At 53.4% G+C, this 57,671-nt stretch carries 47 protein-coding genes and 1 pseudogene (2 of these 48 cut by a window edge); 37 read left to right on the top strand and 11 right to left on the bottom strand.

The window, feature by feature from the left end:
- A protein-coding gene (gene erpA / locus V5S80_RS07870; RefSeq protein ID WP_395170212.1) for an iron-sulfur cluster insertion protein ErpA crosses the window boundary here: on the top strand, positions 1-237 show its 3' portion. It extends 108 nt beyond the left edge of the window; only the last 237 of its 345 coding nucleotides appear in the window; its start codon lies beyond the left edge, outside the window; it ends in the stop codon at positions 235-237.
- Between the two features lie 80 nt (positions 238-317).
- Here erpA and asnB read toward each other — a convergent pair whose 3' ends face one another.
- The gene (gene asnB / locus V5S80_RS07865) at positions 318-2,255 is read right to left on the bottom strand and encodes an asparagine synthase (glutamine-hydrolyzing) (RefSeq protein ID WP_395170211.1); all 1,938 of its coding nucleotides are present in this window, start codon (positions 2,253-2,255) and stop codon (positions 318-320) included.
- A gap of 605 nt (positions 2,256-2,860) precedes the next feature.
- Here asnB and V5S80_RS07860 point away from each other — a divergent pair.
- Together V5S80_RS07860 and V5S80_RS07855 are read left to right on the top strand one after the other, a co-directional pair.
- Entirely contained in the window at positions 2,861-3,976 is a 1,116-nt protein-coding gene (locus tag V5S80_RS07860; protein ID WP_395170210.1) for a cytochrome c oxidase subunit II, read from the top strand.
- Positions 3,977-3,993: 17 nt separating this feature from the next.
- Entirely contained in the window at positions 3,994-4,425 is a 432-nt protein-coding gene (locus V5S80_RS07855; protein WP_395170209.1) for a cytochrome c oxidase subunit 4, read from the top strand.
- Between the two features lie 229 nt (positions 4,426-4,654).
- Here the strand turns inward: V5S80_RS07855 and trpD are convergent, their stop codons facing one another.
- Entirely contained in the window at positions 4,655-5,740 is a 1,086-nt protein-coding gene (gene trpD / locus V5S80_RS07850) for an anthranilate phosphoribosyltransferase (protein WP_395170208.1), read from the bottom strand.
- Between the two features lie 274 nt (positions 5,741-6,014).
- Between trpD and V5S80_RS07845 the strand changes: the two genes are divergently transcribed.
- From V5S80_RS07845 to V5S80_RS07800, 10 genes are all read left to right on the top strand, one after another.
- The gene (locus V5S80_RS07845; RefSeq protein WP_395170207.1) at positions 6,015-6,626 is read left to right on the top strand and encodes a heme-copper oxidase subunit III; all 612 of its coding nucleotides are present in this window, start codon (positions 6,015-6,017) and stop codon (positions 6,624-6,626) included.
- A gap of 62 nt (positions 6,627-6,688) precedes the next feature.
- Entirely contained in the window at positions 6,689-7,600 is a 912-nt protein-coding gene (locus V5S80_RS07840; RefSeq protein WP_395170206.1) for a c-type cytochrome, read from the top strand.
- Positions 7,597-8,832 carry a ubiquinol-cytochrome c reductase iron-sulfur subunit gene (locus V5S80_RS07835; RefSeq protein WP_395170205.1) on the top strand — a complete coding sequence of 412 codons (1,236 nt, stop codon included), beginning with the start codon at positions 7,597-7,599 and terminating at the stop codon, positions 8,830-8,832. The genes V5S80_RS07840 and V5S80_RS07835 overlap by 4 nt, the downstream gene beginning before the upstream one ends.
- On the top strand, positions 8,829-10,469 hold the full coding sequence (locus tag V5S80_RS07830) for a cytochrome bc complex cytochrome b subunit (RefSeq protein ID WP_395170204.1): 1,641 nt from the start codon (positions 8,829-8,831) through the stop codon (positions 10,467-10,469). Before V5S80_RS07835 ends, V5S80_RS07830 begins: the two co-directional genes overlap by 4 nt.
- Positions 10,470-11,347: 878 nt before the next feature.
- Positions 11,348-11,518, top strand: a complete 171-nt coding sequence (locus V5S80_RS07825; protein WP_395170203.1) for a hypothetical protein — start codon at positions 11,348-11,350, stop codon at positions 11,516-11,518.
- 488 nt (positions 11,519-12,006) lie between these two features.
- Complete coding sequence (locus V5S80_RS07820) at positions 12,007-12,693, top strand: C40 family peptidase (protein ID WP_395170202.1); 687 nt, start codon at positions 12,007-12,009, stop codon at positions 12,691-12,693.
- Between the two features lie 193 nt (positions 12,694-12,886).
- Entirely contained in the window at positions 12,887-13,945 is a 1,059-nt protein-coding gene (locus tag V5S80_RS07815; protein ID WP_395170201.1) for a C40 family peptidase, read from the top strand.
- 47 nt (positions 13,946-13,992) lie between these two features.
- Complete coding sequence (locus V5S80_RS07810; protein WP_395170200.1) at positions 13,993-15,141, top strand: glycosyltransferase family 4 protein; 1,149 nt, start codon at positions 13,993-13,995, stop codon at positions 15,139-15,141.
- A 96-nt stretch (positions 15,142-15,237) separates the two neighbouring features.
- A complete protein-coding gene (locus tag V5S80_RS07805; protein ID WP_395170234.1) occupies positions 15,238-16,218 on the top strand; it encodes an ROK family glucokinase in 981 nt (326 codons plus the stop codon).
- The gene (locus tag V5S80_RS07800; RefSeq protein WP_395170199.1) at positions 16,211-16,942 is read left to right on the top strand and encodes a lysophospholipid acyltransferase family protein; all 732 of its coding nucleotides are present in this window, start codon (positions 16,211-16,213) and stop codon (positions 16,940-16,942) included. The genes V5S80_RS07805 and V5S80_RS07800 overlap by 8 nt, the downstream gene beginning before the upstream one ends.
- A gap of 10 nt (positions 16,943-16,952) precedes the next feature.
- Here the strand turns inward: V5S80_RS07800 and V5S80_RS07795 are convergent, their stop codons facing one another.
- The 3 genes from V5S80_RS07795 to V5S80_RS07785 are packed head-to-tail and all read right to left on the bottom strand — an operon-like array spanning position 16,953 to position 21,031.
- The gene (locus V5S80_RS07795; protein ID WP_395170198.1) at positions 16,953-18,170 is read right to left on the bottom strand and encodes an acyltransferase family protein; all 1,218 of its coding nucleotides are present in this window, start codon (positions 18,168-18,170) and stop codon (positions 16,953-16,955) included.
- Positions 18,152-19,672, bottom strand: coding sequence for a glycosyltransferase 87 family protein (locus V5S80_RS07790; protein ID WP_395170197.1), 1,521 nt, complete (start codon positions 19,670-19,672; stop codon positions 18,152-18,154). The genes V5S80_RS07795 and V5S80_RS07790 overlap by 19 nt, the downstream gene beginning before the upstream one ends.
- A 6-nt stretch (positions 19,673-19,678) precedes the next feature.
- On the bottom strand, positions 19,679-21,031 hold the full coding sequence (locus V5S80_RS07785; protein ID WP_395170196.1) for a glycosyltransferase 87 family protein: 1,353 nt from the start codon (positions 21,029-21,031) through the stop codon (positions 19,679-19,681).
- A 158-nt stretch (positions 21,032-21,189) separates the two neighbouring features.
- On the opposite strand from V5S80_RS07785, the gene V5S80_RS07780 reads away from it, so the two are divergent.
- Both V5S80_RS07780 and V5S80_RS07775 read left to right on the top strand, forming a co-directional pair.
- The gene (locus V5S80_RS07780) at positions 21,190-21,693 is read left to right on the top strand and encodes a polyadenylate-specific 3'-exoribonuclease AS (protein WP_395170195.1); all 504 of its coding nucleotides are present in this window, start codon (positions 21,190-21,192) and stop codon (positions 21,691-21,693) included.
- A gap of 121 nt (positions 21,694-21,814) precedes the next feature.
- Positions 21,815-23,242 carry a class II 3-deoxy-7-phosphoheptulonate synthase gene (locus tag V5S80_RS07775; protein ID WP_395170194.1) on the top strand — a complete coding sequence of 476 codons (1,428 nt, stop codon included), beginning with the start codon at positions 21,815-21,817 and terminating at the stop codon, positions 23,240-23,242.
- Positions 23,243-23,278: 36 nt separating this feature from the next.
- On the opposite strand, the gene V5S80_RS07770 is transcribed toward V5S80_RS07775, so the two are convergent.
- Both V5S80_RS07770 and pknB read right to left on the bottom strand, forming a co-directional pair.
- On the bottom strand, positions 23,279-25,903 hold the full coding sequence (locus V5S80_RS07770) for a glycosyltransferase 87 family protein (protein WP_395170193.1): 2,625 nt from the start codon (positions 25,901-25,903) through the stop codon (positions 23,279-23,281).
- A 24-nt stretch (positions 25,904-25,927) separates the two neighbouring features.
- Entirely contained in the window at positions 25,928-27,988 is a 2,061-nt protein-coding gene (gene pknB, locus V5S80_RS07765) for a Stk1 family PASTA domain-containing Ser/Thr kinase (protein ID WP_395170192.1), read from the bottom strand.
- Positions 27,989-28,075: 87 nt separating this feature from the next.
- Here pknB and V5S80_RS07760 point away from each other — a divergent pair, with 87 nt between their 5' ends.
- Entirely contained in the window at positions 28,076-28,477 is a 402-nt protein-coding gene (locus V5S80_RS07760; protein ID WP_395170191.1) for an Rv2175c family DNA-binding protein, read from the top strand.
- 44 nt (positions 28,478-28,521) lie between these two features.
- Here the strand turns inward: V5S80_RS07760 and V5S80_RS07755 are convergent, their stop codons facing one another.
- From V5S80_RS07755 to V5S80_RS07745, 3 genes are read right to left on the bottom strand one after another with little or no spacing between them, the layout of a single operon-like run.
- Positions 28,522-30,051, bottom strand: coding sequence for an alpha-(1->6)-mannopyranosyltransferase A (locus tag V5S80_RS07755; RefSeq protein WP_395170190.1), 1,530 nt, complete (start codon positions 30,049-30,051; stop codon positions 28,522-28,524).
- Complete coding sequence (gene crtI, locus V5S80_RS07750) at positions 30,048-31,727, bottom strand: phytoene desaturase family protein (RefSeq protein ID WP_395170189.1); 1,680 nt, start codon at positions 31,725-31,727, stop codon at positions 30,048-30,050. The genes V5S80_RS07755 and crtI overlap by 4 nt, the downstream gene beginning before the upstream one ends.
- Entirely contained in the window at positions 31,724-32,731 is a 1,008-nt protein-coding gene (locus tag V5S80_RS07745) for a polyprenyl synthetase family protein (protein WP_395170188.1), read from the bottom strand. The genes crtI and V5S80_RS07745 overlap by 4 nt, the downstream gene beginning before the upstream one ends.
- A 279-nt stretch (positions 32,732-33,010) precedes the next feature.
- Between V5S80_RS07745 and V5S80_RS07740 the strand changes: the two genes are divergently transcribed.
- A complete protein-coding gene (locus V5S80_RS07740) occupies positions 33,011-34,030 on the top strand; it encodes a methylenetetrahydrofolate reductase (RefSeq protein ID WP_395170187.1) in 1,020 nt (339 codons plus the stop codon).
- 76 nt (positions 34,031-34,106) lie between these two features.
- On the opposite strand, the gene V5S80_RS07735 is transcribed toward V5S80_RS07740, so the two are convergent.
- Positions 34,107-34,721, bottom strand: a complete 615-nt coding sequence (locus V5S80_RS07735) for a GNAT family N-acetyltransferase (protein WP_395170186.1) — start codon at positions 34,719-34,721, stop codon at positions 34,107-34,109.
- A gap of 192 nt (positions 34,722-34,913) precedes the next feature.
- On the opposite strand from V5S80_RS07735, the gene V5S80_RS07730 reads away from it, so the two are divergent.
- The 20 genes and pseudogenes from V5S80_RS07730 to V5S80_RS07635 all read left to right on the top strand — a co-directional run.
- On the top strand, positions 34,914-35,303 hold the full coding sequence (locus V5S80_RS07730) for an SAV_6107 family HEPN domain-containing protein (protein ID WP_395170185.1): 390 nt from the start codon (positions 34,914-34,916) through the stop codon (positions 35,301-35,303).
- 23 nt (positions 35,304-35,326) lie between these two features.
- Complete coding sequence (locus tag V5S80_RS07725; RefSeq protein ID WP_395170184.1) at positions 35,327-35,872, top strand: DUF3040 domain-containing protein; 546 nt, start codon at positions 35,327-35,329, stop codon at positions 35,870-35,872.
- A gap of 855 nt (positions 35,873-36,727) precedes the next feature.
- Positions 36,728-37,159, top strand: coding sequence for a division/cell wall cluster transcriptional repressor MraZ (mraZ, locus tag V5S80_RS07720; protein WP_395170233.1), 432 nt, complete (start codon positions 36,728-36,730; stop codon positions 37,157-37,159).
- A gap of 235 nt (positions 37,160-37,394) precedes the next feature.
- A pseudogene (gene rsmH / locus V5S80_RS07715) lies at positions 37,395-38,396 on the top strand (16S rRNA (cytosine(1402)-N(4))-methyltransferase RsmH); the annotation flags it as partial.
- Positions 38,397-38,567: 171 nt separating this feature from the next.
- Positions 38,568-39,437: a hypothetical protein gene (locus V5S80_RS07710; RefSeq protein ID WP_395170183.1), complete on the top strand. Its 870-nt coding sequence runs from the start codon at positions 38,568-38,570 to the stop codon at positions 39,435-39,437.
- Positions 39,438-39,650: 213 nt separating this feature from the next.
- Positions 39,651-41,570 carry a peptidoglycan D,D-transpeptidase FtsI family protein gene (locus V5S80_RS07705; protein WP_395170182.1) on the top strand — a complete coding sequence of 640 codons (1,920 nt, stop codon included), beginning with the start codon at positions 39,651-39,653 and terminating at the stop codon, positions 41,568-41,570.
- A 76-nt stretch (positions 41,571-41,646) separates the two neighbouring features.
- Positions 41,647-43,254 carry a UDP-N-acetylmuramoyl-L-alanyl-D-glutamate--2,6-diaminopimelate ligase gene (locus tag V5S80_RS07700; RefSeq protein ID WP_395170181.1) on the top strand — a complete coding sequence of 536 codons (1,608 nt, stop codon included), beginning with the start codon at positions 41,647-41,649 and terminating at the stop codon, positions 43,252-43,254.
- Positions 43,255-43,300: 46 nt separating this feature from the next.
- Complete coding sequence (murF, locus tag V5S80_RS07695; RefSeq protein WP_395170180.1) at positions 43,301-44,818, top strand: UDP-N-acetylmuramoyl-tripeptide--D-alanyl-D-alanine ligase; 1,518 nt, start codon at positions 43,301-43,303, stop codon at positions 44,816-44,818.
- On the top strand, positions 44,818-45,915 hold the full coding sequence (gene mraY, locus V5S80_RS07690; RefSeq protein ID WP_395170179.1) for a phospho-N-acetylmuramoyl-pentapeptide-transferase: 1,098 nt from the start codon (positions 44,818-44,820) through the stop codon (positions 45,913-45,915). Before murF ends, mraY begins: the two co-directional genes overlap by 1 nt.
- Before the next feature lie 71 nt (positions 45,916-45,986).
- Complete coding sequence (gene murD, locus V5S80_RS07685; RefSeq protein WP_395170232.1) at positions 45,987-47,477, top strand: UDP-N-acetylmuramoyl-L-alanine--D-glutamate ligase; 1,491 nt, start codon at positions 45,987-45,989, stop codon at positions 47,475-47,477.
- The gene (locus V5S80_RS07680; RefSeq protein ID WP_395170178.1) at positions 47,467-49,101 is read left to right on the top strand and encodes an FtsW/RodA/SpoVE family cell cycle protein; all 1,635 of its coding nucleotides are present in this window, start codon (positions 47,467-47,469) and stop codon (positions 49,099-49,101) included. The genes murD and V5S80_RS07680 overlap by 11 nt, the downstream gene beginning before the upstream one ends.
- 92 nt (positions 49,102-49,193) lie before the next feature.
- A complete protein-coding gene (gene murG, locus V5S80_RS07675) occupies positions 49,194-50,336 on the top strand; it encodes an undecaprenyldiphospho-muramoylpentapeptide beta-N-acetylglucosaminyltransferase (RefSeq protein WP_395170177.1) in 1,143 nt (380 codons plus the stop codon).
- Between the two features lie 192 nt (positions 50,337-50,528).
- The gene (gene murC, locus V5S80_RS07670) at positions 50,529-52,019 is read left to right on the top strand and encodes a UDP-N-acetylmuramate--L-alanine ligase (protein ID WP_395170231.1); all 1,491 of its coding nucleotides are present in this window, start codon (positions 50,529-50,531) and stop codon (positions 52,017-52,019) included.
- Positions 52,020-52,065: 46 nt separating this feature from the next.
- Positions 52,066-52,908, top strand: coding sequence for a cell division protein FtsQ/DivIB (locus V5S80_RS07665; RefSeq protein WP_395170176.1), 843 nt, complete (start codon positions 52,066-52,068; stop codon positions 52,906-52,908).
- Positions 52,909-53,143: 235 nt separating this feature from the next.
- Positions 53,144-54,538, top strand: coding sequence for a cell division protein FtsZ (gene ftsZ / locus V5S80_RS07660; RefSeq protein ID WP_395170175.1), 1,395 nt, complete (start codon positions 53,144-53,146; stop codon positions 54,536-54,538).
- Between the two features lie 96 nt (positions 54,539-54,634).
- On the top strand, positions 54,635-55,345 hold the full coding sequence (gene pgeF, locus V5S80_RS07655; RefSeq protein WP_395170230.1) for a peptidoglycan editing factor PgeF: 711 nt from the start codon (positions 54,635-54,637) through the stop codon (positions 55,343-55,345).
- A gap of 48 nt (positions 55,346-55,393) precedes the next feature.
- Positions 55,394-56,143 (top strand): YggS family pyridoxal phosphate-dependent enzyme, encoded by a 750-nt coding sequence (locus tag V5S80_RS07650; RefSeq protein WP_395170174.1) that lies wholly within the window; start codon positions 55,394-55,396, stop codon positions 56,141-56,143.
- Between the two features lie 27 nt (positions 56,144-56,170).
- Complete coding sequence (locus V5S80_RS07645; protein ID WP_395170173.1) at positions 56,171-56,677, top strand: cell division protein SepF; 507 nt, start codon at positions 56,171-56,173, stop codon at positions 56,675-56,677.
- A 77-nt stretch (positions 56,678-56,754) separates the two neighbouring features.
- Complete coding sequence (locus V5S80_RS07640) at positions 56,755-57,057, top strand: YggT family protein (protein WP_395170172.1); 303 nt, start codon at positions 56,755-56,757, stop codon at positions 57,055-57,057.
- A gap of 323 nt (positions 57,058-57,380) precedes the next feature.
- A protein-coding gene (locus tag V5S80_RS07635; protein WP_395170171.1) for a DivIVA domain-containing protein crosses the window boundary here: on the top strand, positions 57,381-57,671 show its start. Its footprint extends 729 nt past the window's final position; 291 of the gene's 1,020 nt are visible here — the first part of the coding sequence; it begins with the start codon at positions 57,381-57,383; its stop codon lies beyond the right edge, outside the window.

The raw sequence follows: 57,671 nt of genomic DNA, 5'->3' as shown, positions 1-57,671 counted from the left end.
GCTGTGCAGCCGGGGGGTTGTGCTGGATTGAGGTATCAGCTGTTCTTTGATGACCGGACCCTGGACGGTGATCTTGTTGATGATTTTGATGGCGTAAAACTGGTGGTTGATCGCATGAGCGCCCCGTATCTCGCAGGAGCGACGATCGATTTTGCCGATACGATTGAGCAGCAGGGGTTTACTATCGATAACCCGAACGCGCAGGGGTCCTGTGCATGTGGAGATTCTTTTAACTGATAAAGAATCCCCGTTTCTGTGGGTGCCGACCGTGGGCTTTGTCGCGGTTGGCACCTCTGTCTTTGGATCTGAGCGGTTACTTACACTTCGACGGGGTATGTTGGTTCTGGAATGTCGGGGGTGATGGTGTTATCGACGAAGATGCCGTACCAAATTAGGAATGCAAGCACCGTCCACAACCGGCGAGAATGATCCGGGCCTGATCCACTTGACATGGATAAGCGGTGTTCCTCAAGCATCGAGCGGGTGGCATCCAAATCAACAATGTCTCCGGCGTGGGACGACGTAATAATATCTTGTGCCCAACTGTAGAGTTCGTCGCCGGCGAGCCAATGACGGATGGGTACGGGGAATCCGAGCTTACGACGATGAAGCACGTGTGGGGGGACAATGCGCTCCATTGCTTGGCGCAGGGCCCACTTGGATGTTCCCTGGGTTAGTTTCATGCTCGTGGGGAGGGTCTGTGCGACGGCGAACACTTCTTTATCGAGGAAGGGGACGCGGAGTTCGAGTGAATTGGCCATGGTCATCTTGTCAGCCTTGACTAAGATGTCACCGCGTAGCCATGTGAACAAATCAAGGTGCTGCATTCGCGCAACCGGGTCCCATCCGCGCGATTGTGCATAGATCGGGGCCGTGATATCTGTATGGTTCCAGTCTTTCCGAGCCCAGGGGATGACTCGCTGTAGTTGAGCGAAGGAGAAGGATCGCGCGTTGCCGTAGTATCTTTCCTCGAGTGGGGTGGTGCCGCGTTCTAAGAAGGATTTTCCACGAACTCCTTCGGGGAGACGTTGTGCTGCTGAGCGTAGGCCTTTCTTTGCGAAGTTGGGGATCTTGTCGAATCCTGCCAGTGATAACGGCTCATGGTAGATGTTGTATCCGCCAAAGAGCTCGTCGGCGCCCTCGCCGGATAGCACAACCTTCACGTGTTTTCGTGCTTCTGCTGCAACGAAATAGAGTGGCACCAGGGCTGGGTCTGCTACCGGGTCGTCGAGATACCATATGATTCGTGGGACGGCCTCTGCGAACTCGTCGGGGGAGACAATTTTAACAATATGCTTGACTCCGATGGCCTCTGCGGACTCGGCGGCGACATCAATTTCGGAGTATCCTTCGCGTTCGAATCCTGTCGTAAACGTAAGTAAATCTGGGTTGTGTTGTTTAGCGAGTGCGGCGATGGCGGTTGAATCGATGCCTCCCGACAGGAACGAGCCAACGGTGACGTCGGCACGCATGTGCTGGGCAACCGAGTTTTCGAGGGCTTCCTGAATTTTTGAGATCTCTGAGTCGAGCTTTTCTTTGCTTACTGTTTTTACGGGGAATTGGGGAGTGAACCACCGATGAATGTTCGGCTTGTGGCCTGGTGTCACCGTCGCGCAGCAGCCTGATTCCAAACGCCGAATCCCTGTGTTCAAGGATTCAGGTTCAGGTACGTACTGCAAATCCATGTAATGCTCGACGGCTCGTTTATCTAGTGATACGTCGATATCCGCGTTCTGTGCAATGGACAAGAGGCACTTTTTCTCAGAACCAAAGAAGGTGCCCTTGGGTGTCGTCGCCCAATAGAGGGGTTTAATACCGAACTGATCGCGTGCAAGGAACATTGTTCGTTCGATGGAATCCCATACTGCGAACGCAAACATGCCGCGAAGATGCTGGACAACATCGTGGCCCCAGTGGTGATAGCCCACGACGATGGTTTCACTATCGCCGTCAGTTGCAAAGGTGTATCCGTGTGCCTTTAGTTCACTGCGAAGTTCTTGATAATTGTAGATTTCGCCATTGAATGTCAGAGCGTATCTGTTCTCTTGGCCATCTGGCCCCCATTGTAATGGCTGATGGGAATGTGCGAGGTCGATGATGGACAACCGGTTGAATCCATAGACGACATCACTGTCGTTCCAGGTGCCATCCTCATCCGGACCACGGTGGCGCATACAAGACAGTGACGAACTAGTGGCCTGAACAAAATCTTCCGCGTTACCGCTAGCAGCGATGAGTCCGAGCAAACCGCACATTCAATAAGGCCTTTCTTTATATATACCTTTGTGTATCTACCGGCCACCGTGATGTGCGTCCCCGAGGTGCATCTGTGAGGGGTAGCCGTTGCAGAATTCCTCTCGACTCTAGTCGTGTGAAGGGGGAGAGTGCGAGCCGCGATGGGGTGCCATGTTTGTGGTGGTGGGAACTTTCAGCGGCCGGGTAGGTGTCTTGGGGAAGTGGGTAACAGGTGTTTGCGCATCGCACTTAGTATCCGCACGTTATGGTGAGTCTGTTCTGTGGGTGCGGACGCCATGCTTACCCTATGTAGGGGAATTGTGACGCGAATAACATTATGGGTGTTGGGTAGAGAGATCAACCCACAAGCATGGGGTATTGTGGCAATTTTGTCAGGAAAATGCCAGCATAGATACTTGTCGACGTTGGATGAGGAGTGGGTGTTGTGCTGAGTCACCGTCGAGCCTAGAAAGATTTTTACCGAAAACGGGAACTTTTTGGTGCAGTAGGGAACTCTCACGACCCGCCCATGATGGTTTATTACTCCCAATGGATTACCCTAACTAGGAGAGGAATGAATCCCAGCGTTTTTTCAACCTGGTGTGGATCAGGAAGGCAAACACACGTGGAACAGCGAAAAATGCGCACTTGGTCGCGCAAGCTAGGACTAGCTGGCGTTTTGACAGCCGGTAGCTATCTGCTGTCTGGATGTAGCGTAGCGCCACCCGACAACGGTTTCTTCAAATTTCTTCGCTTTGGCGTGCCCGACGGTATTACCCCTGAGGCTAAGGAAATTGGTAACTTCTGGGTCTGGACCTGGGTAGCTGCGTGGATCGTTGGCATCATCATGTGGATCCTGATGTTCTACTCATCTTTTGCATTCAGCGCGAAGCGAAAAGAAAAGAAGGGTGAGGGGGAATTTCCACGTCAAACCCAGTACAATGTTCCCCTGGAACTTGTATTGACCACAGTTCCAATCATCATTGTGATGGTCCTTTTCTTCTTCACTGTAGAGACGGAAGATAAAGTCACTGCGATGGACAAAGACCCCAAGGTGAAGGTCGATGTCACAGCGTTCCAGTGGAACTGGAAGTTCGGTTATGACGAAGTTGACGGATCTCTGATGGGTGGGAAAGCCTATCATGGGCGTGATAACTCTGCTCAAGCCGCGGCTAACGGTACGCGAAAGATTGAGAGCAATACCCGTGGGGAGGATGGCGCAGCCAACCCAATCCACGGCCGCTCGAAGAGTGATCTGTCATATCTCCGCTTCGACAAGATTGAAACAGTGGGAACGACGGACGAAGTTCCGGTCTTGGTTTTGCCGTCGCAGACAGCTATCCAGTTTGATCTCGCGTCTGCAGATGTAATCCACTCGTTCTGGGTGCCCGAGTTCCTATTCAAACGTGATGCATTCCCGCATCCAGAGGCAAACAAGTCCAACCGCACATTCCAGATTGAAAAGATCGATAAGGAAGGCGCTTTCGTTGGTCGCTGTGCTGAAATGTGTGGTACCTACCATGCGATGATGAACTTTGAGGTTCGTGTGGTCAGCCCGGACAAGTTCCGTGACTACATGAAGTTCCGTAGTGAGCACCCGGGCGCATCCAACGCTGATGCACTGAAGAAGATTGGTGAGAAGCCGTACGCCACCTCAACCCATCCGTTCTTGCCTGGGCGTGAGGACACCCGTAGTGCGAATGACAACTACGTCGATCAGAACCAAGCTGAACAGTCTTAGTCTAGGAGTGCAACGTAATGAAATCCTCATCGCGACTGTTTTACGGGCTAACAGTCTTTATCCTGATCATGACTGTGATGTACGTCCTGGGAACGAAGTACATCAATGACGATGGATCCATCAGTGGTGTTGAATGGGCAGGTTCTGTCGGGCTTCTGCTTGGGGCATTGATGACATTAATGCTTGGTGTTTATCTCCACATCACAGAACGCCACGCAGATGTTCTCCCGATGGACTGGGAGGAAGCTGAGCAAGTTGATGGATCTGGAGAGCTCGGATTTTTCAGCCCAAGTTCGATCTGGCCGTTTGCTATGACTTGTGGTGTTGCTGTCCTGGGATACGGGGTTGTTTTCTGGGCCTATTGGATGATTGGAATTGGCGCGGTCATCACATTTTGGGCAACAGTTAAACTAAACTTGCAGTACGGAACGCCACCTGAAAAGCACTAAGGGAATCCTGAGTTCTCCATTCAGTGAACGTTGAGACCGACGATCGATATTGCGCGCGCTGGGTGCACAATTGTGCGGGCTGTTTCCGTCACTCGAATATAAAAAATATATGTAGAGCACCTGCGTACCCTTCCTGGCGCGGGTGCTCTTTCCTTATTGATTCTCTGTTGTAGCGGCATGCTCATGGACCTGGGTCGCATTCAACCACCCACTTCGTCACCGTGGCTTGTTATTGGAAAGCCGGTCTATCGGTGATGAGGTTATGGATGCGTTGGCGGGTTTCTGCGCTATACAGCGCTTCCTGAGCACGATGAAGCTCTTCCTGCATTGCGTCGTGGAATGTCCGTGTGCCAACCCCATTCACAGCTACAAGCGCTCCCGCCGCGCTAAAGAGGACAGCATTTTCTACCGCATTCATATTGCAAGGAAGCGCCTCTGAGGATGTATCAAGGGAAAATAGCTGACGCGCGACCCTTGCGTTCGTCAACGCGTCACCTCCTCTGAGCGCATCGACGGGGAAGTATGAGAAACCGAAGCACTGCGGGTCGAATTCGTGATGGTCCACAACGCCACCATGAGTGACAAAGACATCTGTGGGGCCTGATACTGAAAATTCGTCTAGCCCGTCGTGACCGTGTACCACAAGGACACTGTCTCCTCGGTGAGCGAACGCCTCCGCCATTACCGCTGTCATGCTCGGAAACGCGCATCCGATTAGGCCAGTTGATGGTCGGGCGGGGTTCGTCATCGGTCCGAGAAGATTGAATAATGTAGGGACTTGGATATCGGAGCGTACAGACGCCGCATGTCTCATCGCCGGGTGGTAGGTTCGCGCGAAGATGAATGCAAAGTTGTGGCGCGCGATCATGCGATTGATATCGGCGGGGGATAGCGTGACGGGGACCCCGAGTGCTTCTAGCATGTCTGCGCCGCCTGAACGTGACGATGCTGCGCGATTGCCATGCTTAATTACTGTGACACCCATAGCTGCGACGAGTAGCGCCGCCATTGTCGACACGTTGACCGTGTTTTTGCCATCCCCGCCGGTACCGACAATATCGACAGCAGTATGTGGACAGTTGTGTGCAGGATCGGTGAGTTCAATCGGATCGGCGAAAGACAACATTGTAGAAGCTGCAGCCTCTAGCTCAGCTGGAGTGATACCTTTTACTCGGATCCCATAGCTGAAACTGGCAATTTTTGCAGCAGAGGCCTCGCCTACCATAATTGACCGTATAGCAGCAGCTACTTGACTGGGTGTCAGGTCGCAGCCATTGGCAATATCATTGAGAATGTCTGTCCAATTGGTGGTCATAAGAACTCCATAACGAGCGATGGTGTGTTGCTATGACGTTACCGGACAGGTGCTTGAGGTCTGTTGAGTATTCGTCCGTGTTGAGTGTGCAGCTCGCGGGGAGTGTGACTTTGCGGGCGGGACGTCGTCTATAACACAGTGAAAGTTCCCATTACCCCCGATTAGGGTTCCCCCCTAATTTTACTATGGTTGTGACCTGCAATTTTGAGAGTTCCCATGACTTTTAGGAGCCTCAAAGTGACCTTGAAGGGGGCTGTCAGCCATAATTACTAGCGTGACGAGCGCAGTAGGAAACTCAGGTATGGCAGCACCGCAGCGTGTTGCGACACTGAACCGACCAAACATGGTCAGTGTCGGAACTGTTGTGTTCCTGTCTCAGGAATTGATGTTCTTCGCTGGCCTGTTCGCGATGTACTTTGTGTCGCGCGCAAATGCCGGCGGAGACTGGCCCCCGGCGGATGTGAAGTTAGACGTGCCACTGGCATTGTTCTTTACCATCATCCTGGTTGCATCGTCGTTCACGGCGCAGTGGGGCGTGTTTGCGGCGGAACGAGGTGATGTTTTTGCTCTCCGCCGTTGGTACGCCATTTCTGCCGTGATGGGGCTTGTTTTCTTGGGTGGCCAGGTGAACGAGTACACACACCTTGTCCTCGAAGGCGCAACGATTCAGCACAGCGTGTACGGTTCGTGCTTCTATATCACTACCGGATTTCACGCTGTGCACGTCTTTGCTGGAATCTTAGCTTTCGGGGTTGTGCTTTTGCGCACCTACAAAGCTAAGTTCACTCCGGCCCAGGCGACAGCGTCCATTGTGGTGTCGTACTACTGGCACTTCGTTGACGTTGTGTGGATCGGGCTGTTCATCACTATCTACTTCATTCAGTAGGCCGGGCCTGGCCTTATTGGCCACCACACCGCCCTCACTTTCCATGACGACATAAAGGGAAAATGATGGTTAACTCCAACAATTCCGGCACGTTGTCGGGTTCCGCGGTGGAGACCGGAACCGACACTGTGCACCACGCCAAGAAGGTCCGTGGCCGCCGAAAGCTACGTCGCACGTTTGCGAGCACTGTAGCCTTGGCCCTCGGCCTGACTGGTGCAGGTTTTCTTGCTGACGCATTAACCCCTGACGCTCAGACTGCGAACGCTGACAAAGATCAGGCAGCTCTTGTCTCACAGGGTAAAGATATCTACGACGTCGCCTGTATCACATGTCACGGCTCGAACCTTCAGGGCGTGAAAGATCGCGGTCCCGCGCTTACCGGCGTTGGCGCGGGTGCTGTGTACTTCCAGGTGCATTCTGGGCGCATGCCGATGACGCGAAATGAAGCCCAGGTCGAGCGCAAGAAAGCTCGTTACTCTGAAGAGGAAACACTCGCGCTTGCCGCCTATGTCCATTCCCGCGGGGGTGGACCCGACATCGTCCACGACCAGGACGGGAATATCGCTATGGAAACGCTCCGTGGCGATCACTACAACGGAAAAATCCAACCGGAAGATATTGCTCGCGGTTCGGACCTCTTCCGGCTAAATTGTGCTTCGTGCCACAACTTCACTGGTAAGGGCGGCGCACTCTCCGGCGGCAAGTATGCTCCTGACCTTGATCCCGCTAATGAGCAAGAGATCTACCAGGCAATGCTGACCGGTCCGCAGAATATGCCAAAATTTTCTGATCGCCAGCTCACTTCAGACCAAAAGAAGGACATCATCGCCTTCATTAAGTCTCAACAGGAGACACCCACACAAGGTGGTTATGGCCTGGGCGGGATTGGTCCGGTCACCGAAGGTTTGTTGATGTGGATCGGCGGCATCACCGTTATGATCTGTGCGGCACTATGGATTGGAACGCGGTCATGAGTGACAACATCACCAAGAAATACACTTCTGAAGAGCTAGCCGCCATGAGTAATGACGAGCTTGCTCGTCTCGGTACTGAACTTGACGGAGTCACAGTTGCGTATCGTAAAGAGCGTTTTCCTATCGATAATGATCCGGAGGAAAAGCGCGCAGTTCGTAGTGTTGGCTCCTGGTTCCTGCTCGGCACAGTGTTCGCTATCGCGTTCATCGCTGTTTACCTGTTCTGGCCATGGAAATACAAGGGACTTGGCGAGCATGGCCTATGGCTCTATTCCCTGTACACCCCACTCTTTGGTTTGTTCATGGGGCTTGCCATCCTGTGCCTCGGCATCGGTGCAGTGAAGTTCACTAAAAAATTCATTCCTGAAGAAATTTCTGTCCAGCGCCGTCATGATGGACCGTCCGAGGAAGTTGACCAGAAAACCATCGTTGCTCTGCTCAATGACTCCTGGGAGACATCAACCCTTGGTCGGCGTAAGATCCTCAAAGGGATCATGGGTACAGGTGCAGTTGCTGCCGGTATTGCTCTGGTTTTCCCTGTTGGTGGAATGATCAAAAACCCCTGGAAGCCTAAGGCAAAGGGAATGAACATCCAGGGTGACGGGACCTTGTGGACAACTGGATGGACTCTTACTGAAAAAGGTAAAAAAGTTTACCTTGGCCGTGACACCGGAGTGACCGCAGAAAAACATGAGAGTGGTTACACAGCCACTGGAGAATCATACGAGACTCGCGGAATTAGCCGCTTGGTACGGTTGCGCCCTGAGGATCTCAACGCCGGTGCTATGGAAACTGTCTTCCCGCTCGTCGAAGACGTCGTTAATGACAACGATAAATTCAACAAGAACGCTGACGTGTACGAGGCGCACATGGAGTCGATCCATGGCTCCCGCAACTCGGTCATGCTGATCCGCCTGCGCCATAGTGATGCTAAACGTGCTATTCAGCGTAAGGGTCAGGAGGATTTCCACTTCGGCGATTTCTACGCATACTCGAAGATTTGCACACACATTGGGTGCCCGACTTCCCTCTACGAGCAGCAGACTAACCGAATTCTTTGCCCGTGTCACCAGTCCCAATTCGACGCATTACACTATGGCAAACCGGTATTCGGCCCAGCTGCACGTCCACTTCCGCAACTGCCCATCGCTGTGGATGACGAAGGCTTCCTTTACGCAAAGGGTAACTTCGTTGAATCCGTCGGCCCGGCCTTCTGGGAGCGTCGTTCATGACCACCAAGACTTATCCATCGCACATGGCGCAAGCCGCTCGGAACATGGATGAACGCTACACCATGTCGTCGGGCCTTCGACGCCAGATCAATAAGGTATTCCCGACCCATTGGTCGTTTATGCTTGGCGAAATTGCGCTGTACTCATTCGTCATACTCCTCTTGTCTGGTACCTACCTAACTCTGTTTTTCGACCCATCGATGAGTAAGGTCATTTACGACGGGGCCTACGCACCGCTTAACGGCGTCGAAATGTCCCGTGCTTATGAAACCGCGCTGAACCTGTCCTTCGAAGTTCGGGGTGGTCTGTTCATCCGACAGATTCACCACTGGGCAGCTTTGATGTTTGCCGTTTCCATTACGGTGCACATGTTCCGTGTCTTCTTCACTGGCGCATTCCGCAAGCCGCGTGAAGCCAACTGGGTTATCGGTTGCGTGCTACTCTTGCTGTCCGTGGCTGAAGGCTTCATGGGGTACTCGCTACCTGATGACCTTCTTTCCGGCGTTGGCCTGCGAATCATGTCGGCTATTATCCTTGGCCTCCCCATCATCGGTACGTGGCTACATTGGATGATGTTCAACGGTGACTACCCAGGCGATATCATTATTGACCGCCTATATATCGCCCACGTGCTCATCATCCCAGGTATCCTCCTGGCTCTGATTGCCGCTCACCTCGCCTTGGTGTGGTATCAGAAGCACACACAGTTCCCTGGGCCTGGCCGTACAGAGAACAACGTTGTTGGTGTCCGTATTCTCCCAGTCTTCGCCTTGAAAGGCATGGGATTTGGATTGATCACCTTCGGTGTTTTGGCTTTGCTCGGTGGTATTTTCCAAATCAACGCTATTTGGAACCTCGGTCCATACAACCCTGCCCAGGTATCCGCAGGTTCACAGCCTGATATCTACATGCTGTGGACCGACGGCGCTGCACGTGTAATGCCTGCATGGGAGTTGTACATTGGTCCATACACCATCCCCGCCATCTTCTGGGTTGCGATCATGCTTGGCGTTTTGGTTGCACTGCTGGTTGCCTATCCGTTCATCGAACAGAAACTCACTGGCGATGACCTTCACCACAACCTCCTGCAGCGCCCCCGCGACGTTCCAGTGCGTACGTCACTCGGCATGATGGCCATCAGCTTCTACTTCTTGCTGACTATCTCCGGAATGAACGACCTGATTGCCTACCACTTCCAGATCTCCCTCAATGCCATGACGTGGGTCGGACGTATTGGACTTGTCCTTGTTCCGCCGATTGTCTACTACTGTACTTATCGCATTTGCCTTGGCCTGCAACGTTCCGATCGTGAAGTCCTCGAGCATGGTGTTGCCACTGGTACCATCGAGGCGTTGCCGTCGGGTGGTTTCATTGAAGTTCACCAGCCATTAGGCCCCGTTGATGAACATGGTCATGCGATTCCATTAGAGTACGAAGGTTCTCCGGTGCCAAAACAGATGAACCAACTTGGATACGCTGGTCAGCCTGGCCGCGGTTCATTCTTTAAGCCGGACCCGCAAGGCATCGCTGATCGTGCTGATGAGATTGAGCACGCCAATCACCGTGAGCAAAAAGATATGTTGAAGGATCTGCAGGAGCACAATCGTCAGCTCCGTCGTAGTCTCGACGAGAAGTAGGAATCTGATCACTGTGTGGTCCCGTCTCGACCGCACAGGAAACCTCTCAGGCTCAGAGCCACCTGACACCGCGTGTACGCTACCCCGCATTCATGAGTGAACGAATGCGGGGTAGCGCTACTATGAGTACACAACGTCCCTCTCAGAGCCCCGCAGGAACCAGGCCTAGGTGGCAGCAGCTTTCTTGCCTGAGTGCCCCATTCCTCAAAGCGCCGAGGGTCACTGACTGGTAGTGCCCACCCATTACATCCAGGGCCGGCCGGACACGCCTGACTTTTTGATCCACCGCTTGATGATACGCAAATGGCCGATGTGTGCCCCGCCCCTAGCGACATGACTAGAGCTAGCCCAGACGCCCATATTGTAAAACAAAAAGGGCTCCAACCGCCTGCATCATCAGGCGCCATCAACCTCATTTCAGGAGACGTGGCGAACGCACGATAGGCCTGGCTGGTGGCCGTGGTGAGAGTAACAGTGGTACAGCATCACGCCTAATGGCAGCACGGTCGGATCTCCCCTTCTTTGCCACAACCATAACCATGTCGACAAGCTACTGGTAGTAGTCCGGCGGAAAGACAATCTTCAGCTGTTGCCAGGCATGGCGCCCAGCTGGTGGCGCTGTCGAACGGAAAGTCTGGTGCACAAGGAGCTCCTACACCGAGTAGAGATGCCCCCATGACAGTGTTCCTCCGTGATCGGAACAGACCACGTGCTATGTGTGATCGTGGGCTCCGGACAATGGTGGCTCGTGAAGGGGCTCGTGACCCTGACGGAGGTGGTGATATCCACCAGTATCGGTGCAGCTCTGTGGAGCGGCGATTACATGGTGGGTGGAACCGTGCAATCAGCTCGGCTTCACGGGCTTTGGTCTTCACCCCGTGAGCGCACACAATCGTATCGATATTCCGGGTTTGTGGCAGAAGATGAGAGATGAGACGTCGACTATTACTGCCATTGATGTATTACCTCAAGCATCGACGAAGTTTAACCGCTATGCCTTATATATAAAAGCTCGCCAGATCGTGAGCGGAAATGTACACACGGGGTGAGCTGATCATCAGCGATCAGGTGGACATGGCGGTTGTCTGTAACGGTGGTGAATGATGCGGCTGGGGCATAGGGGCATAGGGGAGAGCGGGTCACGATGTGCGCGTACAACGAAGACTGTGCATTCCCATTATGTCTGTAACGCGTGTGACTGGAGAGGTACGTGAAGTCACGCCCCGAAAATTGTGACAAAAGACACAACTGTTCTACGATGGGCTGTGATGTGTACATGGTGACAACAGGAATTAGCTATTATGGCGGAGCATTTTTCCTGCATATCGTGAATATTGGGTTGATATTAGGTGGGGTAGCTATCAGGCTGTCTTCAAGGTAACATTTCTGTTACATAGCCGGGTTGGAGACGAAATTTTAGAGCTACGGCGGGTTGAGTTGGACACGAGCTGCATCCATTTCGTAACCTTTTCGAGACTTTGTAGAGCGGCAGGGGCCGCAAGACATCTGACCGTCGATACGCATCGGAGAAACACGAATGGCTAAGCATAGCCGCAAGAGCGCATCCACTGGCCGCAAAATTGCCGCCGCTTCTGCTGTGGGTCTTGGCGCTACTACTGCAATCGTTTGTGCGGGGAACGCAACTGCGACTGAGGTTCACGTCCCGAACACTCAGTACACGGTCCCTGTCCCTGATCAGTTACAGCAGGCTCAGGATGTTCTGAACCAGAAGATTCATGACTACATGGCTCAGGCTCACATTCCACCGGTTGAGGCTGTCGCTGCCATCAATTCGGGTGAACCTGCGCCTGCCCCGGTTGCCACCCCAGCTCCGGCTGTTGCGCCGACCCCAGCTCCTAGCGTTGCTGACATCATCCAGAGTATCGGACAGAAGATCGCCGAAGCTGCTCAGTCTAAGCTTGGGTCCCCGTATGCATGGGGTGGAACGGGTCCGGCTGCATTCGATTGTTCCGGGCTGGTGAAATGGGCATATGAGCAGGCTGGGATCGCAATTCCTCGAACCTCAGACTCTCAGCTCGCCGGGGGAACACCTGTTTCGCTCGATGCGTTGCAGCCGGGTGACATTGTTGGCTTCTATGGCGGAAATCATGTCGGTGTCTATGTTGGTGACGGAAAAGTTGTCCACGCTCCACAGGAGGGGCAGACGGTCTCTGTAATTCCGATGGCCTACATGGAAACCTATTCTGCTACTCGTTATTCCTAGCCCAATTTTTGGTCGAATAACGACACAGCGCCCAGAACGTACTGGGCGCTTTTGTGGCAATAAGGGGCTGTTGTTATGGGTTGGAGGGGCTGGAGGGGTGTATGGAATGTGAGCACAGACAATACAGTTAACTTTCTTAACATTTTTACTGGTCAAGGTGATTTTTTACTGCATTGGTGGTAAGAGTATCCACGTGCGTCTAAATATGGTCATGTCGCGGTATGCTCGAGCAGCAGTAGCTGCGACGTCTCTCCCGGCCCTACTTGCTTTCCCGGTAGTTAGCCCCACCGCTGCTCATGCTGACCCCGCACCGGCGGCGCCTCTGCCGGCGAACAGGGATGATCTTTTCGCTAAAATGTCGACAATCTCCCGCGACGCTGAGCACACCGCGGAAATGATCAAAGATCTTGAGGACAAGATCAAAGGTGCTGATCAAACGCTCAAACAGGCCCAACGAGATGTTGATAGCAAATCCGATGCTGCGCGGACGGCGTCAGAACGGGCTGATGCGATTCGAATGAAAGTAGATCAAATCGCGTTATCACGGTATAGGAAAATTGGCGTTAACCCTGCGACAGCCTATATCGGCGCCTCGAATCCACAGGATGCGATTGATCGGGCCTCGTACATGAACGCGTTGGTGACGGGGCGACAGCACACGCTGGATCAGTATCGACGTGAGCTAACCTCGGCTGACAAAGAGCGAGAAACCGCAACCAAAGCGAAAGATGCTGCTCAGAATGCGTCCGACACACTGAGTAAGCAAGAAAAAGAGTTGTTGGCTAAACAGGCGGAGCTTAAAACACAGACCGACCAGATTAAGACAGCTATCGATCATCTTTCTGGAGATGAACGTCGTCGTTGGCAAGATAAAAATAGTCCGATTCACCTGGGTAAAGACCAGATCAAATCTGCTAACGCAGTAGTTAATGCCGCTCTGTCAAAACTCGGTGCGCCGTATGCGTGGGGCGCTATAGGCCCCGACGAATTCGATTGCTCTGGCCTGATTTATTGGGCATATCGGCAGGCAGGGAAGTCTGTTCCTCGCACATCCGGTGCGCAGATGGCCGGGGGAACTCCAGTGTCAATGAGTGATCTCCAACCGGGCGACGTCATCGGCTACTATCCAGGCGCCACTCACGTCGGACTTTATATTGGCGATGGGCGTATTGTTCACGCAGCTGACTACGGTATTCCTGTCCAGGTGGTCGGTGTTAATTCGATGCCCGTCTACGGGGCACGCCGGTACTGAGACCACTTGGCCCCATAGAACCATCCTGTCTCATAGAATCTGGCTCTATGGGTCAGTCTCCTCGGGTCTTGCTTGTGACCAACGATTTCCCGCCCACCCTGGGCGGGATCCAAACTTACCTTTATGAGTTCATTCAGACTCTTGAGCCCGATCGCCTAGTCGTTTTTGCGTCTACACAAGACGAACAGGCAGCTCAGAAGTTTGACCATGAGGTGCCTTTCACCATGATCCGGTGGCCGCATCAGGTGATGCTGCCGACGCCCCGGACGGCTCGACGCATGCAGGACATTATTCGAGCATGGTCGATTGACACGGTCTGGTTTGGGTCAAGCACACCTCTTGGTGTTATGGCCTCGGCTGCTCGTCGTGCCGGCGCTCGGAAGATTGTTGCCTCCACCCACGGCCATGAAATTGGATGGTCAATGATTCCCGTGGCCCGCCAGGTTCTTCGTCTCATTGGTTCTCGCGTTGACACCCTGACATACGTATCTCAGTATGCCCGACGCCGAACGCAGCGTGCTTTTGGGCCGAACCCTCAATGGGTGTCGCTCCAACCAGGTATCGACCTGAGCCGCTTTTCGCCACACTCTGCTGCGAGGGACCGTATTCGTCGGGAGTATGGTCTAGATCGGGTACCAGTGGTGGCCTGTATTTCACGAATTGTGCCACGAAAAGGGCAAGACATGCTGGTGGAAGCACTGCCACGCATCCGTCAGCGTATTCCGCAGGTCAAACTCCTCATCGTAGGTCCCGGCACGGGGAGAGAATCCCTCATGGCGCGAGCGTCAGCATTGGGAGTCGGCGACGCGCTAGTGACGACAGGGCCTGTCCCCTTTGATGCACTCCCTGACTATTATCGCTGCGCGGATGTGTTCGCAATGCCGGTCCGGACAGTGGGCGGCGGGCTTGACGTTGAAGGCCTTGGCATCGTCTTTCTGGAAGCACAAGCGTGCGGGATTCCCGTCGTTGCAGGCAATGGAGGAGGAGCGCCTGAGACGGTTCTCGACAGTGAGACGGGGCTTGTCGTCAATGGTAGAAAACTAGATGAGATTGCTGATGCTGTCACGAGGTTGCTCGCTGATCCAACCTGGGCTGCCACCATGGGAGATAAGGGTCGTCGGCACATTGAAAGCGAGTGGTCATGGTCCGTGAGGGGGCCACAATTGGCTCATGCTTTATTCGACGGGCTAGATTAAATAAGTTAGCCGGTCGCCAGTGACGTCGTCGGGAGTATGTCATCAACCGCTGGCCGAACCACTGTGTTCTTCGACGCCACTCAACGAAAGGTATTGATGTCCGATCACGCAGCTCTCCAGCCTCTTACTGTCGGCTTTGATATTGGTGGCACGAACCTGCGTGGCGCGGTTGTTACCGACGAGGGAAGAATCATCGATTCGGAGCAGATTCCCACCCCAGCCTCGTCGCGTGCGTTGGAAGATGGTGTCGTGCAGATCGTGCGACAGCTACAGTGCCGGCATGAAATCAAGGCGATTGGTATAGCGGTCGCAGGATTCTTGACCCCGGACTGTAGGACTGTGCGCTACGCGCCACATCTCCCGTGGCGCGAGGCTGATGTCGTGGATCGTCTAGAGGAGCGTCTTCATCTCCCTGTTCGTTTGGAGCACGACGCTAATTCTGCTGCGTGGGGAGAATATCGGTACGGAAGTGCCCAGAATGAAGATAATTGGGTTCTTTTTGCCATCGGCACGGGTATTGGTGGCGCATTAATGATTAATGGGAGGATATATCGGGGGGCCTACGGGACAGCTCCAGAGTTTGGTCATATTTGCGTCGTGCCGGATGGTCGTCAATGTTCGTGTGGGAAGCGTGGGTGTCTGGAACGATACTGTTCAGGGACAGCCCTGGCCACGACAGCACGCGAGATGATAGGGGCCCACACCGATATTGAATCGACTTTGCTTCATGATTATCGCGCACGCCCGGATGAGATCACGGGTAGACATGTTTCACTGGCGGCACACGATGGTGATCCTTTAGCGAAACTCGTCGTGGAGGATTTCGCTGAATGGTTGGGGCGTGGGCTGGCTATGGTTCATGACTTCTTTGACCCATCGTTAATTGTCATCGGTGGGGGTGTTTCTACAGACTCTGATCTATTTATAACGCCTGCTCTGCAGGCATATAGCCATAATGTCGTGGGGGCAGGACACCGACCTCTTGCAGATATTAAAACAGCAACGTTGGGGGCTGAAGCCGGTATGATTGGTGTCGCTGATTTGGCGCGCGAGAGCTTCAAGGAAAGTCATGAATAATCACTGGTATTGGACATTTAAACATATACTTTTCGGTCCTTTTCTTCGAGTATGGAATAGGCCTTTTACAAAGAACATTGATCGGATTCCCTCCGAAGGGCCAGCAATTTTGGCAAGTAATCACCTGACCGTGATGGATTCGTTTTACTTGCCGCTGCTATGCCCGCGGCAGATCACGTTTCTTGCAAAGAGTGAGTATTTCACGACTCCCGGTTGTATTGGCAGGATGCAGGCCTGGTTTTTTTCCTCAGTGGGTCAGTACCCCATTGATCGGTCATCCGGTGAAGCTGCACAGGACGCGTTGAATGCAGGGCTTCACGTAGTTGGGCGCGGGGATTTAATGGGGATGTATCCGGAAGGTACTCGGTCTCCAGATGGCCGGTTGTATCGGGGCAAGACGGGTATTGCTCGGCTTGCTTTTGAGTCTGGGCAGAAGGTATACCCCGTCGCGATGATTAATACGCGGAAAGCTAACCCGATCGGGTCGATATTCCCCCGCCCCGTTCGTGTGGGATTATCCGTGGGGGAGCCGCTAGATCCGTCAGACTATATGCATATTAACGACGACTACGAGCGAATTAGAACGTTTACTGATGACATTATGGAATCGCTTCGGCAGCTCGGGGGACAAGAGTATGTTGATGATTTCTACGCCGCCGATGTGAAAGCTGCTCTGAATGAGGGAAAGGGGTACCCCCGGGGGAGTGAACCTAAGCACCGCTAGGGGCGAATAGTCACTGTGCGGGGCCGGATACTCCCCGTTTCTGAATCGGTGGGAACAGGCTGATTGAAGGCCGAATTGTCCAACCGACGATGGGGAGACGCTTGAACTGTTCTACTACCCATCCTGATGCCAGGCAGACTATGAAGAGGCCCAGGATGCACACCATGCGAACATTATCACTGGCATGGGACACATCTTCACGGATACCAAAGACATACAGTGCACGATCCCACGTGAGATTAAGCGCTGTCATGTGGAATAGATAGATGACCAACGTTCGTTGACCGAGGTGTTGTAAGCATCGCGTTAAAACAGGGACCTCAGCGATGAGCGCACAGACCAGAATCGACAGCGGGAGAGCTGCTAAGGCTCGGAGTGACGAGAAGAGGACATCAATCTGCCCGCGGTCATTGTGTGCGATTCCCATATTGACAAGATGATCGTAGCTGTCGCCGAAATGGGAGTAAGCCACTTTCGCACACCAAAACAGAGCGAAACTTCCCACCCACCATGCTGGAGATCGCCATTTTTTCGCCAAGGAAAACAGCGCTGGTTTCATAAAAACACCGACGAAATACACGGGCATATAGTTAAAAAGATGAGATTGTGTCGGGGTCACGGGATTACACATTTGCCACAGCCACGGTAGAACACTGACTACTAATGCCCAATGATCAGGCAGCCATTTGGTAATCCACACTGCCAAGGTGAAAAGGATCAGGCAGTGGAGAAACCAGAGCCCACATTCCCCGTGGATCACCGAACTCATGATGTCGTGAAAAACAATAGGGTAATTATTAGCCCACATTTTGGACAGGAGCTCGAGAGGGGCCCATACCAAGTAGGGGATCAACAGAAATCGGAGACGCGAATGCCACAGTTGACCGAGAGTCTGGTGGCGGATTTTGTATGAAAACAACCCAGAGACCATGAAAAACATGGGTAGACGCACAGGGCCAAGCCAGTCATTGATGGCATTCGCAGGGGTATAAACCCCGTCGGGAATATAAATAGTGGCGTGCAAGATGCACACGCCAACAATGGAAATTCCCTTGCCAATATCTGGCCAGAGAAGTCTGCTTGTTTGTGGCGACGTCGCCGTTGAGGCAGGTGGAGAAGTTTGGGGCCCACGGGCCGACGATGTCGATGGCGCCGCAGCTGACATACCACGCGGAATCGCGATACCGCGGCGGGAACGAGATCGACCTGTCACCGGTAAAGCAGCCATGAACGTATGTTTCTCCTCCGTCGTTGGGCCGGGGACCGAGCTACAGAAACCAATATTACAAATGCGAACCCAGCCCATAGAACGTAAACGTTCCGTAGACACGTGGATATGACCAGCAATATTGATTCTACGACGTTGCCCATACGCCCCCCGTAGGCAACATCATCAGGGAAAATCCATGAAACTGTGGCGACTGCCCACTGCGATAATGCAGGTGCCCACCACACAGCTCCAACGAGGAATATACCCGACGTAGCGACTGCGAACCACGTTGACCGGACGTGAAAGGCCTGCCGTCGTTCGTCCATCGATGATGAAGGCCCGGCTACAGCGATGTCACATAATGTGACGATCACAGGAAGTGCCCATACCCAATGATGGGTCCAACTCACCGGCGAGGCCAGAAGGCCGACCAGTGCGACCATGGAGGGAAGGACATAGCGGGAAGCATGACTGTGCTTGCCACCATCCTGGAGACCAGGCGGTTCTACAGACCGCCGCGATATATGTCTCGCCACCAGAAGGAGCATGAGAAGAAGAGCACTAATGACACCGGCCCAAAGAATGCTCGTCATACCTGACTGTGCCCATGTCGCCGGAAAGGATGCGGTGGCGCGCCCGAGTACTCCCTTAACAGACTGATTCGCAACAATGGTGGGTTCTCCGATCCGGTCAGTCGCCCACACCACATGGCTGATATATGACCAGGAATCATGCGGTGCTGCTACCGCGGCAAGACCGGTCGCAACCGCAAAGGAGAACAGGCACCGCACCGTTGACGCATAGTCACGGCGGAGGAGAGGAACGAGAATAAACACTGCCGGCGTCAGCTTCACTGCGGCTGCGATCCCCGTCAAGACACCGGTCATCCTGTGACATTGACACCTCGGAGGCCTCTCCGCGAGAACCCACCAATCACAAACAACCAGGAGAAGCAACAAGGAATTAACCTGACCAAAAGAAAGGGTTGCTCGGACCGGCTCTGATACGACGACCATAGCTGCAGCGAGATACCGCCACCGAACCTCCCAATGTCGAGTAAGAATGACTGTAGCTAGAAGAATCGCGCCGAGTGAGACGATCGAGTGAGCCACTAATCCGGCAGCCATAGGCAACACTAAGAAGCCCACCATTACACACGCTGCAAACGGAGGGTACGTAAACGGGAGATCATGCTCGCTCGTTGAAAAAGTGACATTGTAGAGCGAGTGATGGTGTACAAGTGCCTGCGCTCCCGCCCGGTAAACCTCGAAGTCAACCATGTTTCGCGGAAGCAAGGTAATTCCCTCCGCGCCACCGAGACGGATGTGATGGCCTGCGCCATCACGGTCAGCGGACTTCGTCGGGATGTGAGAGACATGAAGCGACCAGAATGTGAATACCAGTGAGACGGCGGACAATCCACCAACAAGACACATACCGCACAAACGAATTGTCAGAGTCGTTTTACTATTTGAGGCAGCATGCTCTGGACTCGACGGACCCATCTGCAGGGAAGTCATGATCGACTAGCTTTTCTCAGTGGTGAAAGCCCTGGGGAATAGGGCCATCGTCCCCAAAAAAAGAAAACCCCATACGACGAAATCACTTCCCAAGATTTTTTGTACTAACGACCAGCGAAGCTCATTATCACCCGTATTCGGGAAAAACCAATGGAACGGCGTCACCGTTGAGATCGATAACCCAAGAATCGCAACAATCCACACTACCGCGTTGTGCCAACGGGAGACCCGTGCTCGTGAATTCCATGCAGCATAAAATGTCACAATGACGAATGGCAAGAACCATACCCAATGATGGGACCACGACACCGGGGAAAGGAGAAGAGCAACGAGACTAGTTGCAGATAGTAAAGCCACCGTAAACGTCTGGTCGTCATAACGGGCGCCTACGACAGAAGGTTCATTATTGCCCTGTACTGGCGACGCAGTTCGTATAAGTCGCAGCATCACCGTAACGATCAGAACAAATGTCAGCGTACTGAGTACCATCCACCACCGTGACTGGAGAGTCGCGTCACTCGTGAAGCGCGCAATCATTCCTCGAAGTGACTGATTTCCCGCATACGCCAAACCGCCAATCCGATCAGGATTGCGGATTTCCACGGTCCAATAATCCTTCGAATCCTCAGGAAGAAGGGCCCAGCCTAATGCCGTCCACCCCACTCCGGATACCACACACATGATTGCCGATTTCCAATCCCGCTTCACAAGGAAGAAAAGACCAAAAACTGCGGGGGTCAGCTTGATCGCCGCTGCCAAACCAATAAATATTCCACGAGGCCACCGAGTGTGTTTAACCGCAGTATCAAGCAACACCAGTGCCATGAGGAAAACGTTAATCTGACCAAAACTCAACGTATGGGTATATGGTTCACCCAAGAGAACCAATGGCAAAATCATGTACGACAGCCATGCTGCCCGTGAAAATGAGACACCCGACGCCGAGGATGCTTTGTCACCCGTCGATGTCCGTGCTGGACCTGTGAAATGATTGATGAGGATTGCGCCGCACCACCAGGTTGTTGCCGTCGTCGCAAGAACGATCAACAGGGTGTCGACATCGAGAGAAAACCAGGTAAGAGTACCAAATAAGACTGCTGCGAGAGGAGGGTAAGTAAAGGGAAGATTAATGCCCTCAACAGGATAGTCACGATCATAAAGACCACAGCCGCGCACGAAGGCTTGGCCGCCAGACCGATACACATCAAGGTCGATGTGATACCGGAAGTCACCGGTATTAAACATATCGAAGAAGTGGTAATAGAGAACGACACTAAGAATCAACGTGACGACAAAGCGACCTAGCCAGGACCCAGCTAAAAAATCGACGACTCGTTCACAACCACGGCGGACATGCATGGCCCCAGAGTCTACCCGGCTATACCCAGCATGGCTGAACCCAGTCGATACTGGACTGTTGTTCGTGATCCATCCTGTGAGGCTGATGCTGTGTTGCTCGTAATATGTGTTGGGGAGCAGGCCCCAACATTTCTCGAATCGCGTACTAACCTTGACCCATGGATTACTTCTACGACACCGAATTTATTGAAGATGGGCAGACCATTGACCTCGTGTCGATTGGCATTGTTGCAAGTGATGGTCGCGAGTACTACGCCGTGTCTACCGACGCTGACCTGTCTCGTGCGAACCCATGGGTAAAAAAGCATGTTTTGTCTCATTTGCCGAACCCATCGTCGCCTTTGTGGAAAAATAGGTCTACGATTCGCGCTGACCTAGAGGAATTTTTCCGCGACGACCAGCATGCTCGTTTATGGGCATGGGTCGGCGCATATGACCATATCTGCTTGGTTCAGTTGTGGGGAATCATGCAAGACTTACCGAGGAATATCCCGCGATTTACCAGGGAATTAAAGCACATATGGACCTTTATTGGTCGACCGTCGTTACCACCGATTCCCGACAATGCGCATAACGCTCTCGCTGACGCTCGACATAATCTTGCGAAATTTAAAGTGTGTGCTCATCTTTTCAAGGAAAAAACAGGGATGAACTTAGAATAACATCTGACTGTGTGGCAATGTTGCCGTGGGGGAGCCATGAGCCAGAACAACGGATGGCCTCATCCGGTGAGTTTGGCGCAGTTCCAATATTGGTTGACAAGCTAGGCTAGACTTTGCCCCTGTGAGCTGGACAATTGATTTACCCGTAAATGACTTACCCGATCTACCTCCACTACCAGGTAGATTAGAAGAACGATTCCAAGACGTTATTTCTCGCCCTGCCTTTCAACAACCCAGTTGGGATGAACGGGACTCCTCCAACGTACGGAAGATCTTGGAGTCAGTGCCCCCTATTGTTGTGGCCGCTGAAATCCGACTGCTCCAGGAACATATGCGACACGTCGCCCTCGGTGAAGCCTTCCTCCTGCAAGGGGGAGACTGCGCCGAGACGTTCGAATCCAACACCGAACCTCATATCCGCGCAAACATAAAAACCCTGCTGCAAATGGCTGTCGTCCTGACTTATGGTGCATCGATGCCGGTCGTCAAGATGGCGAGGATTGCAGGTCAGTATGCGAAGCCACGGAGTTCTGATTACGACGCCCACGGCCTGTTGAATTACCGGGGTGATTTGGTGAATGGGGTGGAAGCCACCGAAGCAGCTCGCCGTCATGACCCCGCTCGCATGATTCGGGCCTACGCTAATGCGGCCGCAGCGATGAACCTTGTGCGCTCACTGACAACCTCCGGGACAGCAGACTTGCACAAATTGCATGAATGGAACCGTGAGTTTGTGCAGATGTCACCTGCTGGAGCGCGGTATGAAGCCCTCGCTTCTGAAATCGAGCACGGCTTGCGCTTTATGGAAGCGTGTAAAGTGTCGGACTCCAATCTGCATACTGCAGAGATTTATTGCTCACACGAAGCTCTTGTCGTGGACTACGAACGCGCCATGCTGCGGCTGGGTAAGGATTCCGCTGGAGAGACAGTGCTCTATGACCTTTCAGCGCATGAAGTGTGGATTGGTGAACGAACCCGCGGTATAGACGACTTCCATGTCAACCTTGCTGCCTTGATAGCGAATCCAGTTGGCCTCAAGATTGGGCCGACAACAACACCCGAGGAGGCAGTTGCCTACGTCAACAAGCTTGACCCCGAGGTGCCAGACGATGCGCCAGGATATGTCAAAGGATACAAGGGTCGGCCAGGGCGTCTCACGTTGGTCTCGCGCATGGGATACGACAAGATCCGATCGGTACTGCCACCGATTGTTGACGCCGTTGAAAAAACTGGCCGAAAAGTGATTTGGCAGTGCGACCCTATGCACGGCAACACGTTCACAAGCTCCAATGGGTATAAAACCCGTGATTTTGATCGTGTTATCGACGAAGTTCAAGGTTTCTTCGAAGTACACCGCGCGATAGGTTCTCACCCTGGTGGTATTCACATTGAATTGACTGGTGAAGATGTCACTGAGTGTGTAGGTGGAGCACAAGACCTCACTGATGTGGATTTGCCTGGGCGTTATGCTTCCGCGTGTGATCCTCGTTTGAATACGCAACAGTCACTAGAGTTGGCGTTCCTTGTGGCGGAGATGTTGCGTAACTAATAACGATCGATCTCGAGGGACATGCCATGTGCACCTCTAGATGGCGTAATTCCATTGCGTCAGCATGTATGCCGATAACCAGGCACCTACCCATATCGTGGCAATGGCGTAACCTGTCGTTATGATCGGCCATCGATGAACTGTGGTCAGAATCACGCTGACGGTGAGAAGGACGCCCGCCATGAGAAGAAGGCGTGGCCGCGAATGGAAGTATCCGGACGACAGAATCACGCTCAGGCCTAGTCCTGTACCACTGAGCCACATGACAAGAGGGGCTCGGCGCGCACCACCAAGTCCGATGAGAGTGCCTGTGCCCAGAATCGCGAGGGATCCCCATAGTGGGACGACCCCGGGTGTTGCGAAAAGCTGTCGCGGTAGATCATGTAGCGTCGTTGTGCCGAAGTCGAACTGGGTTCCCCAACCTGCTTTTTGAACAGCAAAGTATCCGCCAATGTCGCGTGTGAGCCAGCTTGCCCACGCCAGATACACTAGCCCGCCGAGTGGGGCGAGAATCACGGAGACCCATGCCCGTATGTCTTTCCGGTGTTGAATCAGAACACCAAACGCAAAGGCGATGGCAAGGTCATACCCGGTGACCCGGACCAAGCATGCGAGAAAGACACCTATGGCTGCGAGCGGGAAATTCTGTTTCACAAATCCGGTAATGAAGAGGAATGTGCATAGAGAGAAGAGCGCCTCGGAATATGCCATGATAAATGTCACCGACATTGGGAATCCCGCAAATACAGCGACGGCAAGAACGACGGCAAGTTGTGACGAGGTGAAATGTCGAACAATTTCGGTGAGAACGCACGCTGCTGTTACACCAAGGATGGTGTTCATGAGCAACGCAGACGTTGTCCAGCTGAGGCCGGTCATCGCATGCGTACATCGTAGGAGCCACGGTGTCCCTGGTAGAAAGGCGACGGTGTGGTACTCCGGCGGCTGTCCATCTATCATCTCACCACCGCGATAACCATATTCCGCAATCCGCGTGAACCACCTAGAATCCCATGAGGTAATGGCGCGTGACAACGAGGAGCGGGTGAGTGTTGCATTGTATGACAACGTGGCGGCGACGATGACTTGTACGACCGCGTACACCCCGCTAGCGAGGGCGTAGGTACTAAGCCGTGATTGACTGGCGTTGATCCAACCTCTACCGCTGGGATGGCGGTGACAGGCGTCTGAAAGGTCTCTCAGACGCAGAAGTCGTACCGTAGGCTCACTTATAAAGCCAGCGAGGAGCAAGAAAAACGTCACGAGGATGGTCACATTTCGAGCAACCAAGATGTTGACAGAGGGACTGGGGGAGTTACTTATCAGAGCATCATAAGAGAACGGATACATCCACTGCGATAAACCTGCGACACACAGCATAAGGATGCCTGCAATCCGGAGCAGGAACGCAGATCGTTTGCTTGCCGACGCAGGACTGCCATAAACGGAGTCAAGACAGACTGCAAGAGGTGCCGCCCACCACACCACATACTGGGTGGACAAAACCTTGTTCGATATCACCACGGCGCCAATGATGAGGAGAGCTAGCCATGCTGAACGGCTGGCTGACCATCCATTATCCGTGGTGTTCTCGTGAACACATATCTGATGGTGTGTTCCTATCGTGGAAACTTTCCTCCTGTTGAGGAGAACACGACGGAAACCGGAATTACCACACAAACCAGAAAAACACAGAACGATACAGCTCACAAACATGATGATGGTGAGGACCATCGATAATGTTTCCCACCGGGGCACAGTGGGTCCAAAGATCTCGAATGACTGCGACGTGGCATACGCAATTCTGAATGTTTGGTCGCCATAATGCGCGGCCCACATCACCCCAGTCGCGGGAATGGATTCAATCTGTAGACCGCGATCATTCTGGTAGTTGAACACCGAAGTGATTCGATGGAAACCATAATCCCAGATTGACAATACGAGAATGATGACGCACGTGATACCGAATGAGAATAAGCGCTTCCAGGTGAGGCGGCTTTTCCACCAGCCGACTAGCACAGTGCCGAGCACGGCAGGCCACAGCTTAATCATTGTTGCGCACCCTAAAAGGATGCCCGCAATTCGTGGGTGCCGGGCCATGGCGACAAGAGTCGCCGCAACTAAAATAGCGGGAATAATGTCCCACCGGGTCCACAGGAGTGGACCAAAGAGAAGGCCGAAAAGTACCCAGAACACTCCGCCCCACCAGCGGCGTGTACCGGTTAACCACGCGAAGAACCCTCCGTCAATGACCAGCAACATCCACATGGATAGTGTGGATTTATCGGTCCACGAAAAAACAGTGGTCAGCCACTTTAATACGGATACCAGCCACATGACAGGTACCGGGTATTCCTGCATAGCCCCAGAGTCCGGGCGCTCAAGACCTTCAAAATAATAATCGACAGGCGTTCCGATCATCCAATAACTATCGATGTGATGATCAACCCACCACATGAATCCCCTGCTCAGAATAAACAGGATGGTGAGGGACACAGCAGCAGCGACTGTGCATCTGCTCCATCGTTGCTGGCCTTGCCCCCTCGGCCCTCCTGCAGTAGTAGCAGGGCAGTCTGGTGCCGACGAAAGTAGGGCAGGGGAATCCGGGTCAGACATGAGAGAAGACACGGAAATAGAGGAATGGGCTTGCTGTGGAGGCACGCAGAAATCCTTCGTCATCCAACACTAGAGGGTGTTCACTGTTTTAACGGTGACAACAGCTCCGCGTCGAGCGGAGGAACCAGGCAGGGGGTTTTGAACGATGACACGGTCACCATCCTTGGCGTTGCCGGCATCAATTTTCAGACCAGCTTTACCAGCTTTTGCCCGGGCGCTCTTCACCGTTGACCCCATCAACTGCGGTACTGCAACGTCAGGTGCAACAAATAGGTTGATAGTGGAACCCTCATTAACCTCCGTGCCGGCACCGGGCTCTGTGCGAGTCACCTTTCCTCTGGATCGACGATCAGGTACAGAACTGTCTATGGCCACATCCCCAATGTGCAAACCTGCTTTTTCCAACTCACGTCGTGCGTCGTGTTCGGTTTTACCTATGACATCAGGGATACTGACTGGCTTCGGGCCTTTACTCACAGTGAGAGTTACCGATGAACGTACATCGACTGTGCTGCCTGGGGCGGGGGACACCGAGACTATTTGTCCTTCAGGAATATCCGACGAGTAGTCAGTTCTTGTCTCCCCAGTAGACAGGGTTCGTTGGGACAGCACGCGAGTGTAAGTGTCCACAGACCTAGTAGGAGGGATGTCCGGAACAGTGGGGCGGCCTGCAGAGACCGTCAGCGTCACTGTGGTCCCTTTTGATACTCGACTTCCCTCATGAGGTGAAGATTGTGAGACCTTATCTGATGGGACAGTATTCGAGTATTCCTTTTTGTCTGTGACCTCAAAACCCGCTTCAGTGATGTCCCGATGAGCGATTGATACATCCGCACCGGTAACCGAGGGAATTTCACCGTATCGGCCAGAACCTAACCACCAAGCGCCCACACTAATGGCAGCGACGAGGATGAAGGCGGCAACCGCCCACAGCGCACATCCCAGGCGGGAATGATTACTCACCTGGGGTCGATCAGTTGGTGGCGTGGCATGGTGGCTTGTCGGCGACGATGACGACACACCTGCCGATGTACGGCCCTCACCGTTGTCGGGAAACAACACTGCGGTCGGACCAGCAGCCGTGTAATTTTGACCATACGGCGCTCCAGCAGTCTGAATGGTTGCTGTGGCGGCCTGAGCATCATCATTATTGGATTCGACCCGCGTCGCAGTGGAGAGGGAAACAGTATCCTCGTCGGCCGCCGCACGCGACAACTCAGCCCTGCGAGCCGTTTCGAGGGAACGATGCGAAGCTGAATCGATCGGCACTGGCACACGGAATGACGACAGCGGCAGGGTGAGACGGTCCGCGACACGCATGAGCGCTGACCGAAATTCCGACCCATTGGCAAACCGCTCCTCAGGAGATAGTGCAGTAGCCTGAGAAATGAGGTTGTCAAATTCCGCGGGAATGCCATCGATAGCTTCCGACGGGGGAGGCACCCGCCGATCAAGTCGCATATATGCTGTCGCCAAAGACGTATCACCGCGAAAAGGAGTTGCTCCAGTAAGAAGTTCATACAGGACAATCCCCGCCGAATAGACATCGCTCCGACCATCGATGTGCCCACCGCGCACTTGTTCCGGGGACAGATAGGCAACAGTGCCCATCATTACCGATGTCGAGGTCAAGGACGACTCAGCCGTTGCGCGAACAAGACCAAAATCGGCCAGTTTCACTTGGTGAGTGTCGCTAATAAGAATATTTTCGGGCTTGACATCACGGTGAATCAGTCCCGCGGAATGGGCAAGACCCAGAGCAATCAATACAGGCTCCATGACCGCTGTCGCTGCATGTGGGGGCATGGGACCCCGTTCACGCAAGAGCTCACGTAACGTCCCGCCATCGACAAGCTCCATTGCCAGAAAGACATGTGTACCGTCATCGCCTTGATCGAACACATTGACCAACGATGGATGAGACAACCGAGCCGCAGCCCGTGCTTCACGTTCAAAACGGGCACGAAATTGATCGTTGTGTGCGAAACGATCATCGAGAACTTTGAGTGCTACTGGCCGATCTAACCGCTCATCAACGCCACGATAAATCGCCGCCATGCCGCCACGAGCAATGAGTGATTGCACGCGATAACGGCGGTCAAGCATATCTCCATGGGTCAATGTAGGCACGTGGTCTTATTCCTCTCTCAGCCTGCGAGTCGGCCCGCTGTTTTCCACTCACCAAATTACTCGGGATTGTCGGCTACGGTATAAACCGTGAAGAGTAACGCAGGAACTCCCGATGTCCTATCCGCCAGCGAACATGTTCTCCCCATCGCGGAGGCAGCTGACTATCTCCACCAACCCGTCAGTCGAGTCAAAGATCTTATCAATAAAGGTCAGCTTATTGCGGTTGACCGTGATAAACAGCGACAGATCCCGGCCCGCTTTTTCAACGGGCTCAACGACGCCGGTTTCCCTGAACCCGGCCGCCGTGTGACCGTCAACAAACACGTTCCGGGTGTCATCGCTCTGCTGGCTGATGGGGGCTACTCCAACGAAGAAATTCTCGCGTACCTTTTTAGCAATGACGACAGCCTGCCAGGACGGCCGATCGATGCACTTCATGGCCATTTAGCACGTGAGGTTATGCGGCGCGCTCAAGCAATGGGGTTCTAAATATTCACTCACACGATAGTGTGATGTCCATCGGCGGCATCGCACTATCGTGAGGTCGTGTCCACTGTGGCACTCCTGGATGTGTCGTTGCCATCCTCACTGCCTCGAAACGCACCGAAATACAGCATGAACGCAATCGTGATCACGATCCACATCCACGACCACCTGTAGAGCCAGTTATTACCGGAGCCAGTGAACGATCCTGCTACAACGAGTGATGCAATCACCGTGAAGTGCGTGATCCGTGGCGATGGGCGGAAGGTGCCGACTAAGACAGCACCGGCAGCGTAGTACCAGGGCAACGTAACAGCATTAAAGATGCAGGTAATGAGGTATGCCCACGCTGCCCCCTCAATGGCACGTCGCGGTGTTTGTCGGAAACGCCACCAGACGATGACCAGGAGAATACCCATGACGCCCATGGAGACACTTCGGTAGGTACTCAGTACGGAATTGAATGTTGCACCAGGGAAGAACGACGCTGCGAACGCTGCGGTGAACTGGGCCAAAAGGCTGGGCAGTGCCAGGAGATTAATGACTTTTGTGTTTCCGCTGAGCTGTGAGACCCACCCCCACGAGCTTCCTGACATGTAGGTGATTGCGGTGAGGACAGAACAGACGATCGTCAGCGATGTCGTCCCATAAAACAGGAATGACAGAATCGCTCGCCGCAGAGATTTTACTGTTTGACGAGGAGAGCATAGCGACGAGGCGGATGCAGTAATTCCCTGATTTCGCATCGCAATCCAGACCAGGAATGGGAGCGCGACGAGTGCGGTTGCTTTCAGAGAGAAACCAATGCCAATAAACAGCGCGCCCCATAGCGGTCGGCGACGTAGCGCAAACACTAATCCCACGCACGAAAATGCCACCATTACGGATTCATTGTGCATACCGCCAACGAGGTGGAGGAACACGAGAGGGTTCGCAACCCCGAGCCAAAGGGCCTCAGTGGGACTCCCACCGATGTGTCGGGATATAGAAACAATTGCCCATGCTATCGCGGCATACCCCGCCATCGAGATGAATTTATAGAGAAAAACACCGATGGTGATGTTGGAGCCGACTAGAGATGTGATGCCATCACCAATCCACAAATGAAGAGGACCATAGGGGGTTGTAGTATTACGCCAGTCCGGGCTCACCTCAAGCAGCATGGGGCCAGGGTTAACAGCAGCGCCATCCTTGTAAGGGTCGAAGCCATCACGAACCATCGCCCCTTGGACAAGATAAGAATATACGTCGCGCGAATACATCGGTGACGCGAAAAGTAGCGGCGTTATCCACGCCACCAATGTCATCACTGACTCACGGACACCTGGGCTCGTGTGATAGACGATCCGCCCCCAGACACACCAGGAATACAACAGCAGCCCCAACCCTATCCACGACAGGACGAACCCAATTCCTTTGATATGCCCGTACATGATCCAGTCCAGGTTGAGATACCTGACGATCCCGCCGCGCGTGCGTTGGGCGCCCGAGCTCCAGGAGGACACCATGAGCAAGAATGATGCGAATGTTCCCAGACACAACGGTCGCCTCAGAGGGGTGATAGGGGGGAGGACGCTCATCGACGGTCACCTCGCGTTACTCGGGCAGCTGCTAGTGCTCCAGAAAGAATAACAGTGGGCACTCCGACCCCGGGTGTCGTGCTAGAGCCGGCATAAATAAGATTAGAGAATTGCCGAAGCGGAAAATTTCGCGGCCGAAATGGGCCAGTTTGTCGAAAAAGATGGGCGGGAGAAAATGGTGTTCCTGCGCCCATGCCTAGATCAGCCCAGTCCGCCGGTGTATCGACACGTCCAATGGCGAAGTAATCCTTGATGCCTGAAAAACCGCGATTGTCCGCCACAGTCAAGAGATCTTCTTGGTAGTGAGGACTCAACAATTCCCAATCAATAGGAGCAGATTCGAGATTTGGGCAAGGAGCTAAAATGCTGACTGGCTCAATCTCGACCTGCGATGAACCTACCGAGACGCGGTCTGGTGCCGAACAGGCGGGGCGAGTGATCAATAACGATGGATCTGACATTAGACGGCCACGGCCACGAGGTGCCGTAATCTCAGTGAATGTCTGATCCCAGGCTTGTCCAAATGACATGGTGTGGTGCCCCCCGGGCCACTGCCGGGCAACCTCACGAGGAACCGCACCATGCATGACGAAGGCCGATGGTGACCATCGCAACCGTCGTCGATTCGGGCGGCCAGATAGAAGATTGAGTTCAGGGATATCACAGGTGGCGACGACAACATCAGCATGTAAAACGCCCTGATCAGTCACTACGGTATCGATCCGGTTGGCTGTGTGATGCAATGCACTCGCTCGCGTTCCTAGCATGATTGTGCCTCCAGCCCGCTGCAACGCAGCCGCGAGTATGTCACACAGCGCACCGACACCAGACCCATGTGGACCCAACGTGGGGTAAAACACACCCAATCCTGTGTCCATGTGGGAAATCGTTGAGTAGACAGCACGGGCCTTCCTGGGAGGCACCCCTGCATACAAGGCCTGGAATGAAAACACCCGCCGAAGTTCGTCGTCTCGGATGTAGCGCTGCACAGCACTGCCCAGAGATCCCAGACCTCGGAGACGCAACACACGTACCAGACTTCGCGCTGATTCCTGTGTGCGAATAAGATCCAGTGGTGAGTCAAAATCAGCGCTCATCAAATGTGAAAAACTTGCCTCGAACATCGATTGTGCCCACGCACGGTATCGTCGAACGTCGTTGACGAGCGCATCAGTGAGCTGACCATCTGCGACTCGCCCCAGAGGCTGTTCTGGACAACTATATTTGTCGCTCACGAATCGGCGAACTTCACCGTCTGATTGTTGAGACTTTCCGCCGCTCTCACCATTATCAGCAAACACGTTAAAATGTCGTCCTGAGGAAAATATCGCATGATAGGCAGGATCGAGCCGCCTATACACAAAATCAGGAGCGATATCATTCACTGACATCCCCACAGAGGCAAGGACCTCATCAATGAGCCATGGCATGGTTACCACAGTCGCCCCTGTATCGACGCGAACATTGCCCAAAAACGTCGAGATCGTTTCAGTTGCCGCCCGACCTCCCACATGTCCCTGCCGTTCGACTACCGTCACGGACCTCCCAGAAGCAGCCAGTAGGACCGCTACGACTAAACCAGACAGGCCAGCGCCAACCACAACAACCCGGTCGGTTTTTCCCCGTACCGACTGTCGAGGCGTAACTACGGGAATAGAAGGGTAACGAGTCCTCATCTGCGGCGCTCCGTCGAGGTTTTCGCCATCGTCGTCAACGCGCGCTTAGCATCCTCCGACAAGTCTGCATGCGCTAGCGAACCCACCGCAGACGAAACCAAATCATCGATACGTGCCTGAACCTGTTCATAGGCACCGGACTTCCGAATAATCCCACGGAGGCGATCAACCTCAACCTCAGTCAACGGCCGTCCCAAACCAGATTCCAATTCGGCACGATCTGACTCTGAGGTATTCTCTAAAGCCAACGCTAGCAGCGTCGTACGTTTACCTTCCCGCAAGTCATCCCCTGAGGGCTTCCCGGTGACTTCTGGATCACCGAATACCCCCAACTCATCATCCCTCAGCTGAAAAGCCACTCCCAGATCACGGCCAAACGTTCGCAATGCCGTCACTGTCTTCTCGGAAGCCCCCGCCAGAGCAGCGCCTATATGAAGCGGACGCTCAACGGTGTACGCCGCAGTCTTATATCGATTCACCCGATCCGCCGTGAGTAAGGAACCATCAGCTTGCGCCTCAGCTGTGACATCCATAATCTGTCCACACACAACCTCAGTCCGCATTTCCCGCCACGGTAACCACGCACGATCACGTTGATCTGCTGACAACCCAGCCTCAACAAACATGTCATCTGCCCAGCTCAATGCTAGATCTCCGATGAGGATTGCGACGGAATGCCCATAACTTTCACCATGTCCGTGCCATGCCTGAGCAGAATGCAAAAGCTTAAATTGTTCGTGAACTGTCGGCATCCCACGTCGAGTGGCTGAGGAGTCGATGATGTCATCATGAATAAGCGCACAGGACTGTAATAACTCGAGCGACGACACGGCATGCATGACCGCATGAGCATCTGGGTGTACTACTGATTCCTCAAAAGTTAATTGCTTGGCACCTACCCACCCTAACCAGGCAAAAGTTGGGCGGATTCGTTTGCCGCCAGTCATCGTAAAATTAGTGAGTACTGTCAGTGCTTCCTCGGCTACCGGAGAAATCTTATGCATAGCGGGATGTCGACTGGAGAAAAAATTATGAAGATGTGTCACCACACACTGGGGGATCTCATCAAGGGAACGTGGCAACGAAGAACAAACAGCTGATTGATCAGTCACAGTAGCGAACTCACTCACAACTCACATGCAGGGATTGGGCAGGTCACGTGCGGCACGATAAAACTACAAGTCGTGTGGGGGATTGGGAGAACCATCCTTGACAATGGTGTAGGGGCACCATCTGAGAGTTTTACCACTTGCTGCACCTTTCTTTTTCTAAGATACCTAGGTATGTTCTCGCCTCGTTCGGCGCACGCGCTGACACATCATTCGGATTGGCCGGTATATCAACAAGTCCCGGTTACCCAGGCTATTTCTTTGCCATCGCCAGGGCCTGTGCCATTTTCTGTGGAATTTATGCCTCCGAGAGACGATGGCGCAGAACACCGACTCAAGAATGCTGCGGCAACATTCCATGACCTTGGTGCGAGTTTTGTTTCTGTGACATATGGGGCAGGAGGATCGAGCCGGGGTCGTACTATCCGGATTGGACAAGAGCTGGCACATACTCCGCTAACGACCTTGGTTCACCTCACGCTGGTGCAGCACACTGCTGCTGAGTTGAGAGAGATTATTGCGAGTTATCAAGATTGTGGGTTGACCAACATCTTGGCATTGCGGGGGGACCCGCCGGGTGATCCCACTGGTGAATGGGTGAAGACTGACGGTGGTCTGGATCATGCCATCGAGTTGATCGAGCTCATCAAAAAATGTGACACTCAGCAACAATTTGAAATTGGAATCGCCTCATTTCCTGATAAGCATTATCGAGCGCGGGACGTCGATGCGGATACTGCTTACACTATTGCGAAACTTCGGGCAGGAGCGAGTTACTCCATCACCCAGATGTTTTTTGACGTTGACTACTATCTCCGGCTTCGTGATCGCCTTGCCGCGGCCGACTCTGTCCATGGTTGCAAACCTGTCATCCCGGGGTTGATGCCGATCACTTCCCTGAGGTCACTACGGCGACAGCGAGAGCTTGCTGGATGTCGGATTCCGTCGAAGCTCGAAGAACACCTTGAAAAAGCTGCCTCGGCAGGGAATTCTGCGGATCCCCACGTCAAGCATGAAATTCGGAAGATCGGTATAGCTCATACCACAGCGATGGCGGAGCGCCTTATCAGTGAGGGGGTCCCTGATCTGCACTTTATGACGCTAAACTTTGCTCGAGCGACACAGGAAGTACTCCACAACCTTGGGATGGCTCCTGCGTGGGGTCCTGATCGTGGTCATGATGCGATCCGATAACCTGATCGCGTGCAGGAAAGTATCTGCCTCGGCGTTACCATGGGCTATTAACGCTGATTCTGCGCTTGTATTACGGCTAAATCAATGAGGAGTTGTCTCCATTGAGAGGAAGGCAGCTACCGAGGATTGCGAATGGCCTGGGATCACCAGGGAAATGCATGTTTCGTACGATATCAGTGAAGCCGAGCCGTCGGTAGAGATGGAAAGCATGGTTATTTTCGCAGGCTACTTCCGGGGTGGAAAGAAGAAGCTTCTGACTTGTGAGGTTGCTAGCAAAAGTTGTGAGCAAATAGTGCCCCAATCCACTGCTTTGCCACGACGGCTCCACGTGGATTTCTGCCAGTTCGGTGTAATTTGCTAAAAGCTGACTTTGTACGTGTGTGGGGGCTCCAGCGGACCTGAGTGCTGCCTTCACTTGTGTATTCCACCATTGTCCGTCGCCACCTCGGTAACCGTAGGCAAAGCCTCGGATTGGTTGTTCGGGATCCCTTGGATCAGGTTTTTTGCCCGCGGAATAGTCGATGGCAGCGACAGCATGAAAACCTAGGTAACGTGAGTGGGTAGTCCATGCGGATTGTCGTGCACCGGAGATTGTTGAGCTGTAGCCCATTGCTCGTATGTAAATGGAGACCAATTCGGGTACACGTTGACGAAACTGTGGGGAGGTCAACGTTGTAAAGGCGATGGGCATTCTTTAATGAAACCATGTGATGGCAAAGTGTGTGGCGATACGGGGGAAGGTGTACTGGTCTGCCACGCCTTTCTAATCAAACTTATGATCGAATTTAATGGTTGGATCGGATCCATTGTCCGACGTGACCTGTAGTGTGCGAGGCGTCAGCTGGTCAAGGAAAGTTGTGGTTCATGAGTAGGGGAGTGAAAGATGATAAATGAGGCAACGGTGAGTTTTTTGAGGAAAGCGGATGCCTTGCTAGCGAATCGCCCGAACAACCTTGGCCAGCGCGAGATAGAGCAGCGTTTCCAAAACTCGTATTATGCTGCTCTTCGTCTTGCTGGAGCGGTGATTGAAGACGTTATGTCTCGGCGGAAGAGGAAACTCAGGGGCGATGCGTGGACATTGCTCGCTCGATGCGGAGGGCAATATGGGGCATGGGCTGATATTTTTCGTCCATATTCGCCCGTAAAGGAGCGCATTAGGATGGGGTTGTCCCCCTCGTTGAGTCTCGACGATCTGGAATGTTTTGAGCACCATGTATTGGAGTTTCGTACTTTTGTCAATGATCGCTACGCGTGGGTTCCTTGCGTGGCATAGAGGATGAGGTGCGATAATCTAGAATGCGCCCACGGGGTGGGGATTGTATTACCCCTGGTGGAGGTGGGGATGGGGAGTGTTGCGAGTATGCTGAGGGAGTATATGGAACTGTTATCGCCCCTGTAACGTTGTCAGGGGTGGAGAACAGTATTTTCGCAGAAAATGGAGGAGTTGTGGCCCTCTCGGAGCAAGAGCAGCGTACTCTCGATGAGATTGAGAATGCTCTGTATCAGGAAGATCCTGATTTTGGTAAAAATGTAGGGTCGATCCAGGGTGGCGGTGTTGCTGTTAAAGTCGTTGCTCTACTCATTCTTGGCCTTGCTTTACTCGTCGGTGGTATGGCCCTGTCTCAGATCAGCTTATGGTTTGTGGCGATGTCTGTCGCAGGATTCTTGGTAATGTTTGGCGCTGGTGTGATTTGTCTGCGGGGGAGGCATGTCATCTCTATAGCTCGAGCGAATGGGGTGTCTGGGAGGGGAACGAAGAGTGCATGGAGCGGTCATTACTCTTCCCAGGTCAAGCAATCGGGTGGCATGGAGGAGAACTTCCGTCGACGTTTTGAGCGTTGATCTGACGGACGTCGAATTAAGTCTGTATAGGCGTGTGCTATGCGGTAGAGGTTTTCCTGATGGTGGCCGGCTCCATGAGGGGCGTCGGCCGTGGCGGTGCTGGTTGAGGTAATCATTGTGGCTGTATGTAACTGGCACGTTTTTGCAGCCTGGTTGTCATCCACTCGGTTGAGTAACGGTGAGTTTTTGCAAGTCCTCGTTTCGGGTGAGTTGCTTGGGGCTTGACTATCAATTTTTGTGGAGACCTAGTGGCTGTGATGCGTCTTCATTGCCACAGTGTTCCTGGTTGGCTGGCTTAGACTTCGCCCAAAAGGTACTCATGCAGCAATTATTTTTGGGTGGCTGACGACTCATCTCCCACTTTGCCCCACTGATGTGATCGTCTAGACGGATTATCCATCCTTACGTGGAATCTGTATGCCTATTGGGGCATATTGTGTCGCGAGTGACATATTTTTCTGGCTGTATGGTAGCTGCATTAATCGGAGCTGGTAGCCATTTCGCTTCAATTGATAGGGGCGGAGTGGCACCCCAGGCTAGGCGTGATAATTCTTTACTTTCTGTAAAGGTTTTCTTATAGGTGCAGATCGTTGTGGGGGAAGCTGACACACTCTGCTAGGGGGTGCCGTCGTAGTTGCCACCTAAAAATAAAAGAAAGCTAAAGATTTGCTGAAAGCATGGTGCTGATGGTGCGTTGTGGGGCGAAGTGGGTTAAAGTGGGAGAGGCTGGCGGACACGGTATGTTCGTCACGCTAATGCTGTAGACAACCGTCGCTGTTAGCTTCCGAAGCTAGCTGCGGCACCACAATTGACTGGATGCCTGTCGTCGGTGTTGAGGGAAGGAGTCCGAAGGGAATGTTCTTCGGTACTTTTACCCCCAAAATGGACGACAAGGGACGCTTGACTCTTCCGGCGAAGTTTCGTGATGAGTTAGCAGACGGGTTGATGGTGACGAAGGGGCAAGACCACTCCTTAGCTATCTACCCCAGGGAGGTTTTTCTTGAACGTGCCCGGAAAGCTGCTTCTGCATCTCGGACCAATCCGGAAGCGCGTGCATTTGTGCGTAACCTCGCGGCTAGTGCGGATGAGCAATCCGTCGACGGTCATGGGCGAATCACTATCTCGCCTGACCATCGCCGTTATGCGGGGTTAAGTAAAGAATGTGTCGTAATTGGGTCGGTCGACTTCGTGGAGATTTGGGATGCGGAGTCGTGGAGCCAGTACCAAGCCGAGCATGAAGAGAGCTACGCAAACGGTGACGATACCGCTTTTATGGAGTTCCTTTAGGAGACTCGTCGTGCAGGTTCAGTGTTCTCGCAACCGGCAACCGTAAATTATGCAGCGAGCGTGAGGAATGTGTGCAGGCCTCTGCCCGTTTGGATCCTGATGTACTTCCCCGACACCAGGCGCTGAGCGGGTAGGGCCCTGTCGACATTCCGACTCATCGCCAACTCTGATTATTCTGCGCAGCGGTGATCAGAAATACCCACTATTCAGCCCACAACGATGAAATGAGGGGACAATGGCCGACCGTCAGTCTGGTCTACACGGCCACGTTCCCGTGATGCGGGATCGAATGGCTGAACTTATTTCCCCAGCCGTTGGGATGTCTCCCGGAGACTCGGGGCCACCGACCATTCTCCTGGATGGAACTCTTGGCGCAGGTGGACACACTGAGTATTTTCTCGAACGCTTCCCCTCATTAATGGTTATTGGAGTTGACCGGGACAGCCGCGAGTTGAGCCGCACCGTGGACCGGTTATCACGTTTTCGCGATCGGTTACTTCCGTTACACGCTCGATTCGATGATTTCGAGCATGTGCTTGGGACCGTGGAGCACCCCCTCGCTGATGCCTTTCGTCGGCACGGATTATCGGCGGCGTTTTTTGACTTAGGTGTGTCATCGATGCAGCTAGATCAGACTCATCGAGGATTCACCTACCGTGATGATGGCCCGTTAGACATGAGGATGGATATTTCCAAGGGGACGACGGCGGCAGATATCCTCAATACCTATAGTCATGGTGAGTTGGCACGAATCCTTAAAACCTATGGTGATGAGCGTTTTGCGGGGCCTCTCGCAACCGCAATCATTCGCGAACGGGAAAAAGAACCATGGTCCACCTCGCAACGGCTCGTTGACCTGATCTACACAACAATTCCGGCATCTGCTCGACGACATGGAGGTCATCCAGCGAAAAGGACTTTCCAGGCACTGCGTATCGAAGTTAACGCGGAACTTGATGCCTTGCGTGGCGTGATTCCGAAAGCCTGCGCATGTCTTCGCACAGGTGGGCGCGCAGTCTTTATGAGCTACCAAAGCCTTGAGGACAAGATTGTGAAAAAGGAGTTCGCCGCTCTGACGGTGTCGAAAACTCCCCCTGGACTACCTATTGATCTTCCTGACAGTGCTCCTGATTTCCGTCTCGTGACGCGAGGCTCAGAAAAGGCTGATGAGCGCGAACAGAAGGTGAATCCACGGGCACATTCCGTTCGTGTCCGCGCGATAGAACGAACCGTGGACTCGCGATCTAGTTCGCCGCCGGGCAGTAAATCGTCAACAGCTACTGGATCGGCGGATGGGTATCTAGATCACAAGGGGCGACGCGCCCATTTCCCGGGATCTCGAGAAACCTCAGATCAATCCTCTCGAAATACACACCATTCCACACCGTAAAGACGTCGAAGGAGAACGATGACTACCTTGACAAGGGCTGAATCACCAGCTCACCAGGCAGCACAGGGCTATGACGTCGACACGGCAGAGTGTGCGACACGATCAGTGACTCAAAATATCCCAGCCCAACACAAGACTGAACGACCATCTCGTTCCCGTCGAGTGGGCACCACTGGCTCACCGGCAAGGAGGAGTGGCGCAGCAAAACGGATGGGCTCGCGTCAAGTTATTTCAGTCCGTGGGCGCCGCGTCGTATCAGAAGAACACCGGGTCAAAAGGACAACCATTCAATTTATTATTGTTTGTATCCTCATGATTGGTATCGGTGTCGGAGTCACGATGTACCTCTCAGGCGTGACTACCCAGCAGTCGTTCTCCATACAAAAAGCGAAAGATAAAAAAACCACCCTTGATAACGAACTGGAAGCATTACACCGAGATGTGAAAAATGCGAGCTCCAATTCGGAAGTTGCCCGAAAAGCCACACATAGCGGCATGGTTGTTCCTGATCAGCCTGGAATCATGACGGTAAACCCGGACGGATCTACTGTAGAAAACAGGGCAGCGACCCCTTCGAAGACTCACGATGTGCTCGACATCAACAGTGGATCTGCACCGAAAGCTCAAGCGTCCTCAGATCCCAAGAAGACAAAAAGAATACCCGGTACAGCAGCACCTATCGACGTCTTGCGACATGATACTGGCCGGCCTGTTCAGCTAGCACCGTACCAGGACACCGACAGTCACCGGCCAGGCCCGAACGGGAATAGTCCGGCTGGCCGGCCGGAAGGAATTGGTCCTCGAACAGACCACCCCTCCGTCCCCGGGCATTCAGCAGAAAATCCCGTCCCGGTACCTGCTCCGAATGCGCCCATGGCCGCACCATAGGCAATTGTCACCGCCCCGATAATGAACACATGAACTGTGCAGATGTGCTGTAAGGGGCGAGACGTATCTGGGGCGGTGGAAAGCTTGTGTACTATTTCGTGAAGAACTCCGGAAATGACGTTCCGGAACACGGCCCGCCAGTTGGTGGCAGTAGGTTGTAGGCGATACGCGGTGAGCAGGTTGATAACGCATGACAAGGGGACTGGAGACTCCATGAGTAATAGTTCATCTCGTCGTCCCCGTGACCGCTATAAGAGCAAGCCTGCTGACGCCCCACTGCGAGAGACCTTATCCGGGACCTCACTGATCACCGGAGCGAAGGCGGCTATGCGCCGCCTCAACCTTCTCCGAGCCATCATTATCTTCCTCTTAATTGTCCTGGTCATGCGGCTGGTATGGGTTCAACTCATCATTGGGCCGAACCTTTCATCACAGGCGCAAGAGCAGCGTCGAGTTAAAATCGCAGAACCAGCTCGACGTGGAACTATTACGGATATCAATGGACGTGATCTTGCCTACACGATGGAATCGTCGTTGCTGTCCGTCCATCCGAACACCCTACGTGCGTTCATGGAAAAAAGACATGAAATTGACCCCGATGAATATCCAGAGCCTGATCAGCGGATTAAAGACATCGCTAAAAAACTTCCCACAATGGTCGGGGATAAGGGCAAAGACGACGTCAAACCCGAGGACATTAAAAAGAAACTGACCTCGGGAGATAAATATTCCGTTCTGGTACGTAATGTTGATCCCGACAAGGCACAAAAGATCGTTAAAAAATACCCTGAGATTACGGCTGAACGACAAGACGTACGCCAGTACCCCAACGGCGCCATTGGCGAGAACATTTTAGGGAAGATCAGTCAGGATGGATCAGGTCAATTCGGACTTGAACTTTCGCAAGATTCGGATCTTCAAGGAACAAATGGTAGCTATACCGTTGATATTGCTGCTCAAGGGATGGCCATCCCGGGTTCTCGGCGGGATGAGCACCCCGCTGTTGATGGCGATAGCTATCAGCTCACGCTTGATAACGATATGCAGACCTATGTTCAGCAGAGCCTTGAACAGGCAAAGACCCACTCTGGTGCGGAGGATGCCAGCGCCGTTGTACTCGATGCGAAGACTGGACAGGTGTTATCCCTTGCAACAACCGGGACAATTGATCCTAATGGGGATATTGAAAAGCAGCTAAAAGAAGGTCGACAGTTTGGGGACAGAACCGTAAGCAACCCATTCGAACCAGGTTCGGTGGGCAAGGTCATTACTGCTGCTGCATCCATCGAAGACAAGAAGACAACGCCTGACGAGGTTCTTCATGTTCCCGGATCGATTAACGACTCGGGTGTCACCGTGAAAGATGCATGGGAGCATGGGGTAACCCCGTACACCACCACGGGTGTTTTCAGTAAGTCGTCCAATGTCGGAACCCTAATGTTGGCACAGAGGGTAGGCCCGGATGCGTTCAACGACTATCTCAAGAAATTTGGCATTGGACAGGCAACAGGAATTGAGCTTCCTAACGAAACTAGTGGATTCATTCCTGCCCGATCCCAATGGGCGGGTGGTACATTCGCTAACCTCCCGATTGGACAGGGTTTTTCCACTTCACTTTTGCAAATGGCAAGTATCTACCAAACCATCGCAAACGATGGTGTGCGCGTTCAACCACGTATAGTCAAGACCATTAAATCCTCTGACGGTCATGAGGTGTCGACAAACACACCAGACGAAACCAGGGTCGTGAGTGCACAGACCGCCAAAACTGTACGCAACATGTTCCGTGGTGTTGTTCAGAAAGCTGGTGGTAACCAGCAAGGAACAGGGCCGGGAGCTGCAATTGATGGTTACCAAGTAGCGGGTAAAACAGGCACCGCCCAACAGGTAGATCCGAAAACTGGGGCCTATTCGAACTCGAAATACTGGATTACGTTCGCAGGAATAGCTCCCGCCGACGATCCGCGCTTTGTCGTCGCCATTATGCTGAACAACCCGGATCGGGGTGTCCATGGTGAAGGTGGGCAGTCGGCTGCTCCACTATTCCATGACATTGCCTCGTGGGCGCTCGATCGATATAACATCCCTCCGTCCAGAGAACCCGGTGACACCCTCTTACTACAAGCGGGTTAACTGCAGTTCCTCCCCGAGGAGACACACCACGTCTCACTCACTATTTCCCGTCTAGGACTTAAACAAGGAGATTGTCATGGCAACGCTGGAAGAGCTTGCGGAAATCGCCGGTGGCCGACTAATCCGAGCCCACAACCCAGGGCTCACCATTAGCGACATTGGGCTCAATGCGCAGGCACTGCCAGCGGGGGGATTGTTTGCCGGGGTTCCAGGACTCCATGTTCATGGTGCCCAATTTGCGGATGCTTCTCCCGCTGCGGCCGTACTAACCGATCACGACGGCATCGAGAAGATTACCCGCGATGACCTACCCCTGATCATCGTCGATGATGTTCGCTCCGTGTTGGGACCGGTGTCATCCGCAGTATATGGCCATCCGTCTCATGATCTGACTGTCATCGGCATTACTGGGACAGCGGGAAAAACCACGGTTAGTTACATGGTTGAGTCTGCCCTTCTCCGTCAAGGTATATCGACGGGTCTTATCGGAACGACCGGGACACGCATTAACGGGGAAAAGATTCCCTCGACGTTGACGACACCCGAAGCTCCGAACCTTCAAGCGTTATTCGCGCGGATGAAGAAACACGGGGTTTCCCATGTCGTGATGGAGGTCTCCAGTCATGCTATTTCTTTGGGACGTGTCGCAGGAACCCACTTTTCTGTCGCGGGTTTCACGAACCTTTCTCAGGACCATCTCGATTTTCATCCGACGATAGAGGACTATTTCCAGACAAAGACCCGTCTGTTCGTTCAGGATTCTCCGTTACATGCTGATGCGGCGGTCATCTGTATCGATGATCACTGGGGGCAACGCTTAGCTTCGATCCTTCCACAACCGGTGACAGTTGCGACAACAGGGTGCTCAGAGATTGACAATGCCCAGCAGCACGACACTGATATCGGGGCCAATGAGTCAGGGATTCAGCCGGATGCATGGGCTGGTCGATCGCTGGTGCTCGATAGTGGGATTCAAACAGCAGAAATCCACGGATTCGGTGTCGATAGCGTGGCTCTTCACATACCAATGCCAGGTCGTTTCAACATCGCCAATGCCTTGGTTGCGATCGGACTACTTGTGAAAGTCGGTATGGATCCTATGGATGCCATTGCGGGGCTGTCTACAGTCACTGTGCCGGGCCGCCTCGAGCGCGTTGACCGTGGTCAAGATTTTATGGCTGTGGTTGATTACGCCCACAAACCTGGCGCGATCGCAGCAGTATTAGACACGTTACGGGGCCACGTGCGTGGGCGGATTGCGATCGTAATTGGCGCAGGGGGAGACCGAGATGACTCGAAGCGTCCTGTTATGGGGCGTGAAGCAGCTATGCGGAGTGATCTTGTTATCGTCACCGACGACAATCCTCGGTCCGAGGATCCCGAGTCGATACGCCAACAGGTTGTAGCAGGCGTGCGCGGTGTTCTCGACCAGGGGAAGACCGGGGTTTGTGAAGGATCAACCGATAATCGTCAATCGCCAGTCGTTCGCGAGATTGGTGATCGTCGAGAAGCCATTCGAGCAGCGATCCAGTGGGCCCAGCCAGGCGATGCCGTTATTATCGCCGGAAAAGGGCATGAAACAGGCCAGCTGATTGGTGGTATCACCTATCCATTTGATGATCGTGTCGAAACGCGCCGCTGGATCGACGATAAACTCAAAAACTCGGTGGAGAAAACCAACTAATTATGTATCAATACATGTACCGGCGTAGTGAAAGAGGTAGCCAAGAATGATCCCCATTACGGCGGGGCATCTCGCAGACATTACTGGGGGATACCTCGTCAATATTGATCCCGACACGGTGATACCTGGGCCCGTCGAGTTCGATTCCAGGAAGATCACTTCTGGCTCAATCTTCTTGGCGCTGCCGGGTGCCCGAGTCAATGGGCACGATTTTGCGGCTCAGGCGATAAAAGATGGGGCTACTCTTGCTCTCCTATCACGAGACATGGGGCTACCAGCCGTCATCATTCCCCGTGTCGACCATATTGTTACCAATGCGATGGCGTTGGACCACGACTGTGATGGTGAAGGTGAAGCAGCATTGACGGCGCTCGGCCGCCTTGCGCGTTACACGGTGACCGAACTAGTTAACCACCACGACTTGCGTGTTATTGGAGTTACAGGTTCCGCCGGAAAAACATCGACGAAGGACATGATTGCGACCATCCTTCGAACCCAAGGTGAGACCGTTGCCCCCCCTGGTTCTTTCAATAACGAGATTGGCCATCCTTATACAGCGTTGCGATGTACAGAATCGACTCAATACCTTGTTGCAGAGATGAGTGCTCGTGGTCGGGGACATATTAGCCATTTAGCGCGGATTGCTCCGCCAGTAATCGGCGCGGTCCTTAATGTCGGTACCGCTCATGTGGGCGAGTTTGGTTCTCGCGAAGCGATTGCCGAGGCTAAGGGGGAGCTTGTTGAATCCCTTCCCTCCGCTGAGGACGGGGGAGTCGCAATCCTTAACGTTGATGACCCATTGGTCGCCGACATGGCTTCTCGGACACGAGCTCGGGTGATGAGGTTTTCAGTGATCGCTGAGGACCACGTCGATACCGAGACGGATGACGAGATTGATGTCTCTGCGACTCGAGTTGAACTGGATGCTTCTGCTCGCGCGTCATTTACCCTCATAGGTGCCCACAATGCATCGGCCCGAGTTCACCTCAAAGTGCACGGAGAACATCAAGTTCCCAATGCGTTGGCTGCTGCAGCAGTCGGTTTTGCTGTCGGAATGTCGGTCGATGAGGTTGCGAAGGCTCTCTCCCAACATACGGCAGCAAGTGCACATAGAATGGATGTTCGCACGCGCTGTGATGGTGTCACGATCATCAATGACTCATACAACGCCAATCCCGACTCAATGCGAGCAGGACTTGCAGCATTGGCCTCAACAACTGCCGCGCGGAGCGATGCCCAAGCATGTGCGGTATTGGGGCAAATGGGTGAGTTAGGCGCATCGGCGATTGATGAACACTATCTGATTGGTCAAGAACTCGGGCGTCATCATGTGAGTCATGTCGTGGTCGTCGGAAACGGGGTTAATCAACAGGCGCTTGCTCATGGTGCTGCAGATTCCGGAGTAAAAGTAACCCACGTGGATGATGTCGATGCTGCTATCGATAGCGTGTGGTCCTCGGTCCGTCCCAGGGACGTTGTGCTCATTAAAGCGTCATACTCGGATGGGTTATGGAGAGTCGCAGAAGGTCTCTTGTCTGGCGTGGATGAAAGGAACGGAAAATAGTGATTCATATTATCATCGGCGGTGCCGTTTCTTTTATAATTTCCATCCTTTTTACTCCAATCTTGATTCGTCGCTTTTCTGACGAAGGTCTGGGGCAAGAGATCCGCGAGGAAGGTCCGAGGTCTCATCTACGTAAACGAGGAACTCCTACGATGGGCGGCATCGCCATTATTGTTGCTGTCGTCGGTGGTTATTTCCTTGCACATCTAGCTTCTGCTTTCACACGCTTGAGTTACATGCCGACCGCATCGGGGTTATTGATTCTTGGGTTGACGGTCGGGATGGGGTTCCTAGGCTTTTTGGACGACTACATTAAATTAGTCAAAGCGAGAAATCTTGGCTTAAATAAAAAAGGGAAACTTATTGGTCAAGCGGTCCTAGCGATCGGTTTTGGTGTGCTCTGTCTCATGTTTGGCGATGAACATGGGTTAAAACCTGCATCGACAAAGTTATCGTTCGTTCGTGATATTGACACCTTTGATGTCGCCATCGGTGGGGCCGTCATCGGAACGATCATATTTCTAGCGTTCATCTATTTTTTGGTGACTGCCTGGTCTAACGCGGTGAATCTGACCGATGGCCTCGATGGTCTGGCCGCGGGGACGACGGCGATCGTGATGGCTGCGTATTCCATCATGACTTTTTGGCAATTCAGAAATTCGTGCGCATCCAACGCCTCAGTGGCATGTTACCAAGTACGTGATCCTTTGGATTTATCTATTATGGCCGCCTGCGGATTGGGTGCATGTCTTGGCTTTTTGTGGTGGAATGCAGCTCCGGCAAAAATCTTCATGGGCGATACCGGTTCCTTGGCGTTGGGTGGACTTGTCGCTGGCTTGTCAGTGACTTCACGGACAGAGCTGCTGATGATTGTCATTGGTGCATTGTTTGTAGCTGAAACTATTTCTGTCGTCATTCAGGTGGTGAGCTTCCGTTCCACAGGGAAAAGGCCATTCCGGATGGCTCCTATTCATCACCACTTTGAAAATGGTGGATGGGCCGAAACCACAGTGGTTATTCGTTTTTGGCTGCTGACCGCAATGTTCGCGGTCGCGGGTGTAAGTATGTTCTACGCCGACTGGTTAGGGTGGACCTAAACATAAACCTAAGGCGCGACCAGACCTAGGCTCAATCGAGTCCCATAGACCTTCAGTTACTGAAAGAGAATATTATGTCTCAAATCCAGTTATCCTCGTCGTACCTCCCTCAACCACAAGGACCAGTGTGGATTGCTGGTGCCGGGGTTTCTGGTCGAGGAGCCGCGGAATTGGTGAGACAGCTGGGGTGGTCTGTCTGCATCGTCGATAGCAATATTTCTTTGGCTACCGAACTTGCTCACCAGTATCGGGGATCGTCCATGACGGTCCAGGATGCTTACTCACGTCTTCACGAGGCCTCGTTGATTGTCACATCACCGGGGTGGCGGCCAGACACACCGCTTCTCAGGGATGCTCAGGCGCGAGGTATCCCTGTGATCGGCGACGTTGAACTGGCGTGGTGTGCTGACCGCGATGGGAGGTTTGGTAAGCCGCGAACCTGGTTGGCGGTGACCGGAACAAATGGTAAAACAACCGCCACGTCCATGCTAGCTGCGATGATGGAAAAAGCGGGTGCTGCGGCGGAGGCCGTAGGAAACATAGGGGTAGCGGTGGGTACTGCGTTAACACAAACACCGCGAGTGGACATCATGGTGGCTGAACTTTCGAGTTTCCAGCTTCATTGGGCGCCAACGTTTACTCCTGATGCTGGCGTCATCTTAAATCTCGCGGAGGACCATATTGACTGGCACGGCTCGATGGATGCTTACGCAGGAGACAAAGCGCGGGTGTATCGAGGGGATATAGCCGTCGTCAATTCAGATGATGAGCGCGTGTGTGATGAAGCGAAGCGATACGTTGTTTCGGAGCCAGTTTCCCCGCACGATGGTGACGATTCATGCCCGCACGTCATCGGTTTCACCATGGATGAGCCGAGTGCCGGAGAGATCGGAATCGTCGACGGAAGAATCGTCGACCGTGTCTATTCGCCGGCTAACTCAGACGGCATAGTTATTGCGGATGCTACGAGCATTTCACCGCCCGGCGCAGCTGGTGTCGCAGATGCACTAGCCGCCACCGCCATTGCCCGCTCCCAAGGGGTGGAACCGGACGCGATCGCAGAGGCACTCTCATCGTTCGTCGTCCAGAAGCATCGTGGCCAAGTGGTGCATGAAGCTGACGGAATCCGCTGGATTGATAATTCGAAGGCGACGAACCCGCACGCCACAGACGCGGCACTGTCTGCGGTCGACTCATGTGTGTGGATTGCCGGTGGGCAGCTCAAGGGCGCGTGTGTTGACGAGGTTATTGCAAAGAACGTGGAGCGTATCTCAGCGGCTGTCGTTTTAGGGCAAGATAGAGAGGTTATTCGGCGCAGCCTCATGGCGATTGCGCCACGGATTCCATTGACCGTTGTGACATCGATGGATCCTGTCGCTGCTATGACCGAAGCTGTTCAGGCTGCTGGTCGTTTAGCGCAGCCTGGTGATACCGTGCTTCTTGCTCCGGCGGCGGCTAGCCTGGACATGTACACAGGAATGGGTCAGCGCGGTGACCTTTTTGCAGACGCTGCCAGGCGCTTCGGCACCACGGGACTGAAGGACAGAGATCGTGACATCTAAGCCTGATCGGAGATCAAAGTCCCACAGCATGAGTATGTGGTGGGAGAGGGTAGTCAGCAAGATTGATGCTGCGACATCGACGCCGAAGTTTGACTATTATATCCTTGCCGCGATTACAGCGATTTTGACCGGCTTAGGATTGTTGATGGTGCTGTCCAGTTCGATGGCATCCTCCCTCGCTGATTCCAACAGCGTGTGGACAGATTTTCTCAAACAGGCCGCGATGGTGGTAGTTGGGCTCGTCGGCTTGTATTGTGCCCTTCGAGTGTCTCCGACCACTATTAAAAAGGTGGCTCCGTGGTCGATGGGGCTGGGTGTTCTTCTCCTCATTTTGGTTCTTATCCCCGGTTTGGGTACTGGCTTACAGCAGATGGGGTCTCAGTCATGGTTGGTCTTGGGGCCACTGACTATTCAGCCATCGGAGGTCGCCAAACTCTGTATTGCTGTGTGGGGTTCTGCAGTGTTGTCCGAGCGTGCGCTATATGCTCAGTCGATCCGGGAAGTATTCGGATTTTTTACAGGCATCGTGGTTCTCGTCATCATTCTTGTCACCCTTGAACGTGACCTCGGAATGGTGGCGTCGGTCATGATCGTATTCTTGGCCCTGGCGTGGTTTGTGGGCGTTCCCAAGTGGGTCACAACGACGATTATTGCCGGCGGGTTGGGACTTGCGGTGCTGTTAACGCTGACTGCCGGATTTAGGTCGAACCGTGTTGAGGTGTTCAAGGAAACGCTATTTGGTAAGTTTCCGAATACTCAGGGCACAGCGTACCAAAGTTACCAGGGCTTCCTTTCCCTCGGTGATGGATCTTTTCTAGGACAGGGGCTGGGACAATCGCGTGCTAAGTGGTTCTATCTGCCTGAGGCGAAGAATGATTTTATTTTCGCCGTCGTCGGTGAAGAGATGGGCTTCATTGGTGCTAGTATTGTGATCCTCCTTTTCGCGTTGTTGGGTTGGGTGGGGATGCGCATTGCGGTGAACCAATCTGATCCATTTTTACGATTGATGGCCGCAACAGTGACAACCGGTATCGTGATACAAGCATTTATTAACATTGGCTACGTCACTGGACTTCTTCCTGTCACCGGTATTCAGTTGCCGTTAATTTCATCAGGAGGCACGTCGGCGATTATCACGCTTGTGTCCATGGGGCTGCTTCTTAACTGTGCTCGGCATGAGCCAGAGACAGTGTCGTCAATGCAGACCTATGGCAGGCCTGTCGTCGATAAGCTTTTGGCCTTACCGGAACCACGCGCGTTTGATCTTTCGACTCTGCGTCGGGGGCCGTGGCGTGATGATGGTGCCTTGCGGAGTGGAGAGCTTCGAGAAAGTCGTCGTGCACGGCGTGGAGATCGTGGACGAATGGGCTCACTACGACGGGGCTCACTGTCGGACCGCCACCATGAGGTTCAGAAGTTCGGGGAGCCGGTGACACGCCGTAGTGGTAGGTCTAGTCGTCGGCGCATGCAGGATGAAGCTCGGAGCACAGCATCTCACCGTGGTCACAATGCCCGCCAGACGTCACGTCGAGGCTCCGCTGAATCAGGTCGTCGCCCATATTCATCTGGTCGGAGGCCAAAGAAGGGGACATTTGGCCCCTTTGATGATGGACCCCGTCGCTAGTATGGGTTTAATAGGAAGTAGGTTGTGCGCAGTGGCATGCACATGGTGCCGTTGCTCGTCGCCAGTCACGTATTTATCAGGGGAGACACGATATGGACAAACAACCACCCTCGGACAACCAGGGGGGTATAGAGGGGATCGCGGCGGTATCACAAGAGAGCCTGTCGATTGTTGTTGCTGGTGGTGGAACAGCCGGTCATATCGAACCTGCGATGGCGGTAGCGGATGCGATTCGTCGTCAGGAGCCGTCGGCCAGAGTTACGGCGTTAGGTACCAAGAAAGGATTGGAAGGTACGCTCGTTCCTGAGCGTGGCTACGATCTGCGTCTCATTGATCCTGTCCCGATTCCGAGGCAACTCAGTTCATCGCTATTTTCTGTTCCTGCTCGTATACGGCGAGCTGTGACACAAGCGAAGGATATATTGCGTGACGTCGATGCTGATGTCCTCATTGGCTTTGGTGGATATGTTTCAGCGCCGGCGTATCTCGCGGCCAGATCGCTCCGAATACCATTTTTTGTCCACGAAGCCAACGCGCGGGCAGGAATGGCAAATAAATTAGGCGTGCGCCTCGGCGGTCGAGGCCTCGCGGCTGTTGACCAGTCGGGTATTTCGGCAGATGTTGTTGGTATCCCCGTTCGAAAGGAGATCAGTTCGCTTGACCGCCATGGTCTACGAGCAGAGGCTCGCGAATTTTTCGGACTTGATCCTCACGCGCCGGTCCTTCTTGTCACTGGTGGATCGCAGGGGGCAAGGTCGTTGAACACTGCAGTATCGGGTGCGTCACGCGAACTCGGTGCAGCCGGTGTGTCTGTTCTTCATGCTTATGGAAAAAAGAATTCAGTGGAGGTATGTCACGTCGATGGGACCCCTCCCTACGTCGCTGTGCCGTATATCTCCCGGATGGACCTCGCGTTGAGCGCCGCCGATATGATTGTTTGCCGGTCGGGGGCGATGACTGTTGCTGAGGTTTCTGCTGCGGGTATCCCCGCTGTTTACGTGCCTTTACCTCATGGCAATGGTGAGCAGGCCCTCAATGCCAAGACAGTTGTCGATAATTCGGGCGCGATACTGATCAATGATGACAGCCTGAGGTCGCATACCATCGTCGATAAAGTGATTCCCATGATCACTAACGCTGATGTCCTGGCGGTGATGAGGGAGAATACTCTCAAGAGCGGACATGCTAATGCCGCTGATGATATCGCCCAACGTGTGATTCACGCGGCTCGGTAGCCTCGATCCACATAATGTGAAACCAAGGAGTAGATGCACGTGCCGAAAATCGATGACAATGCGGGTGCGCTGGGCACGCCGACAGCCAAGGGCGTTGGCATTTCTCGCTGCCAACCTGAGGAACTCACCCTCCACGAGAGACGCGCTAACCCCGCGCATGAGATTACTGTAGAAGATCTCCATCACGTCCATATGGTGGGTATCGGTGGCGTCGGAATGTCTGGAGTAGCACGTATCTTATTGGATCGTGGCTACACGGTGACTGGTTCAGACATGAAAGAGTCCCGCACGATCTTGGCTTTGCGGGCTGCTGGGGCGGTGATCGCGACAGAACATTGCGCGGACAACCTTGCACTCACATCAGAGACACCGACCTGCGTGGTGACCTCATTTGCTGCAATTCCACAGGATAATGCTGAGCTCATCCGGGCTCGTGAACTCGGGATCCCTGTTGTAACGCGGTCAGATGTGTTGGGAGCACTTCTCCGCGACCATGTAGGATTACTGATCGCGGGAACTCACGGAAAAACGTCGACAACCTCATTGACCATCGTTGCTCTTCAACAAGCGGGATTAGACCCGAGTTTTGCTGTCGGCGGCCAACTCTCAACCACCGGGACGAATGCACATCATGGCACAGGCTCAGTGTTTGTCGCTGAGGCTGACGAGTCAGATGCATCGTTGTTGACCTATTCGCCCAACGTTGCAGTTGTGACCAATATTGAAGCAGATCACTTGGATTTTTACGGTTCAGAAGAATCTTATATCCGGGTGTTCGATGAGTTTGCAGGTCGCGTCGTTGATGGGGGTTTTTTGGTCATCTGTGTGGATGATCGGCAGGCTGCGGAACTCGGTGAACGACTGATAAAAGACGGGGATGGGAGGATCCACGTCGTGGGATATGGCACCGTGGAGGCTGCCGCGCGTCATCCATCGATTCCGATGTGTGTGAAAATTACGGATATTACTCCGAAAGCAGAGTCTACCCACGCTGTTATTCGTATTGCACCACCCGACGGGAGGCAGGGCGGCGTATCCTGCGGCGCCTCAGATCAGACAGGGGAGTGCGTTTATCACCTAGCCATACAGATCCCTGGAACTCATATGGTGCTTAATGCCGCCGCAGCTATAGCATCGGCAGTACTTGTCGGTGCTGATTGGGAGCGTGCTGTGAGCGGTGTGAACAGTTTCCAGGGGGTTCGCCGACGGTTCGAATCACACGGAACTATTGCTCACGGGTACTTTGAGGGGGCTTCAGTCTATGATGACTATGCTCACCACCCGACTGAAGTGCGGGCTGTTCTGACCGCAGCGCGGGAGAAAATCGAATCGATGATGCCGGTGCTCGGTCGTGAACGTCGAGTGATCGTGGTGTTTCAACCCCATATGTACTCCCGAACTGAGGAATTTGCGGAAGACTTTGCGCATGCGTTGTCGCTTGCGGATGAGGCCATTGTTATGGATATTTACGGGGCTCGAGAGCGCCCGCGCCCTGGGGTGACTAGTGACTTGATCATCAATCAGATGACGATTCCCACACATGCCTCACATCGGATTGATGATGTTCCTCGGTTGGTGGCAAGCATAGCAGGACCTGGCGACATTATTTTGACCATGGGAGCCGGAACAGTCACTATGCTGGCAGATCCAATTGTTGCAGCATTGAACGAGTCGCTGCAGTAGGTTGAAAATCAATGTTGTTCCGGCGAGAGATAAATAGGAAGAACGAGTGAAAGGTTCACGAAAGTCATCGCGTAGGAATGGTGGTGCTAAAGGTAGACAGCCGGGGACTGGTGTGTCCGCGCACAGCTCAGGAGATCCAGTTGATCTCGATGAGGAGAGGCAGCATTCGCGCGTTATTCATTCGGGAGAGTATAAGGAGACACGGGGAGAAAGTCGACGGCGTCGATGGCGTCGACGCTGGATCGCGTCTGTCACTATTGTGCTTGTTGTTGCTGCGATTACGGTACTCCTTCGTATGGTGCCGATTTTGACGGTGTCGTCATTCTCGGTAAAAGGTAATGGGCACACTCCACAATCGGCAGTGATTGCTGCCTCCGGGATCAAAACTGGCCAGAATATGACGCGGGTTGATACCCGCTCGGCTGCGGTGCACATCCTTGACTTGCCCTGGATAACTGAGGCGACGGTGAACCGTTCATGGCCGGGTACCGTTTCTATCACGGTGAAAGAAACTGCGGTTGCATTCTATGTTGAGGATCATGGTGACCACCTTTTTGACAGTGATGGTCGCGAGTTTGACGTCTCGCCGCATCCGCGTGGTGCCTTGAAGCTTAATGGCGGCATGCCGAGTAACGGGGATACTGCGCGAGGTGTCGCTGCCGTCGCTCAGGCCGTGGGGGAGCATGCGCCTGATCTTATTGATCGCATCGATCATATTGAAGCTCAGAATGAGAACGATATTTCGTTAGTTTTCAAAGACTCGAGAAAAGTGAATTGGGGGAGTGGCAATAATGCGGCATCTAAAGCTGAGGCGACGAAGGTTGTACTTCGGAGAGATGGCAAAGAATGGAACATATCTAATCCAACTCAGGTGGCAGTAAAGGGGTAGTGTGAACTATAACTGCAGGTCAACTCTCAAGTTGAGGTTTAGACTTCCGACACGCCGAATTATTAAAACTCCACGTTTTTAGTGCGGCGACAAGGATTATGGAAACGAGGAAAATAAATTTTTCGCTACGTGCCGAGGCGCTTATGCAATCAAGGCGGTGACATCCTGTAGTCTTTGCGCAGACCCTAATGTTCGATAGTGATAAATCGTGTAACGAAAGGCGAGCCCTACAACCATGACGACATCGGATAACTACCTCGCCATCATCAAAGTGGTTGGCGTTGGCGGCGGCGGCGTCAACGCTGTCAATCGCATGATTGAAGATGGTCTCAAGGGAGTCGAATTCATCGCCGTGAACACCGATTCACAGGCGCTTATGTTCACTGACGCGGACGTTAAACTAGATATTGGCCGCGAAGCGACACGTGGCCTTGGGGCCGGAGCTAACCCTGAGGTGGGGCGAAAATCTGCTGAGGATCATCGTGATCAGATTGAATCTACTTTGCAGGGTGCGGACATGGTCTTCGTTACCGCGGGTGAGGGTGGCGGAACTGGAACCGGTGCAGCACCCGTGGTGGCTAGCATTGCAAAGAAACAAGGGGCGCTGACCGTTGGAGTCGTTACCCGGCCCTTCACTTTTGAAGGGCCGCGTCGTACCAAACAAGCTCTTGAGGGGATTGAAGCTTTACGGGATGTGTGCGACACCCTCATTGTTATTCCGAATGATCGCCTGCTTCAGATGGGCGATAAGAACGTTTCGATGATGGAAGCCTTCCGTCAAGCCGATGAGGTCCTCCACAACGGTGTTCGAGGTATCACTGACCTCATTACAACTCCTGGCGTGATTAACGTGGACTTCGCTGACGTTCGCTCCGTGATGTCCGATGCGGGGTCGGCATTGATGGGTATCGGTGCAGCTCGGGGAGAGGGGCGTGCTGCCCAAGCAACGGAGTTAGCAATTAGCTCTCCTCTGCTGGAGAATACGATGGAGGGAGCTCACGGTGTTTTGCTTTCCTTCGCCGGAGGATCAGACATTGGCCTCTTCGAGGTCAATGATGCGGCAAATGTTGTTGCTAACTTAGCCTCCGATGATGCCAATATCATTTTTGGCACCATCATCGATGAGAACCTCGGTGATGAGGTACGTGTTACTGTCATTGCGACGGGTTTTGATGACAGTCCTGAACCGTCAGGTGGGGCGCATGCCGCGCAACCAGCCAATTCTCAAGCGACACCTGCTCCACGCGAATCAACCGCGAGGGACGTGTTCGCCGGCCAACCGGCGGGTGCATCGCCGGTGGGTTCTAATGGGGCGCGTGAACATATGACATCCTCGTTCCAGCGTCGTGAGCACGGTGCTGCAGACCGGAACTTTGGAAGCTCGACGCCACAGTCCGCCGATAAACGGGATCACAATGGTACACATGATCTGTACGGAAATGCAGATAGTTCACCTAATGCTCGTCAAAGTGGTGGGTTAGGCTCATCAGAAGCCAGCCGTGGGTTATTCACATCCGGGAGTCGTCATAGCTTTTCTGATAGCCCCTCCGAGCCTCAGCGTGGTGGCCAGCAGACGCAGTCACCGCGCATCAAAGATGATGGCGATGACCTGGATTTGCCGTTCTTCTGAGGGCTCGTGGCAAGGATTGCAGGGCCATAGCAACAAATCGGTACAATTTACGTGACTAGCAAAAGAACTGAGTACGCACCTCGTCGTGTCCGCAAAATGATGACCACGCGCGTCGGCGGGGTTTCCTGCGCGCCGTATGACTCTTTTAACCTTGGCGATCATGTTGGAGACGATTCAGCCTCCGTCGCACATAATCGTGCACATCTGGCTCATGTGATTGGCTTGCCAAAGGATCGGATCCTCTACATGGAGCAGATCCATTCCTCAACTGTCACCGTTGTTAACAGTGCGCTGGCCAGTCCAATTGAAGCAACGGATGCGATAGTAACGACCGAACGAGATTTAGCTCTCGTCGTCTTGACGGCTGACTGCGTTCCATTGTTGTTGTCGGATGATGTTTCGGGCATCATTGCTGCAATACACGCAGGTCGTCGAGGGGCTCGCAATGGGATTGTTAAAGCGACTATGGAGGCGATGATTCAATGTGGCGCCAAACCCGCGCACATGCATGCATTGGTTGGCGCGGCAGCGTCGGGCGAGCAGTATGAGGTTCCGGCTGACATGGTTCGTGACGTGGAGGCACATCTCCCGGGTTCGGCGAGTACGACACGGTGGGGAACATCAGGGCTTGATTTGCGACGGGGCCTTGTGCGCCAGCTCATGGGGTTGGGGGTGACAGCGATTGATGCCGATCCTAGGTGCACAATTACTGACAAGGAGACCTTCTTTTCATATCGACGTGACGGTGTGACTGGTCGCCAGGCTGCTGTGGTGTGGATGCCGTCGGACGCCTGGGGATCTAAGTGAGTTGTGGACGTGCGGACCTATCGTGAGTGGTTAGGAAGGAGCGGTCGGATGACGTCGCCTCATGGGGATCGTCACACGGAGTTGGCGCTACGGCTTAACGATGTTGCTTCCCATATTGCCCGTGTCGCTACCTCGGTAGGAAGGGACCCTCAAGACATCGAGCTGGTGCCGGTCACCAAATTCCACCCTGTTGATGACCTAGAAGTGTTGGCTTCCTGTGGGGTGCGCGTCGTCGGTGAGAGTCGTGAGCAGGAAGCGCGGGATAAGCATTACCACCTTCATGCCAGTGGTCGTCGCCTAGCTATTGACATGATTGGCCAGATTCAGTCGAAAAAGACGAACCATATTGCTCGCTGGGCACACCGTGTTCACACTGTTGATCGTGTGAAAATTGCTCGTGGCCTCGATAACGGGATGAAACGTGCTATTGATGCAGGTGAGCGTATTGGCGTGGAGAACAACGTGAGTCGACTTCCTACTTTTATTCAGTGGAGCGTTGATGGAGATCCTGCGCGGGGTGGGGCTTCCGAAAAGGAGCTTGATGACATCGCTGACGCGGTAAGCTCGTCAGAGTATCTTACGTTGGAGGGTCTCATGGTGGTACCGCCGCGAGATAAAAACCCAGCGCAAGTGTTTGACTATGCTGCTGAACTATCTGATCTGTTGTACCGTAAACACGGAGGTCACGGCGGGTTATCGGCGGGAATGTCGAACGATATAGACAGTGCGATTGCTGCTGGATCAACAGTTGTGCGTGTCGGAACGGCTATTCTTGGATCTAGGCCAGTAACTTTGTGACCATATCAACGGAGGAAGGACCCTACTATGGCCGGCTCAATGGATAAGGTAAAAGAATTCTTTGGCCTTCAGCCTGTAGAAGATTATAAACGTGATAGCTATTATGAAGATGAGTATGAGGACTACGGTGATTACGATGATCGTCCCGTAGAGCGAGAGCATCACGTTGATTCTTATTCGCGTGATGGCTATAGCTACCGGTCAGGCGGAACCTATAGTGGATCGCGATATTATTCATCGGCAGCGCCAGAACCACGTCTGCCTGAGTCTGATGACGTTCATGAACCCGAGATCGTTCGTATTACACTTGCTGAATTTCGTCAGGCTCGGCAGATCGGAGAGGCTTTTCGCAATGGCGATATCGTCGTCTACGACGTATCTGCGTTGGAAAAGTCTCAGGCGCAACGTGTGGCCGATTTTGCGGCCGGAATCCAAATTGCTTTAGATGGGAAGACGGAGCAGCTCACGACCCGCAAGTTCGCGTTGGTTCCGAAAGATGTGACGTTGGATGACGAGCAAAGAGAGCAACTGTAGGTTTTCTGACTCTTTGGAGACTGAGAACTTCCGGTACGCTGTGTCGTAATAACTGTTTATTGTGATAAAGGACGCGTGTGACTGCTCTTTCGCTAACTATCTACACGATTGCGAGGATCTACTCTTTCATCCTGATTGTTAGGATCGTGGTGGAGATGATCGCCGCTTTTTCTCGGTCATGGCAGCCTCCTCGGTGGTTTGCGTTGGTTGCGGAGCCATTTTTTGTTGTTACGGATCCGCCGGTCAAAGCGTTAAGGAAGCTTATTCCTCCATTGAAACTAGGGGGTGGCGTGGGGCTTGACCTCTCCATTCTAGTTTTGTTTTTCGCATTGGAGGTTATCGCGATGATCTTCCATCCGTCTGGTCTGATGGTCCGGTAGCAGTGGAAATTAGTAAGAAACGCCGGCACGTGATGCGCCTTTTGGGGCATAGTGCGGTAGACTAACGACGGTACTCAAATATTTGAGATCGCAGGAAATAGCATCGACCGGTTGACGGGAGCTCGTTGCTGCCGAGATTGGTCTTGCTCTAGTGATCAGAACTTTTTCTTGGCGATGTAACGTGTAAGGCGTTAACAATGAAGTTAAAGTTGAACTGACAACTGCGTTTCCAGAGATAGAATGAAGACCACGGAATGTTATCGGAGTTCGTCTTTCCTGACGAGTGACGGTAGAGGTTTCGTATGAAAGTGAAGGGAAATTCCATGCAGCTGACCCCCGCTGATGTGCATAACGTAGCGTTCAGCAAGCCGCCGATCGGCAAGCGTGGCTACAACGAGGACGAGGTTGATCAGTTCCTCGACCTTGTCGAAGACACCCTCAGTGAGCTGCTTGATGAAAACTCTGAACTAAAGAGTGCGGTGGAGGGTAGCTCAGCTGCATCTACGTCGTCTGCAGCGGCAGTGTCAGATGGTGCGGCGTCGGTTGATGAATCCGCTTTGCGTGCACAGATTGAGAGTCAAGTTCGTGGTGAGCTTGAACAGTCGATCCGTCGA

It is taken from the genome of Corynebacterium sp. PCR 32 (assembly GCF_037464985.1).
Lineage (GTDB): Bacteria > Actinomycetota > Actinomycetes > Mycobacteriales > Mycobacteriaceae > Corynebacterium > Corynebacterium kroppenstedtii_D.
This window is presented reverse-complemented; position numbering and strand designations above follow the sequence as displayed.

Bases quoted from the DNA above. Each gene is read 5' to 3' on its own strand.
- asnB (WP_395170211.1), bottom strand. From the start codon at position 2,255: ATGTGCGGTTTGCTCGGACTCATCGCTGCTAGCGGTAACGCGGAAGAT.
- V5S80_RS07855 (WP_395170209.1), top strand. From the start codon at position 3,994: ATGAAATCCTCATCGCGACTGTTTTACGGGCTAACAGTCTTTATCCTG.
- trpD (WP_395170208.1), bottom strand. From the start codon at position 5,740: ATGACCACCAATTGGACAGACATTCTCAATGATATTGCCAATGGCTGC.
- V5S80_RS07840 (WP_395170206.1), top strand. From the start codon at position 6,689: ATGATGGTTAACTCCAACAATTCCGGCACGTTGTCGGGTTCCGCGGTG.
- V5S80_RS07835 (WP_395170205.1), top strand. From the start codon at position 7,597: ATGAGTGACAACATCACCAAGAAATACACTTCTGAAGAGCTAGCCGCC.
- V5S80_RS07830 (WP_395170204.1), top strand. From the start codon at position 8,829: ATGACCACCAAGACTTATCCATCGCACATGGCGCAAGCCGCTCGGAAC.
- V5S80_RS07820 (WP_395170202.1), top strand. From the start codon at position 12,007: ATGGCTAAGCATAGCCGCAAGAGCGCATCCACTGGCCGCAAAATTGCC.
- V5S80_RS07810 (WP_395170200.1), top strand. From the start codon at position 13,993: ATGGGTCAGTCTCCTCGGGTCTTGCTTGTGACCAACGATTTCCCGCCC.
- V5S80_RS07805 (WP_395170234.1), top strand. From the start codon at position 15,238: ATGTCCGATCACGCAGCTCTCCAGCCTCTTACTGTCGGCTTTGATATT.
- V5S80_RS07800 (WP_395170199.1), top strand. From the start codon at position 16,211: ATGAATAATCACTGGTATTGGACATTTAAACATATACTTTTCGGTCCT.
- V5S80_RS07795 (WP_395170198.1), bottom strand. From the start codon at position 18,170: ATGGCTGCTTTACCGGTGACAGGTCGATCTCGTTCCCGCCGCGGTATC.
- V5S80_RS07790 (WP_395170197.1), bottom strand. From the start codon at position 19,672: ATGACTTCCCTGCAGATGGGTCCGTCGAGTCCAGAGCATGCTGCCTCA.
- V5S80_RS07785 (WP_395170196.1), bottom strand. From the start codon at position 21,031: ATGCATGTCCGCCGTGGTTGTGAACGAGTCGTCGATTTTTTAGCTGGG.
- V5S80_RS07780 (WP_395170195.1), top strand. From the start codon at position 21,190: ATGGATTACTTCTACGACACCGAATTTATTGAAGATGGGCAGACCATT.
- V5S80_RS07755 (WP_395170190.1), bottom strand. From the start codon at position 30,051: ATGAGCGTCCTCCCCCCTATCACCCCTCTGAGGCGACCGTTGTGTCTG.
- crtI (WP_395170189.1), bottom strand. From the start codon at position 31,727: ATGAGGACTCGTTACCCTTCTATTCCCGTAGTTACGCCTCGACAGTCG.
- V5S80_RS07745 (WP_395170188.1), bottom strand. From the start codon at position 32,731: ATGCATAAGATTTCTCCGGTAGCCGAGGAAGCACTGACAGTACTCACT.
- V5S80_RS07740 (WP_395170187.1), top strand. From the start codon at position 33,011: ATGTTCTCGCCTCGTTCGGCGCACGCGCTGACACATCATTCGGATTGG.
- V5S80_RS07735 (WP_395170186.1), bottom strand. From the start codon at position 34,721: ATGCCCATCGCCTTTACAACGTTGACCTCCCCACAGTTTCGTCAACGT.
- V5S80_RS07730 (WP_395170185.1), top strand. From the start codon at position 34,914: ATGATAAATGAGGCAACGGTGAGTTTTTTGAGGAAAGCGGATGCCTTG.
- V5S80_RS07725 (WP_395170184.1), top strand. From the start codon at position 35,327: ATGCGCCCACGGGGTGGGGATTGTATTACCCCTGGTGGAGGTGGGGAT.
- mraZ (WP_395170233.1), top strand. From the start codon at position 36,728: ATGTTCTTCGGTACTTTTACCCCCAAAATGGACGACAAGGGACGCTTG.
- V5S80_RS07710 (WP_395170183.1), top strand. From the start codon at position 38,568: ATGACTACCTTGACAAGGGCTGAATCACCAGCTCACCAGGCAGCACAG.
- V5S80_RS07705 (WP_395170182.1), top strand. From the start codon at position 39,651: ATGAGTAATAGTTCATCTCGTCGTCCCCGTGACCGCTATAAGAGCAAG.
- V5S80_RS07700 (WP_395170181.1), top strand. From the start codon at position 41,647: ATGGCAACGCTGGAAGAGCTTGCGGAAATCGCCGGTGGCCGACTAATC.
- murF (WP_395170180.1), top strand. From the start codon at position 43,301: ATGATCCCCATTACGGCGGGGCATCTCGCAGACATTACTGGGGGATAC.
- murG (WP_395170177.1), top strand. From the start codon at position 49,194: ATGGACAAACAACCACCCTCGGACAACCAGGGGGGTATAGAGGGGATC.
- murC (WP_395170231.1), top strand. From the start codon at position 50,529: ATGGTGGGTATCGGTGGCGTCGGAATGTCTGGAGTAGCACGTATCTTA.
- ftsZ (WP_395170175.1), top strand. From the start codon at position 53,144: ATGACGACATCGGATAACTACCTCGCCATCATCAAAGTGGTTGGCGTT.
- pgeF (WP_395170230.1), top strand. From the start codon at position 54,635: ATGATGACCACGCGCGTCGGCGGGGTTTCCTGCGCGCCGTATGACTCT.
- V5S80_RS07650 (WP_395170174.1), top strand. From the start codon at position 55,394: ATGACGTCGCCTCATGGGGATCGTCACACGGAGTTGGCGCTACGGCTT.
- V5S80_RS07645 (WP_395170173.1), top strand. From the start codon at position 56,171: ATGGCCGGCTCAATGGATAAGGTAAAAGAATTCTTTGGCCTTCAGCCT.